Here is a 42057-nt window from a genome sequence, read left to right as displayed (position 1 = left end):
ATCCTTTAAAGAAGCTGCCGGCAAGGCAATCCGCCAAATATCATCTCCTTGGCTGAACACATGAAAAAGACAGTGCTATCCAGCACTGTCACCTGTTGATTAAAATAACTCAAGATTTTATTTATTGATTACATCGATTGAACCCGTTCTTTTATCAAATCATAAGTTCCAGATGATAAATGAATCCCCTTAATTTTTTCATTAATAAATTCATGATAATCGGATACAAGAGGATCCGGACCACCATTCACCCGATAGATCTGCCGGACATTTTTCATTCCTTTTAAAAAAAGTGATTTAGCTTTTTCTTTTTGACCTTTTTCCAAATAGTAACATCCTAATGAAATATGATTCAACACATATTTTGGATAAACTGTAATCGATTTTTCTAAATGACGGGCATATTCTTCATCCATCTTTTTTCCTTCAAAATACCACGCTTTGGCAAACTCAATCAACGATTGCTCTTCACGGTTCCTTGGCTGATAATGACGAAGTAATTTGTATACATCTTCATCAACCTCACGATAAATGTAATCCTGCATTCGCATCAAAATCAAAAGGGCTTCCAAACAGTCCGGTTTCACTTCAACGGCCTTTCTTAAGCAATTGATGGATTAAATTACCCTCTTCTCCATAACCCTCTTTATCTTTAAAAGAGTTTAGGCATTTAATAAAATCCGTCAATACAAAAATGTTGTCGATACAATGCTCCTTTTCTTTAATAGTTTCTATAAATCTATTCAAAACTATTCATTTCTCTCACCCTTTTTATAATTGAGACCACGAAGAAATTATATTCTTAACTGTAACATAATGATTCCAAGCGATTTCAGGCATCTTACCTTCTTCTGAAAATCATCCCTTTAAATTAATATCAGAAAATTAATTAAAGAGACAATTCTATTCGATATAAGAAAGACAGTGCCTCTTTAGCACTGCCTCCAAGTCAAACAGAACATGCCTAATCAAAAATCTTTGATTCAGCTCATTCATCCCACCACTTTTTCAGTTCATTAATATATTCCGGATCTTTGGTGGCCATGATGACTAATGGAGCGTAATCCAAACCAATAAATATGGATTCATCATTTCTTGTAAATAATAATCCTTTATCCACTTTCACCGGATAAATGTTCAAGAACTCTTCTGTTGAACGCTTTACCTCGATGGATGAACCTTCTTCATTGATAAACGTATCAAATAAAATCAATTTGGAAGTATCCTCCAAATTTTCATCCCTGAAAATGATTGATTTCCCATTTTCCTTCTCATGTATCTCAAAGTCAGGCCATCCTTTTTCGATAATGATACTAAACTCTTCATCCTTAAACGCACCGAAATTCTCAGTTATTCCTTCAATGTGAAAACATTGGCCTTGATCTGTTTTTAAATACACTTTCGTACAATAATATGTATCTTTGTAACGACGGTAGCAACGTTCCACAATCAAGTATATATCGATTTTGTTTGCTTCGCACAGTTCTTTAACATATGCTTTGTTAACCTCTAAATCATACACATGATACTTCACTCTTCTCACCCCATACTATGGTTTGAAATGAATATCTTCATAAACTCCGTTCATCCAAACATCTATATTTACACTGCCATCATTTTTCGTTCTAAACTGCGCCAACATGTTATCATTTTTATCATATATTCTTGACCAACCTTGTCTAGGATCATCTGGTTCAATCCTATGTTCTTTTCCCAATTCCCTAAAAACTTCCTCCGCTCTTTTTCTTCCGCCCTCCATATCCGTATTTATTCGAAGTAATTCGCTTTTTTTATATTTTGCTTTCGGATTATCACCAAATAATAGATATTCTTTTCCATCTACTTCCTTTTTTGTAGCTTTAATCGTTATTGATGATATTTCACTTTCACAATTCCTGCCATTTGGCAACAGCATCATGGCCACATAGCTGTCTGCCGGTTGTTCATAAACCAGGCAATCCAGCTTTTTGTATACCTTCATGGCCGCAGGGGCAATTTTGGGGATTCCAAAGTATCCAAGTACTGTGAGAGCCGTTCCGGTTACACCGGTAATTGCCGCGTTCTTCCAATTGATATTTAACTTTCGGGAAAGAGTGCCGGCTGCATTTTTCCAAAAGTCTTTGGTAAACACTTTTTGTACTTTTTGTACGGGGGCGGGCAGTTTTTCAAGCAAACTGCTTCCTTTTCTCGCCAATTTGCTTGCCCTTGCCATTTTGCCGACTTTGTCCGCACCTTTGGTTCCCACCACAGCCAAGACAATTTCTCCAAGCGCATAGCCAAACCATTCTGCACGGCTTTTCGCATCCCCGTGGATCACATCACGTATAAACGATTCGGAAACAGATTGCCAAATTGCTTTGATGGTATCAATCGGATGGGCAATCGCATGAAACAAATTTTTTAATGTTTCAATGGGATGTGCTATGATATCGGCGATCCCTTTGAGGGCATCCCAAAGGGCTTTACCCAATCCTTTAAAGAAGCTGCCGACCACAATCACAACCGACGTTAACAAGGACAAGATTTCCTCAAATGCTTCCAAGAAATCCGCTACTTTTTCATTGGTCCAATGGATGAACTCTGAACCTTTCTCGTTGACCCACTCCCAGCCGTCTTTGAAAAATTCGGTCGTCTTGTCCCAGAATCCTTTTTCTTCAGCCTTCACTTCTGTGTTATGAATCGGTTGTTGTTTTTGCGGCGCGGGGGTGTGTTCAAACTGATCAAAATCTTCATTCACCTTGGGAACATCAAATCCCCCGGGTTCGGCATAACCCGTGCCGCCAACCAAAGCCAATGACCCGGCCAACAGAATCAGAAGGGCAAAAAACGAGCGCAAAAACTTGTTCACGCTGTCAAAACCTCCCGTGAAACTTTTTCGTTGTTGATCTTTGGTTCCCTTCAACTTTTATGTAACATTAAAAGGATACCGAATGTATATTCGGTTTTCAAGGGGTTGTCATTTTTTTAAAAATATAGTCAATTGATCAGAAAGTCTGACGGGAGATTTCAAGTGGAGGGCATATCTCTTCAAGAGCCAGGCAATCCAAAACCCGGAAGTCCAAGATCGAGACGTATGTCCGGCATATTCCCGACGGGAAGGGAATAAATGACCAATGCGATTCCAAATAAGCAAAAAAGCCGCCTCAACATGAGAACGGCTTTTTGCGATCCGAACGTCATCCGGATTGTTTGATGGCTTGATCAAATTCTTCCAAGACTTTTGCGGAAGGTTTGGAGGTGATCAGACTGACCACGATGATGGCGATGGTACAAGCGATAAATCCGGGAATCATTTCGTAAACTTCTGCAAAAGCTTCAATTTGTTCCCAGATGATGACCGTAACCGCCCCGGTGATCATTCCGGCCAAGGCCCCCCACTTGTTCATCCGTTTCCAATACAAGCTCAACAACACCACGGGGCCAAACGCTGAACCGAATCCGGCCCAAGCATAACCGACCAGATTCAAAATGGTTTCGTTCGGATTCAAGGCCAGATACAAAGCGATTAAGGCGACGATCAACAGGGAAATCCGTCCCACCAGCACCAGTTCTTTATCCGATGCCGAGCGGCGCATAAACGCTTTGTAAAAGTCCTCGGTCAACGCACTGGCGGTCACCAGCAATTGCGAAGAAATGGTGCTCATCACTGCCGCCAAAATGGCCGCCAGCATGAAACCAAAAATCAGCGGATGGAACAACACCTGCGACAAAACGATAAACACGGTTTCCGGATTGGCCAGATTTTGTGCGTTTTGATGAAAGTAAGCGATGCCGAGCAATCCGGTAAACATCGCTCCGACGATGGAGAAAATCATCCAGCCCATTCCGATCCGGCGGGCACTTTTCATTTCCTTGACCGAAGTGATGGCCATAAAGCGGACGATGATGTGGGGTTGTCCAAAATAACCCAATCCCCAGGCCAGGAAAGACAAAATGCCAATGACGCTCGTTCCTCTGAACGCATCCAGCAACGCCGGATCAATGGATTTGATTTCCGAAACGGTGGTTCCCCATCCCCCGATTTCAAACAGGGTCACCAGCGGTACCAGAACCAAGGCGATAAACATAATGGTTCCTTGCACAAAGTCCGTCCAGCTGACCGCCAGGAATCCCCCAAACAAGGTGTACAAAATGACGACGCTGGCGGTTAACCAGACTCCCCACGCATAATCCATGCCAAATGCGGTTTTGAACAATTCGCCGCCGGAAACCATGCCCGATGAGGTATAAAAGGTAAAAAAGATAAAAATTACCAGAGCAGAGACGATTCTGAGAACCCGCGATGAATCCTGAAAGCGGTTTTCGAAATAGTCCGGAATCGTGATGGAATTATTTGCAATTTCCGTATAAGTCCGAAGACGGGGTGCCACATAAAGCCAGTTCAGATATGCCCCCAACGTCAGTCCGACCACAATCCAGCCGCTGCTCAGCCCGGCGGCGTACATGGCGCCCGGCAATCCCATCAACAACCATCCGCTCATGTCCGATGCCCCGGCACTCAACGCGGTGACCGCCGGCCCCAGGTTTCTCCCGCCCAACATGTAGTCCGACAAATCTTGTGTCCGGCGGTAAGCAAAATAACCAATTACCAACATGCCAATCATATAAATGCTTAATGAGACAATGACACCTGCATTCATCCAAGCTCCCCCTGGAATTATATTTGTGAGCGTTTTCAATCTCAAAGAAAAGTCCGAAGAAAATGATTCAGCGGTACCGCCAAAGCAATTTCACATATAAATACTTTTCTTTAATGCAACAGTATGTCATATTTGTGACATTTCGTCAACATTTGTGCATTTCGCCCCAATTTGTTCCATCCTATTTCCCGATTTTGGTATGTGGCACCGTTTTGGCTTCGCATACGATTTCCACCAAGGTGACACAAGGTTCGGAGAGAGCCTGTTGAATGACCGGTTCCAACTCCGCTTCGGTCTCCACCCGGTAAGCCTTTGCCCCCAGTCCGACGGCAACCGTGGACAAGTCGATGTGAGCAAGTTCGGCGCCGAGCGTTTCCAGCCCTTCGGCGAGCATTTTGTTTCGCTCCATGGCATATGCCTGATTTTTCAGCACAAAGACGGTCAGCGCCAACTGCTGGTTCACCGCCGTGTTCAACTCGGCAATGGTTTGCAAGATTCCGCCATCCCCGGCAATGGCGACCGATTGCCGGCCGGGGGCGCATAATTTGGCGGCAATGGCCGCCGGCAAAGCAAATCCCAACGTTCTCCACTTGCCGGACAGCAAAATCTCTTGTTCCGCAAAATGAAAAACCCGTTCAAACCACAGGGTGTGATCCCCCGTATCCACGGAAATCACGGCATCTTGATCCACCTGTTGATTGATGGCATAAAGGACGCGCTGCGGGGCCAACGGCGATTGAATTTGTTGGATTTCGCCGGCCACTTTCAGATCCCACGCCGCTTTTTTCTCCTGAATCGTTTGCTCCCACTCCGGATTGGAATTCGGGGAGACATCGTTCACCAGTTCCGGGAGAAGCGAGCCGAGGTTCTCAACCAGTGCAGCTTTCGCGACATGGGTCCGCCCGATGTTTTCCGAAACACTGTCCACTTGGATCACGGGAAGATCCTGGGGCACGTAATCCTCCGGCCACCACGTCGCTCCCAGAATGAGGCACAAATCCGCCTCATGCAAAAGTTGGGTGGCCGCTTCCGATCCGCCTTGCCCCAGACCTCCGACAAACAAAGGATGATCATTGGGGACGCAGGATTTGGCCGGCATGGTGGTAATGATGGGAGCCGTCAATTTTTCCGCCAACCGGACCACTTCCTCCCGCACATTTCGGATTCCCCTGCCTGCAAGCAATACAGGCCGCCCGGCCTGCTCCAAGAGCTTCAGCACCGTTTGGTACTCCTCCTGATAAGCGATCACTGACGGATCCGGAGGTGGCAATGGAAACAGGCGGGACCGGACGGTTTGTTTCCACAGATCTTTGGGAATACTCAAATGCGCCACGGTGCCCCTGGCCAATGCAGTTTTTGCCGCCAGATTGAGTTGGGTGGGAAAAGCTTCGGGGTTCACCGTCGTTGCCGAATATTGCACAACGGGTTGAACCAAACGTTGTTGGTCGATTTCCTGATGGCTTCCCGTGCCCATGTTTTTCGTCGCCACCTGGCCGGTCACCGCCAATACCGGTGCACGGTCAAAATAAGCATCGGCCAACCCGTTTAAGAGCAATGCGATCCCCGGGCCGCTGGTGGCCATGCACACCGCCAGCTTTCCGGTCAGTTTCGCTTCGGCGGAAGCCATCAAAGCGGCGGCCGTCTCATGGCGACAAGCGATATAACGGATCCGGTCTTGTTTGGCCAGTTCATCCAACAACTCCAAATTTGCATCGCCGATCACCCCGTAGATACGCTCGCATCCCCATTCTGTCAACTGATCCAGCAAATGTTTGGCAACGGTTCTGTCTTCCATCCCGATCATCCTTCAACACTTTTTAACCCCATTTATTTCCATTTCCAGAACCCTTTATCCCGAAAGCCTGCAACAAAAAAAGATGACCGGCTGGTCACCTTCCGTTGGATCATTGGGTTGTCAGAGCGATCGGATGCATTTTTTCAACTCGCCGGCCGGTTCCACATGAACATGCACATGGCGGATGTTGTCAAAGCCGATTAACTGTTTTTCCACCTTTTCCGTGATCTCATGGCTTTCTTCCACCGACAAATAAGGATTCACTGCGATCGTGATTTCCACGAAAACATACGGGCCGTGATAGCGTGCCCGGAGTTCCCGGACCTGGTCAATTCCGCTGATCTTAAGCACCTCTTGTTCAATTTTCTCCAGCTTCTCTTGATCAAATCCGTCCATCAGTTCGTCAACGGCCGGGCGGCCGATCTCCCAACCGGTTTTAAAAATCATGCCTCCGACCACCACCGCCAGAAGCGGGTCCATCCAATGCCAGCCCCAATAAGCTCCCGCCATGCCCACCGCTGTCCCGAGACTGACCAATCCATCGGACCGGTTGTCACAGGCCGCGGCTTCCAGGGCTTGGCTTCCGGTTTTTTTGCTCAGCGAAAAATTGACATACGACACGCCGAACATGACCAGCGCCGAACCAAACGACACGGCAAAGGCCCACGGATGCACTTCATTTTGCGGCGGACGCCACACGGCCTGAACCGCACGCACCCAAATTTCCACCGCCACCAACACCATGAACGAAGCTGCCACCAGGGTGGCAATGGTTTCCGCCTTGCGATGGCCAAACGGATGGTTATGGTCTGCCGGTTGCTGTGAAACTTTTAATCCGATCAGGATAGCAAAGGAAAGCAATAAATCGGAAACATTGTTCAATCCATCCGCAAACATCGCTTCGGATTGGATATGTAAACCCGTCCAACATTTCAAAAGAGACAAAACCAGGTAGGCGGCCATACTGAGCCATGCCCCTTTTTGGGCGTTCCTTTGGTCCGGTCCGGATACATTCAACAAATCTCTCCACTCCTTTTCCCTGCCAAAGCATTCTTATCATAAAAGGCAAACCGGATTTTCGTCCAGAGCAACGTTTTTTGCCTTGGCGAGAAAAACTGGCATCCCTCATCTTTTTTGGATAAGTCCAAATTTCCCGATTGTCACCAGGCTTTGATAGAACTTACCCGTTGACAAATGGTATGATGGAGACAGTATTGACTGAATGGAGATAGGTGGGTTATTGGTATGTGGAAAAAAGAAATCGTACAAGAAGCATGTCGCAAATTTCAGGGAAATGCAGATTCACTCCGGTTCCTAGGCGGATTTCACCAAAATGTCTATGAGTATGAGCGGGACGGGGAACGGTTCATCTTGAAACTGATTCCGATTGCCCGAAAAGACGAAAGCCAATTGAATCTGAAACTGCAATGGATCTCTTATCTCCGGTCCCACGGCGTCCGGTTGCCGGAGACCGTCTTGTCGGAAAACGGCCGGCCGGTCGAAACCATCATTCGATTGCCCATTCCTTGCTGCATCATTTCTTATAAAAAGGAAAAAGGAGAAAAAATCCATGCTTCCAATCCGTATGTATGGAACCCCCGATTGCTGCGCCGGATCGGACAAACAATGGGAAAGATCCATTCACTGTCATCCCGGTTTTCGCAACGTGCTGACATCCCGGCATATGAAGAATGGAATGAAGGAGAGATCTTTTACCGGGACTTCTCTTTTGTGGACGGCTGGATCGCCGACCGCTTCAGTTTGTTTTTGCAAAAAGTCCGCTCCTTCCCCAAAAACAGCCAGTCTTACGGTTTGATCCACAATGATTTCCAACCCGGGGGCTTTTTGGTCGACCCGCATGATCAGGTGATTTTGTTTGACTTCAAGCACATAAAATACCATTTCTTTACATACGAGATTGCCACCCTTCTTTTTCATGCTTTGGAAGGGTTTCCCGAAAAAAATCATGAAACGCTGAAAGATTCGTTCCTCCATTCATTGATGGAAGGATATTTTTTGGAACACCACCTGGAAGACGGCTGGCAGGAACAAGTGGACTTTTTCTTGGAATACCGGCTGTTTTTCTTGTATATTTCCCTTCTCACCTTGATTCCGACCGAAAAATTGAACCACTGGCAAAAGGAACAACTCGTTCGTTTGAAAAGCCGGCTGGAAAAACGACAATTTTTGGTCCGGACCGAATAAAAAAGCCACCTCGCCGGGTGGCTTTTCATTATTGAATGTAGTTCCGCGGATTGACAGGCGTCCCGTTTTTATGTACCTCAAAATGCAAGTGCGGGCCGCTGGACCGTCCGTTGTTCCCGACGGCGGCAATTTGCTGCCCTCTGGAAACGCGCTGTCCGACACTGACTTTCACCTGGTAACGGTACATATGGGCATAAAGGGTGCTCAATCCGTTGCCATGATTAATGATCACGTAAATTCCGTACCCACCGGGGTTCGATTTAATCAAGTGAACCACGCCGGATTCTGCGGCATAAATCGGTGTCCCCACCGGACGGGGAATGTCAATTCCCGCATGAATGTGGCTGCCGCGGTTTTGTCCGTAGTTCCAGTAAACCAACCCGCGCGTGCTCGGGAAGGCGAGGATTCCGTTTCCGCCGCCAGAACCGGCGTATTTTTGCATCAGCTCTTTTTCCTTGGCTTCCAGCTTGTTCAATTCTGCCTGGTGTTTTTGAAGTTGCGCCTCAATCTCTTTTACTTTTGCTTCCGATTGTTTCAAAAGTTCAGATTGAGCTTTCTTTTTCTCTTCCAACTCTTTTTTGTTTTTTTCCAGATCCATTTTTGCCTTCACAAAAACATTGAGTTCATTGGCCTGTTCTTTCATGAGAATGCGCATCACTTCAAACCGTTCCAAAAATCTGGAGAACGAATCCACACTGAACAGGTGAGCCAAATGCGTCCCGTCCCCTTGGAGATACATGCGTCTCAAGTTTTCCCCGAACGATTTTTCATGCTTTTCCAGGTACGTTTGATTGGCTTCGATTTTCTTGTTGATCTCACCGATTTGTTGGTCCAATTTGGTGATTTCTTGTTCCACTTTCGCCAATTCTTTCTGGGTCTCTACCTTCATGTCCTGAATTTTTTCGATTTCGCCTTCGGACTTTTTCTGTTGGTCACGTACTTCTTCCAGTTCTTTTTTTCCGGACTCCGCACTCACCTGTTTTGCATCGGTGATGAAGGATGCGGACAGGACACAGGCCGTAAGTAAAATGGAAAGCAGCTTCCTGACCATCTGTCTCTCCTCTTTTTTCTCAGTTTTTGAAGCTTTTACTATTCTACTATTTTAGCAAAAATAATCCAAACACCGATTACCAAAATTTATAACAGATTAGTGATACCAATCTGTCCTTTTTCAAGTATTTTTTACCAGATCCATCCATGACAGAATCTTATTCTCTTTCCAGAAACTCTAACTCTTTGACAGATCAAGGATATCTTTTAATCCAATCATTGTCAAAGCCCCTTCCGGTTCATAACCTCCTTTCAATCAAGTTCACCGGCGAATTCCCCGGCGATTGTGTCGATCCTTTGAACAAGAGAAAAGTTGTACTTAATCCAAGATTCTCATTCGAATATAAACGTAGGATCGCCAGAAGTCATATGATTCTATTTTTAATCCAGAAAACCCGCAAAATCATTCATTCTTTACCAACTTCATGAAAAGACACCTGAAGAGGTATTGCAAAATGAGACGAAAAATTGCCAATATCATCTTTTCCTTGTTTTTTGTCGGATCGTATCAGAAAAGAGCCGCCGGCGGAACACTCGGTGTATTGCTCGGGATCCTGCCGATCGGACACACGGCATGGATAATCGGACTCATCCTCAGCCTGGTCTTTCGTCTGAATCTGCTGGCGGTCTGTGTGGGAATTTGTGTTTCGCTTTTGTATCCGCTTCTGCATGTGGCGGTGTACCGGATGGGGATGGACCGGTTTTTTCCCACCGCGGATGAAACCGCTCTTTATCTCTTGACCGGCGCCCTGTATTTGCTTGTATGCCATGGGATTTTTTACTTTCTTTACAAAGACGTACATATCCGGACGCTATCCAATGAAGAAAAAATGTTTGTCTTCCATGACCGGGGCAGAAGGTGGAGATTTTTAAAGCGGGCTTTCCTGATTTTAAGCCTTCTTTCCCTGGTCAGCCTGACCGTTTTCGGGATCAGCCTGTATGATCATCCGGTTGTCCCTCCGCTCTATTCAAACTCATGGGCGGATTCTTCCATTCAGCCGGCCGAACGGAAGCCCGGTCCTTCCGACAATGAATCGCCTTTGTTCCCAAGGGAGACCGGAGCTCAAGAAGCGAAAGATTTCACCACTTATGCCTATTACGTCCCTTGGGATTCCAAAGGTTGGTTTGATTTAAACACACTGGAGCACATCAAAGACATCGACGTGCTGATTCCGGAGTGGTATTCGCTCACCCCCGATTTGACGCTGGACATCAAACGGGACGAGAATGTTGACAAGCTGGCTGAAAAACATCATGTCAAAATCATTCCAAGACTGAATAATTTTGCCGGTCAAGAGTGGGACGGACCGGCTGTCCGGCGCCTGCTGGCCTCGCCGCAAAAGCGCGCCGCATTGATTGAAAATCTGCGCCAAGACGTGAAGAAACAAGGCTATGCCGGGATCAACATTTATTTTGAAAAGGTCCGGGCTGAAGACAAACGGCGGTTCACCCAATTCATCAAAGAACTGTCTTTTGCCTTTCATCAGGACGGGCTCAAAGTGATCCACAGCGTCCCGATTCACGATCCTGCTTATGATCTCCTTGCGCTGTCCAAATATGCCGATTATCTGGACATCATTTTGCATGAAGAACATCATAAAGAAGGGTCTCCGGGGCCGGTTGCCTCCTTTGACTGGGTGAAACAATCCCTGGAGAATCTGCCGGTTCCTCCTTCCAAACGGATTATCAGTCTGGGGACTTACGGATACGACTGGACGGTTGGAAAGCAAACGCCGGCTGAATCCCTGACATTCGACCAGGTCATGTTGCTGGCCCGACAACATGATTTGAAGATTGAATGGGACCGGGCAAGCAACAATCCCACCCTGCGTTACAAAAAAGGAAATGAAGAACACATTGTCTGGTTTTTGGATGCGCCGGCCTTTTCCAACCAATTGCGCCTGATCCGGCAATATGGCGCCGAGGGGATTGCCTTTTGGCGGCTGGGTTCGGAAGACCAAGCGATTTGGCCGTTGATTAACCGGGATCCCGATGCCTTGGCCGCTATCAAGCAAATCTCCAGCCCCATTCCCGAATACATCGGCAACGGGGAAATCTTGTCTGTCGCGGACAACGAAAAAAAAGGAACCCGTGACATCGCCATGCAAAACGGGAAATGGATCCAATCCGTCGACTACCGTCACCCGTCTTCCCCGCTTCTGATTCAGCGGTTTGGCTCGGTGGACGGGAAGAAAATCGCACTCACGTTTGATGACGGTCCCGACGGCACCTATACCGGGAAAATTCTGGACATTTTAAAAGAGCACAATGTCAAAGCTTCTTTTTACATTACCGGCAGAAATGCCGTGTTACACCCGGATCTGGTGGAACGGTTGTATGAGGAAGGGCACGAAGTCGGCAACCATACGTACTTTCACCCTCATTTGGGACAAGTCCATCCGTTGCGCGTGCAGTTGGAGTTGCATGCAACCCAACGGTTGTTCCAAGCCTTTACCGACCACACCATGACCACGTTCCGCCCTCCCTATCAAGTGGAGTCGGAACCGCAAACCTTGGATGAAATCCGGGCCATGGTGCGGGGAAGCGGATACGGATATACGATGATCAGCAAAAACATCGAAACGTTCGACTGGCAAAATCCACCCAGCGAACAAATCCAAAAACGTGTGTTAGCCCAATTGAATCTGGGACATATCGCGCTCATGCACGATGCCGGCGGGGACCGCTCGGCAACGGTCCGTGCGTTGCCCGGCTTGATTGAAACCCTGAAAAAAGAAGGGTACCAATTTGTCACCGTCAGCGAGTTGACCGGAAAAACGCGGGAGGAAGCCATGCCTTCCATCCAGCCGGAAGAAAAAATTTATATGCCGTTTGTCAAAGCCGTGTATACCGTATGGGGCTTGTTTCAACACAGCTTCACCTTTCTCATCTATGCGGGCATCGGCATCGGGTTTGTCCGGGTCGCCTTTTTGATGTATTTCTCCTTCCGGCAGCGGATCAAATTCAAAAGGCGGGTCAAATGGCTGAACCGGGGAGCAGAACTGGTCGATTTCCATCCGATGGTCAGTGTGGTGATCGCTGCTTACAACGAGGAAAAAGTGATTAACAAAACGATTCATTCGGTCCTGAAAAGCCGTTACGACCAGTTGGAAGTGATCATCGTCAATGACGGATCCACCGACCGGACCGAAGCGGTGATCAAACAAGAGTTTTATCATGATCCCAGAGTGCGGGTGATCACCCAGCCCAACAGCGGAAAAACAACGGCCATCAACCGGGGATACCGTTTGGCCAAAGGGGAAATCATTGTGTCGATTGATGCCGACACCCTGATTGCAGAAGACACCATCCCGCTTTTGGTCCGGCACTTCCAGGACGAAAAGGTGGCGGCGGTTTCCGGGAACGTCAAAGTGGGAAACGTCCGGAACCTGATCACGCTGTGGCAACATGTGGAATATATCACAGGATTTAATTTGGAACGGCGGGCTTTTGACGATTTGAACTGCATTCCGGTCGTTCCGGGAGCCATCGGTGCCTGGCGCAAAAAAGCCGTTGAAGAAGTCGGTTATTTCAAGCATGACACCTTGGCGGAAGACACCGACATCACCATCACCCTGTTGCGCCACGGCTACAAAGTGGAGTTCGAAGTGCGCGCGCTGGCTTACACCGAAGCGCCTGAAGACTTAAAAAGCCTCATCAAACAGCGGACCCGCTGGATTTACGGAACGTTGCAATGTTTGTGGAAACACCGGGGCGCTCTTTTCTCCAGAGAGCAAAAAGCACTGGGATTTGTTTCCCTCCCCAATATGTGGATCTTTCAATACGGGGTGCAAACTTTCTCACTCTTTGTCGACTTGCTCTGCCTGATGAGTTTGTTTACGGAACACGCTGTCACCACCATGATGTTTTATGCCGGATTTTTGCTGTTTGACCTTTTGGCGGCTTATTTCGCCTTCCAATTGGAAAAGGAAAGCCCCAAACCGTTGAAATGGCTGTTTATCCAGCGGTTTGTGTACCGGCAACTCATGTCTTACGTCGTTCTCCGTTCGTTCTACTATGCATTAAAAGGCGTCTCGGTCGGTTGGAACAAACTGAACCGGAACGGAAATGTGCAGCTGGAAATAAAAGAACCCGTCAAACGAACCGGATGATGATCAAGCAAAAACTCTCCTGGTCACTTGGATCAGGAGAGTTTTTTGTTTCATTTCAACAATACAAAAACGGAGGCTTTTTATATGGTATCCGCTTTGCCCACCGGGCTTTGCTTTTCTTTTTTCCACAATGCTTCCATCTGCTCCAGTGTTTTTCCTTTGGTTTCCGGAACCATCCTCCAGATAAAGAGCGCGGACAGTACGCTCATGGTTCCGTAAAAACCATACGTGAATGCACCACTGAATTCCATCATGGCCGGATAAGTCGAAGAAATGAAGAAATTGGCCAGCCATTGGGCGGCAACCGCCACCGCCATGGCCTGCCCCCGGATTTTGTTGGGGAAAATTTCGGATAACATCACCCAGCAAACCGGTCCCCAAGACATCATAAACGACGCGGTGTAAAACACCATGAAAAACAAGGCCCAGATGCCAAACCATTGGAGTGATGCAAACGCCGCCATTCCGAACATGCCGGCGGCCATTCCGATTGAACCGGTGATCAATAAAGGCTTTCTTCCCCATTTGTCCACCGTTTGAATGGCAACAATGGTGAAAATGACATTGACGGCCCCCATGACCACGGTTTGGACCATGGATGCATTTTGGCCGGCGCCCATGCTTTCAAAAATGCGCGGGGCATAATAGAGCGCCACATTAATTCCGACAAATTGCTGGAAAACCGAAAGCAAAATCCCCACGGCAACGACAAGCTTTCCGTAAGAAAACAGCCGGCCGGCTTTCACTTTTTGCCGCAAAGACGCCTCGATTTCCGCCAAAATTTCCCGCGCCCGGTCTTTGGAGCCATAGATTTTCTTTAAGATGTCAAACGCTTGGTCCCTGCGGCTTTTGGAAGCCAGGAATCTCGGGGTTTCGGGAACGAAAAACAATAAAACCAAAAACAGGGTGGCCGGAACCAGTTCAGATGCCATCATGTACCTCCAACCCCGGTCGACAATCCACTCCATCGAATGGCCGCTGGCAATCATCCAGTTCACAATGTATACCACCAATTGCCCGAAAATAATGGCAAATTGGTAGTAAGAAACAAGCCTTCCCCGGACGGATGCAGGGGCGATTTCCCCGATATACGTCGGTGAAGCGGCGGATGCGATTCCGACTCCGACCCCGCCAAGAATCCGGTAGAAGTTAAACATCCACAGCAATCCCATCGTGGGCTCCCCCGCTTGGAAAAACAAGAACTCCGGCCAGGCCGAACCCAAGGCTGACAAGATAAATAAAACAGCCGATACCAACAATGCATTTTTGCGGCCGATGGAATTGGAAATCCATCCGGAAATCATGGCGCCAAGGATGCAACCGATCAATGCGGAAGACACGGTCAGCCCGTGAGCGAGTGAACCAAGCCCGAGACTTTGGATCATGTACACTTCAATGGCTTGCTCCGCCCCGGAGATGACGGCCGTGTCATAGCCGAACAAAAGCCCTCCCAACGCCGCAGTCAAAGTGAGTGATAAAATATAAAAACGATGCGTGCCATCCTTCATCCGTTTTGAGGGACAAGCCCCCTTTTCGGGGGCAGGTCCTCCGCCTCCTCTCTGTGTCAAGGCATTCACCGGAAGAAACCTCCTGATTTACTTCCTGGCCACAACATTTAACAAGTATTGGTTGATGGTGGCTTTGATCTGTTCCAACCTCCCGGATTCATTGCGGATTTCGCTTAAGCCCAGAGCATATTCTTCCAACTTGTGAAAATCCGTTTTCCCTTCGACAATCGCTTTTCCGATTCCATCCCGATAACTTTCGTACCGTTTTTCGATCCATCCATCCAGCACTTGATCCTCGATCAATTTTTGTGCCACTTTGAGCCCCACGGCAAAGCTGTCCATTCCGACAATATGGGCCAGGAATAAATCATCCGGTTCAAAGGAACCGCGGCGCACTTTGGCGTCAAAGTTCAATCCGCCCGGCTTCAAGCCGCCGTTTTTCAGAATTTCATACATGGCCAGCGTGGTGGCATACAAATCGGACGGAAATTCATCGGTATCCCAACCCAACAGAGGATGACCCTGATTGGCATCCACAGACCCCAGCAAGCCGTGAATCCGTGCATAGCGCAGTTCATGTTCAAAAGTGTGGCCGGCAAGGGTGGCATGGTTGGCTTCAATATTTAATTTGAAATCATCTTGAAGGTCATAATGTTGCAAAAACGCATAACAGCTGGCTGCATCAAAATCGTACTGGTGCGTGGTCGGCTCTTTGGGTTTCGGTTCCAGCAACAACTGCCCTTCAAAGCCGATTTCTTTGGCATAATCCACCGCCATGCGGAAGAAACGGGCCAAATTGTCCAATTCCAGCTTCATGTCGGTATTCAAAAGCGTTTCATATCCTTCGCGCCCGCCCCAAAACACATAATTTTCCGCTTCCAGCTCTTTGGCAATTTCCAATCCTTTTTTCACTTTGGCCGCTGCATAGGCAAACACATCCGCCTGGTTGGAAGAGGCCGCCCCGTGCACAAAACGCGGATGCGTAAAGTTGTTGACGGTGTTCCACAGCAATTTGACCTTGCTGTCTTTCATGTAATCCTTGATCATTGACACAATGATATCCAGGTTTTGGTTGGTCTCTCTTAAATTGCTTCCTTCCGGCGCAATGTCCACATCGTGGAAACAAAAATAACGGACCCCCAGTTTTTCAAAAAATTCGAAGGCTGCTTCCACCCGCGCCTTGGCCAGATCCAACCCCTGATACCGGTCCCACGGCCTGAGTGCCGTTCCGCTTCCAAACGGATCGGATAAATCTTCGGTAAAGGTATGCCAATAAGCCACACTGAACCGCAAGATCTCTTCCATGGTTTGGCTGCCGACTTTTTCCTCCGGATTGTAGTGCTTAAAAGCAAATGGATTGGATGATTCCGGACCTTCATACCGGATTTTTTTGATATTGGGGAAACTGCTCATCTGCCTCTTCTCCTTTCATGATTCGACGATGGAAAAAACCAAACTTTGTTTATTATTTAAATTAAGTTAACCGCAAAATGAAAACGTTGTCAATATAAAATGCTTATTCAAACAAAGATATTTCGTTGTATCCATCAGATTATTTTCATCGACTTTATTCACCCTTTAAACTATTTATATCAAAAAACGAATAAAAAAGAGGCCTCCATTCATGGAATGGAGGCCTCTTTTTCAGATCAACGGGCTTTCAGGGCTTGATTACATCATGCCGCCCATTCCGCCCATTCCTCCCATATCCGGAGAACCGCTGTCTTTTTGTTCTTCCGGTTTGTCAGCCACAACGGCTTCCGTGGTGAGGAACATGGCAGCAACGGATGCTGCATTTTGCAGTGCGGAACGGGTTACTTTCGCCGGGTCCACAACACCAGCTTGGATCATGTCAACCCATTCGCCGGTTGCAGCGTTGAATCCGACTCCGGCTTCTTCTTTTTTCAGACGTTCCACGATGACGGAACCTTCCAATCCGGCGTTGAAAGCGATTTGACGTACCGGCTCTTCCAGTGCACGTTTGATGATGGAAACACCGGTTTTTTCGTCGCCGATCGGCAAGGAGCTTTCCAGATCTCCCACAACATTGATCACATTGACCAGCGCGGTTCCCCCACCGGCAACGATTCCTTCTTCCACAGCGGCACGGGTGGAGTTGAGCGCGTCTTCAATGCGCAATTTTTTCTCTTTGAGTTCGGTTTCGGTTGCGGCACCGACTTTGATGACGGCCACACCGCCAGCCAGTTTGGCCAGACGTTCTTGCAGTTTTTCTTTGTCAAACTCGGAAGTGGTTTCTTCGAGTTGTTGACGGATTTGGTTGACACGGGATTGGATGGCACTGGGTTCACCGTAACCGTCAACGATGATGGTGTCGTCTTTGTTGACGCGTACTTGGCGGGCACGGCCGAGCACTTCGAGTCCGACGGATTTCAGGTCGAGACCCAATTCTTCGGAGATGCGTTGTCCACCGGTCAAGATGGCAATGTCATCGAGCATTGCTTTGCGGCGGTCACCGAATCCGGGTGCTTTCACAGCCACAGCGGTGAACGTTCCGCGCAATTTGTTCACAACGAGGGTGGCCAATGCTTCCCCTTCCATGTCTTCAGCAATGATCAACAATTGTTTGCCTTGTTGTACCACTTTTTCCAAGATCGGCAGGATTTCTTGGATGCTGCTGATTTTTTTGTCGGTGATAAGAATGTACGGCTCATCCAAAACAGCTTCCATTTTGTCGGTGTCGGTTACCATGTAAGGAGAAATGTAACCGCGGTCGAATTGCATCCCTTCCACCACTTCGAGTTCGGTGGCGAATCCTTTGGATTCTTCCACGGTGATGACACCGTCTTTGCCCACTTTTTCCATGGCTTCGGCAATCAATTTACCGATTTCCTCATCGTTTGCAGAAATGGCTGCGACTTGGGCAATGGAGTCTTTTCCTTCGATCGGTTTTGCGATTTCATGAATTTGTTCAACAGCTTTTTTAACCGCTTTTTCGATTCCTTTGCGGAGAATCATCGGGTTTGCACCGGCAGCCACGTTTTTCAATCCTTCACGGATGATGGCTTGTGCCAAAACAGTAGCTGTGGTGGTACCGTCTCCGGCAACGTCGTTGGTTTTGGTTGCTACTTCTTTTACCAACTGTGCACCCATGTTTTCAAAAGGATCTTCCAATTCGATTTCTTTTGCAATGGTTACACCGTCATTGGTAATCAAAGGAGAACCGAATTTTCTTTCCAATACCACGTTACGGCCTTTCGGTCCGAGGGTTACTTTTACCGCATTCGCCAGTGCGTCCACTCCGCGCAGCATTGCACGACGGGCTTCTTCGCTGAATTGAATTTCTTTTGCCATGACTCACCGTCCCCTTTCCATATGTAAGTGAAATTTATATCTCAATGACTGTAATCAGTCAACAATTGCGAGGATATCACTTTCACGCAAGATGAGGTATTCTTTGTCGCCGTATTTTACTTCGGTTCCGGCATATTTGGAAAAGATCACATGGTCTCCTTCTTTGACTTCCAATGCGATCCGGTTTCCATTGTCATCCAGGCGGCCGCTTCCAACCGCAACAATGCGTCCTTCTTGCGGTTTTTCTTTGGCGGTGTCCGGCAAAACGATGCCGCTGGCTGTTTTTTCTTCTTTTTCTACTGCTTCCAAGACAACACGATCACCTAAAGGTTTGATCATTTGCGAAACCCTCCTTTGTTAGGTGGATGAATTTGTCATATTGTTAGCACTCATCAAAGCCGAGTGCTAACATCCATTAAATATAATATTCCTCTCATCTTCATTTTTCAAGTGGGGAGCCAAAAAAACTATCAAAAATCACGTTCCGGCAAAAAAGAAAGCGATTCCCAACCCGAATCGCTTTCCAAATCCCGGTCTTATGTTTTGTTTGCGAAATGCTCCATAAACAACCATCTCATATTGACTGGTTTAAATCAAGACGGATCTTAAAATCATCTTCCGGGCCTCCTGCTGACGAGTGGCCGGAAGAACCGCCGTCCTGGCGGGTTCCGCCTTTAAACAAAGGGAGCAACCGTTCTGCAAAAAATTTGGCGACACGCTGCCTGACCGATGGTATGGCCAATAATGTTATCAAGACAAAAGCGAAAAAAAACACCTTTGGAAAATGGTCTTTCGAACATGGACTCATGCTACTCCTCCTTCCATCAAGAATTGTTCCCCAATCCATATGAACCTATGTAACGCAAAAACTCCCGGCAGAAACCGGGAGTTTTTCGCCAATCATTCATTTTCTTCTTCCCACTCGGCATCTTCGCGCTCCATGTGCCGTGACAAAAACGAGGAAATGGAAATACTTACTTCATATAACAAGATCAGCGGAATGGAGACCAGGATGTTGGCAATTGGCTCCGGCGGCGTGATTAAAGCCGCGACAATCACCAATCCCAAGTATGCATAACGCCGCACTTTTCGCAACAAATCCGGCGTCACCAGGCGGATGCGCGTCAAAAACAACGTGATCACCGGCAATTCAAAAAACAGCGCGAGCGGCAGGATCACCCCGAACAAAAAACTGAATGCATATTGTACGCTGAAGTTTTCCTGCAACCCCATCTGTCCGCCAAGCATCACCAAAAAATCAAGGATGTAAGGAAAGATGACAAAATACCCGAAAGCAACGCCCGTTAAAAACAATCCCAATGAGACCGGAATATAAATCAACGCGGCCCTTTGTTCATTCGGGTGAAGACCCGGACGGACAAACTGCCAAAGGTGATACATCCAGACGGGCGAACTGATCACCAAAGCCATAATGACCGATATTTGCATATAGATACGAATCGGATCAATCGGATTCAAAATGACGATTTTGTAATCGGAAAACAAGTCCTGCTTAATGAACAAAAACACATCCTGCGAATAAAAAAAGCTTCCGATTAAGGCGACGAAAAAAAAGACCAAGCTCCATATAATACGGCGTCGAAGCTCCCCCAAATGCTCTGTGATCGGCTGTTGTTCATCGCTCATGCTCCAATGCTCCCTTACAATCATCTGTGGCAATCATTTTTCCGTCGTCAAAGACTCTTCTTCGCTGTCCCCCGGGTTCCCTTCCGGAAAGTTTTTAAGGAAGTAAATCAATGTCTGCAGTTCGATCGTCAAATCGATATTGTGAATCCGCACATAAGGCGGTGCCGTCAGACGGGCCGGCGTGAAGTTTAAAATTCCCCGGATCCCGTTTTTGACCAAAAAATCTGCCGTGGATTGAGCTGCATTCAGCGGAACCGTCAAAATCGCCACTTCGACATTGTGCAGCTGGGTCACTTCCGACAGGCGATCCATGGAATAGACCGGAATGCCATCCACATCTTTTCCCACTTTGTTCGGGTCCTGGTCAAAACCGGCAACGATCTTTGTATTGTGGCTGCGGTAAAAATTATATCTCAATAATGCCGTTCCAAGATTTCCCACACCGACCAAAACCACATTGGTGACCTCGTCCTGTTTCAAGAAATCCCGTAAAAATTGAAGCAGATAAGTAACATTATAACCGTAACCTTTTTTCCCGAGCTCACCGAGGTAAGAAAAATCGCGGCGAATCGTCGCCGGATCTATATGCAATGCATCGCTCAAATCCGCTGAAGAAACGCGTTGTTTCCCAATCGCATGCAATTTTTCCAAATAACGATAATATAAAGGCAACCGCTTTGCCGTCACCTGCGGTATTTTATTTTCAGGCATCGTGCCAACATACACCTCCATCAATGTGAATCAACGCACAAAAGTTTGGCAAAAAACATCATACCATAAAACTTGTAAATTCGGGTGGTTCACTTAATTTTTAACCGGGTCAATTCCAACATCTGCTGCGGGGAAACCACCCAGTCCATCCGGCAATCATGGGGCTCGGGCTTCACATCCTTTACAATTTGCTCATCATAAGCGACGCCCATACGGACCGCTCCGGGGTGGCGGGATAAAAACCGGTCATAATACCCGCCGCCATATCCGAGACGAAAGCCTGACACATCGAAGCCGACGCCCGGTACGATCACCAATTCCACTTCCTGAACGTCAACCTCCTGACAAAAGGAAGCATCCGGTTCCAAAATTCCGTAGGCTCCTTCGGTCAAATCCTTCAACCCCCGAATCCGGAAGCAACGGATGGACTTTTTTTCTTTTTCGGTCTTTGGCAAAATCACCCGTTTGCCGGATGAAAGCGCTTCTTTCAATGCAGGCAAAACATCCGCTTCACCACGAACCGGCATATAAAACATCACCGTTTTTGCCTGCTTGTAAGCCGGATGGCCCGTCACCTTCCGGCAGATAATATCAGAACATTCTTTCTTATATGCGGAAGAAAGACGGCTGCGGACTTCAAGCAAATGCCGGCGCAGTTCCTTTTTATTTTTCATGTTATTCATTCCTTCAAGGCCATGAAAAAACAGTGATTGATTCTTACATTATAACCTTTCTTTTTTCAATAATCCACCGGCGATAAGAGACGGCCTGGATTGATTTGCCCTCCGGCAAGGACTCGATTACACTGGACATGAGCGAGGTGGAACGAATGCTGTTACAAGCGAAAAACATAGAAAAAACATTTGGGGGAAACATCATTTTTCAAAATGTGGACCTGAAAATCAATGAAGGGGAACATATCGGACTCATCGGCCCGAACGGCGCCGGCAAATCCACGCTTTTAAAAATTTTGATCCGGGAACTGCTGCCCGACGAAGGCGAAATTCATCTTTCCAAAAAAGCCGGAGTCGGCTATTTGGCGCAAAACAGCGGGCTTCAGTCCGAAAAAACGGTCTGGGATGAACTTTTGCTCCCGTTTCAAGAACTGATCGGGATGGAAAAACAGCTCCGCCAGTTGGAAACGGAAATGGGCAAAGAAGAAGTATACACCCGGCCGGACATCTATGAAAAGATATTGGAAAAATATTCCTCTTTACAATCCGCATTCGAAGATAAAGGCGGATATGCTTACGAAGCCAAGATCCGGAGAGCTTTAACCGGATTGGGATTGGGCGGCATCGACTGGAAAGCGACACCGGTCCAATCCTTGAGCGGAGGGCAAAAAACCCGGGTCGCCCTGGCCAAATTGCTTTTGGAAGAACCGGATTTACTCATCTTGGACGAGCCGACCAACTATCTGGACATGGACGCGACAGCCTGGTTGGAGCAAATGCTCGCCAATTACCCGGGGGCTTTGCTTCTGGTTTCCCACGACCGGTATTTTCTGGACCGTCTGGTCACCATCATCTATGAACTGGAAAACCATCAGGTCACCCGGTATGTGGGCAATTATTCTTCCTATGTGAAACAGAAAGAAGCGAGATGGGAGCAACAACAAAAGCGGTACGAAAAGCAACAAGCCGAAATCAAAAGGATGGAAGAATTCATCGAGCGAAACATCGCCCGGGCTTCCACCACCAAGCGGGCACAAAGCCGCCGCAAAGCGCTGGAAAAAATGGAACGCATCGAACCGCCGTCCCCGCGCCCGCGCAAAGCGGCCATCCGGTTTGAACCGGCTGTCCGAAGCGGGAAAGAGATTCTGGAAGTCAAAAATTTAACCATCGGATACGAAAAGCCGCTCATCCAAAACCTCGACTTCCGCATCGAACGGGGGGAACACATTGCGCTGATCGGTCCGAACGGACTGGGGAAATCAACGTTGTTAAAAACCATCGCCGGCAAGCTTCCTCCGCTCGGCGGGAAGTGGAAGTGGGGAACACAAGTGGAAATGGATTACTACGATCAGGAACAACAAGAGTTGAATCCGGATCTTTCAGTGATTGACGAACTGTGGAATGATCACCCCCGCCTGGATCAGACCACCATCCGCTCCGCACTCGGGCAGTTTCTGTTTTACGGGGACCATGTCTTTAAAAAGGTAAGCAGTTTGAGCGGCGGGGAAAAAGCGCGTCTTTCTTTATGTAAACGCATGTTAAACCGGGCGAATTTTTTGCTGATGGATGAGCCGACCAACCATTTGGATATGCCCAGCAAAGAACGGTTGGAGCAAGCCTTGGAAGAATTTCCGGGAACCTTGCTGTTCATTTCGCACGACCGGTATTTCATCCGTCGCCTGGCCACCCGCATCTGGGAATTGACCCCCGACGGCATACGGGATTACCGGGGAAATTATGAATGGTACCTCGAGAAAAAGTCATTGGAGCAGTTTGAAGACAAAACCGTCCCTTCCGCGCAGGGCCCTTCATCCCCTCCTTCGCGGACCGAAGCGGATGCCTACCGGAAACGGGAAAAAGAAAAGCAACGCAAACAAAAACAACGCCGTCAGAAGTTGGAACGGCTGGAGCAAGAAATTGAACAACTGGAATCAAAAATTGAAGAGATTCACGCCAAGTTGTGCGACCCGGAAGTTTACAACGACCCGGCCTCCAGTGCGCCTTTGCAACAGGAATTGGCAAAACTGGAAGAGCAATTGGAAAAAAACACCAACGAATGGGCGGACTTGGCGGATGAATCATAGTCAAGCAACGCGGTTACGGCTGCCATCTGACAAAGAAGGCAGCCTTATTTTTGGTTATGGGCGCTTAATTGTTTTAAAAAGCGGGCTTGTTCCATCAACGCTTCCCGCGCTTCTTCAAGCGACACCGGACAAAACCGGATCCGGTCGCCCGGCATCAACTGGGCGATCTTCGGAAAATCCGCACGGATCACCGTTGCAATTTGTGTGTACCCGCCGGTCGTCTGGCGGTCGGCCAACAGAATAAAGGGCTGTCCGTCCGCCGGAACCTGAATGGAACCAAACGTGACCCCGGCGGATATAATATCCGCTCCGTTTTTGTGTTCCACCGGCCCACCCAAACATTGCAGGCCCATGCGGTTCATCCGGTGTGAACATTGGAATGTGGCGGAAGTAAACCGTTCTTTACCTTTTTGGGTGAAGGCATCATCATGCGGGCCAAAAATCACCCGGATTTTTTCCGGTTCTTTCTTTTTTTTCTTTCGGAACCACACCGGCGGAAGCCTCCGCCCCTTTAAAACCGAAGGATCCATCCGCTTTTTTCCCACTTTCAGCTTGTCCCCTTGTTTGAGAGCCCGTCCGCCGTTTCCGCCGATCCCGGCGATGAGATCCGTGGACGCGCTCTTTAACACCTTGGGCACATCAATGCCTCCGGACACGGTGAGATAACAGCGGGCGCCATCCGGCTTTCCTTTCAGGGAGAGCAGACTTCCTTCCTTCCACAAAAAGACGGTTCCAAGCGGAATGTCCTTCCCTTCCAGCTTGGCCGAAAAATCCGCCCCGGTCAGGGCGGCCGCCAATGTTTCATGCGCACGGAAAACCGCCCCGATCAGGTTCATCTCAATACCGGGGGCATCGGGAGGATTTCCGACCAACAGATTCCCGGTGTTTAACGAAAAACGGTCCACGGCCCCGCCGACCGTCACTCCCCACGCCTGGTAACCCGTTCTTCCCCCGTCTTGTACCGTGGTCAAGAGTCCCGGATCCACCACTTCAATCATCCGAACCGGTCCCCCGCCGGACGAAGCACAATCCCCTCGTCCTCCAATTGTTTGCGTAAACGGGATACGAAAGAAACCGCTCCCGGATGGTCGCCATGCACACAAATCGTATCCGCCCTTAAAGGGACTACGGTTCCTTCGACAGTTGTCACCATCCTGTCTTTCACCATGGAGATCACTTGCCGGGCAGCTGCATGGATGTCATGGATCACGGCCTTCGGATGGCGGCGGGGGGTTAACGATCCGTCCGGCTGGTAAGTGCGGTCGGCAAATGCTTCTTCGGCCACCGTCAATCCGGCCTGTCGTCCGGCTTTGACCAGTTCGCTTCCGGACAGTGCAAATAAGATCAACTGCTTGTCCAAATCGCGGACGGCTTCGGCAATCGCCCGGGCCAATTCAGGTTGGACGGCGGCAAGATTGTACAACGCTCCGTGAGGCTTCACATGTTTCACCCGAACCCCTTCCACATCGGCAAATGCTTTTAATGCCCCCACCTGATAAATCACCATGTGGTACACCTCGTCCGCGGACATCTTCAGCTCACGCCGCCCGAATCCCATCAAATCGGGAAATCCCGGATGCGCCCCCAGGGACACTCCATATTGTTTGGCCAGTTTGACGCTGTGATACATGGTTTCCGGATCTCCGGCGTGGTAACCGCAGGCCACATTGCAGGAAGTAATCCACTTCATGATTTCCTCATCGTTTCCCAGCCGGTAATGCCCGAAACTTTCCCCCAAATCACAATTTAAGTCCACGGATGCTTGACCATTCACTTCCCTTCCCTCCTTTGACATAACGAATTGCAACAGGAAGTTCCCCATGATTGCATTTATCTTTGATGGCGTAAAACGCCGGCTCGTCAACGGGGACAAATTGCACCAGGTCCCCGGCGCGCAATAATGATGGAGGAGATTGCTCCGGGAGAAACAAAGGCAGCGGTGTCCTGCCGATAATTCTCCAACCGCCCGGCACCTCCAGCGGATAAACGCCGGTTTGTTCGCCGGCAATCCCGACGGAACCGGCCGGAATTTTCGGGCGGGGCGATTCCCGCCTCGGCATCGCAATCCGGGAAGACATCCCTCCCAGATAAGCAAATCCCGGAACAAAGCCGATCATATAGACAAGGTAAGTTCCGCCGGCATGAATCCGGATCACCTCTTTGGCATCCATCCGGCGGAAGCGGGCCAGTTCCTCCAAATCGGGGCCGAATTCCCCGCCATAACAAACCGGAATTTCAATCACCCGCACCCGATCCTGCCCATCATCCACGGATTCGGCGGAAAAATCCACCAACTTGGATTGAAGTTCAAAAGAGGATAATAAAAACGGATCAAAATGAATGGTCACCCCTGTATACGAAGGAACCCATTCCACCACCCCGTTGATCTTTTGCTGCTCCAGCCATTTGCAAAAAGCCAGCACCTTCCGGTGAACGGCCGGATCGATTCGATCCCCCAGTTCAACAATCAGGGCTTGTTCCCCCAAGCATCGAAACCGGATCATGTTCCCTCCTCCCTGACCAGTCTTCATATGACTTCATAATTTATTTTAATTTTAACATAATTTTATCTAAAATCTGATTATTCTTATCCTTATCTTTAAAAATAAAAAACCAATGTCGTCAGACATTGGTCATTCTTCTTTTTGTCTCTATTTAATTTTCCCTGATCAGCGGGAGGTTGGCGTCTGCGTTTAAGGTTAACCCGGCCGTTTTCCCGTCCAACAGCTGATAGGTTCCTGCCGCAGCAATCATGGCCGCATTATCCGTACAAAGTTCCAGCGGAGGCATTTGAAGCCGGATGCCTTCTTGTCCGGCCCGCTCCTGCAAATGTTTCCGCAAGCCTTTGTTGGCCGAAACCCCGCCGGCGAGCAACAAATGTTTCGCGCCGGTTTGATGTACCGCCCGCATCGCCTTTTCAATCAGCACCTCGAGCACCGCTTCCTGGAAGCTGGCGGCCAAATTGGCTTCATTGATTTCTTCTCCCCGTTGCCTGGCGTTGTTCACCAAATTCATGACAGCCGATTTCAACCCGCTGAAGCTGAAATCCAAGGAATCCGGTTCCAGCCAAGCCCGCGGCAGGTCATATTCAGGCGTTCCCGTTGCCGCCAGCCGGTCGATGTGCGGCCCTCCCGGATAAGGGAGATTCATCAACCGCGCCACTTTGTCAAATGCTTCCCCGGCAGCGTCATCCCTTGTTTTTCCCAAAAGCTGAAATTGATTGTGCTCCTCCATGTAGATCAGTTCCGTATGTCCGCCGGAGACCACCAGCGCCACCAACGGGAAGGACAGCGGTTGCACCAGATGATTGGCATAAATGTGCCCTGCAATATGGTGCACCGGAATAAGCGGTTTTCCGGTGGCAAACGATATCGCTTTGGCCGCAGCCACCCCGATCAACAGCGCCCCGACCAACCCCGGGCCCTGGGTCACGGCAATTCCGTCCACTTCCTCCAAGCTGACCTTGGCATCCTGCAAAGCTTTTTCAATAATCAACGTGATCCGTTCCACATGGCGCCTGGAAGCCACTTCCGGCACCACGCCGCCAAATTTGCGGTGGATGTCCATCTGTGATGAAATCACATTGGATAAAACAGTGGTTCCGTTTTCCACAACGGCGGCGGATGTTTCATCACAACTTGTCTCAATTCCCAGAATGATGGTCCTTCTGTTCTCGTTCATTTAATGTCACCCACATAATTATCGCATCTTCTTTATTGTCGGTATAATAGCCTTTTCGAATTCCCGAACGGACAAATCCCAGTTTCTCATACATTCTTTTGGCCACTTCATTGGATACCCGCACTTCCAAGGTCATCTTTTCCGCACCCAATTTTCTCGCCAAATCCATCACATAACTTAACGTCGCTTCGCCAATCCCTCGGCCCCGGTAATCCGGGTGAATGGCAATGTTGGTAATGTGCGCCTCGTCCAAAATCAGCCAGAACCCGCAGTAGCCGATCACTTTCTCATCATACGTGGCAACGGTGTAGTAAGCAAACTGGTTAAACATCAACTCATTATAAAACGCCTTGCGCGGCCAGGGGGTGGGAAATGAGCTTTTCTCCACCAGTTCAATCTGCGGCAAATCCATGATTTCCATCGGACGAAAAGCCACCAGATCGAGCGATTTTTTAGCCATTCGCCCCTTCCTTCCGTTGTTTTTTTAACCAATTGGCCTCGGCTTCGGTCATCTGCAAATACTCCGGGGAGAAATCCGGTGGTTCCGGCTGTTCCTGCCGGCTCCATTTTTGATAAGCCAGCCAAGCCAACGATGCCGGTCGGGGAATGTTTTCCTGCGGGGTTCCGAAACATGCCTGTTTGCCGAGTGTGGACCGGATGTCTTCTTCAAAACGAACCACGTCATCCCCCAAAAACAAAATTGGTTCGCCGGACTCTTTCAATTGTTGCAACCAAGCATCCACGGCAATCACTTGTTGGGGCAATTGTTCACGGATTTCATGGTTGCCCATGCGAAAGGCCCCGGTATAAACCCTGCGCCGGCGCGCATCAAACATCGGAACCACCCATCCGTCAAAACGGGCGCCGTTTAATGCCAACACCGCCAAACTGGACGCACTGTAAAGCGGGATTTGTCTTGCCCAGGACATGGCCTTGGCGGTGGTCACCCCGATGCGAATGCCGGTGTAAGACCCCGGTCCCCGTGTCACCGCCAAATGGGTGAGATCATCCACGGCAAGATCCAGGTCGTTTAACAGCCGCTCAATGGTGGGCATCAAGCGGACCGAATGGTTCTTGTGTAAATTGGTCACCGTCTCTCCCAAAATTTTTTGGTTTTCCAGATCCATCACGGCCACACCCATCACCAGCGTGGAGGTATCCATGGCGAGTAATTTCATCGGGCTGCCAACTCCTTCATCAATGAATTCCAACGCGGATCTTTGGAGCAAATCCGGATGCGCCTCCGGTCCGGCTTCACCGTCAAAAACATCCACAACGTGGAATCCGGCAGGAGCGGCTCCACACGGGACGCCCATTCCACCAAACAAACCCCGTCCCCGTAAAAATACTCTTCCAATCCCAGCTCTTCTTCCGGAGAATCAATGCGGTACACATCCATGTGATAAAGGGGAAGCGTCCCTTCATATTCTTTGATAATGGTAAAGGTCGGGCTGTCCACCGGCCCCGGGATCCCCAGTGCTTTTGCAATTCCTTGGGCAAATGTCGTTTTGCCGGCTCCCAAATCCCCTTCCAGCGCGATGATATCCCCGGGTGTCAAATGCCGTGCAATGGTTCGGGCCAATGCCTTCGTCTCTTCTTCGCTGAACGTGTCAACCGTGCATTCTTTTTCCACAAATATCACCTGTTTGCAAAATGATTGTAACCGGATTTCTCCACTTTCAACCGCTTTTTATCCACTATTTTTTCAACACCGGGTTCCCCGGATTCCACTTGGCCGATGGCGGCGATTTTCCAATTTCTTCTCTTTGCCTCCCATTCAAAAGCTTCCCAGTGCTGGAACGGAACAGTTCCCAACAATTGAAAATCTTCCCCTCCGCTCCATACCCACTGATACGGATCCTGCCCGGAACTTTCCGCATAAGAAAGCAAAGCCGGAGACAAAGGGATTTTGTCTTCTTCAATCACGATCGTGACGCCGCTGGCTTCGGCAATTTCCCAAGCTTCCCGCGCCAGCCCGTCACTGATGTCATTCAGGGACACGCGGCTGTAAAAAGGAGAATCCGAGAGCCAAGGTCCGATCTGCAGCGGGGGATCCGGGCGACAGTGCGCTTCAATCAACGGTTTTTCCCCGTCAGAAGCTGTCCGGTTCTTCAACAGCAGATCCAATCCTGCCGCAGAATCCCCCAAAGTGCCCGTGACAAACAAAATGTCCCCCGGTTTGGCCGCCGAACGCCGGAGCGCATGTCCTTTCTCCACTTCCCCCGTCAAGGTCAACGTTAGGGTCAAAGGTCCGTCGGTACGGGTGGTGTCCCCGCCGATCAGGGTCACTTTGATTTCTTCTGCATACGCATACAATCCCTCGTAAATTTGGAGCAATTCATCTTCCTGCCATCCATCCGGAACCGATGCGCTGATCAGGGCATAAACCGGCACCCCGCCCATTGCATTGATGTCGCTTGCATTGACGGCAAGCAGTTTGCGCCCGATTTCCTGCAATGAAAGGGTGTCCCTGCGAAAATGGACGGTTTCCACCATCGTATCACAAGTCAAGACCATGGAATTTCCGGAAAGAGGCTGGACAACCGCCGCATCATCCCCGATATCCACTTCGATGTGCCTGTCCGGAGTCGGACGCCGGCTCAACCAAGACCGAATGAGCGCAAATTCGTCTTGCACCTTCAATCTCTCCTTTGACGGTAAAAAAATAAGGATCGCAGCAGTCACCGCGATCCGTTTTTCTCATCTCTATTTTGGAGCGGGTGAAGGGAATCGAACCCTCGCATTCGGCTTGGAAGGCCGATGTTCTACCACTGAACTACACCCGCAAATATAAAAATGGTCGGGGTGACAGGATTTGAACCTGCGACCTCCTCGTCCCGAACGAGGCGCTCTGCCAAGCTGAGCCACACCCCGATATAAGAAGTCTTTGCTTGGTGCGGTCGGCGAGACTCGAACTCGCACGGCCAAAGGGCCACTACCCCCTCAAGATAGCGTGTCTGCCAATTCCACCACGACCGCCCGGTTTACGTTTGGTGCGGGTGGAGGGAGTTGAACCCCCACGCCCGAAGGCGCTAGAACCTAAATCTAGTGCGTCTGCCAATTCCGCCACACCCGCATGACTGCTAATACGCACTGTCAGCTCTCATATCGACGAAAAACAGAATAACATGCTTTCGGGATAAAGTCAATAGAAAATTTATTTTTTATCGCATGTCCATTCATCATGAAAGCCTCCTCAGCGAAAACCCCACCAAGGAGGCCAACCACTGTGGTGAGCCATGAAGGACTCGAACCTTCGACACCCTGATTAAAAGTCAGGTGCTCTACCAACTGAGCTAATGGCTCAAATTTGAAATGGCTGGGGAAGCAGGATTCGAACCTGCGCATCACGGAGTCAAAGTCCGTTGCCTTACCGCTTGGCTATTCCCCATCAATGGGGCGACCGGTGGGAATCGAACCCACGAATGCCGGAGCCACAATCCGGTGCGTTAACCACTTCGCCACGGCCGCCACGCATAAAATTGGCGGAGCTGACGGGATTCGAACCCGCGATCTCCTGCGTGACAGGCAGGCATGTTAGGCCTCTACACCACAGCTCCGCAACATCATATGGAAATGGTGGACGCTGACGGGATCGAACCGCCGACCCTCTGCTTGTAAGGCAGATGCTCTCCCAGCTGAGCTAAGCGTCCGTTTTGGTGACCCGTAGGGGATTCGAACCCCTGCATGCCAGCGTGAAAGGCTGGTGTGTTAAACCGCTTCACCAACGGGCCACGTTATGGCGGAGAGAGAGGGATTCGAACCCTCGCGGGGCCAGTAAGACCCCCTAACGGTTTAGCAAACCGTCCTCTTCAGCCACTTGAGTATCTCTCCGCATGGCTCCTCAGGCAGGACTCGAACCTGCAACCTACCGGTTAACAGCCGGGCGCTCTACCATTGAGCTACTGAGGATCATCAACAAGAGACAGATTGTATTATACCAAATCCCAAGCCAAATGTCAAGGGATTTTTTCGTTTTTCTTTAGTCGTCATCAGTGACAATTAATAAATTACCATGCTCCACATTTCTCGTCAAGAGTTTTTTTAAAAAAATAATTTTTATTTTACAGCCCTCCCGCTTCCGCAAGAGGGCCTTTGTTGCCATCAGTCATCACTGCTTAAGATCGACAAAAGGTTTTTAAAGATGATGATAAAATCAAGATACAACATCAGCGCGCCGAAAATGGCCAATTTGGTTGCCGTTTTTTCATCATATGCCCGTTCGCTCATTCTTTTGATGTATTGAATGTCATAAGCCGTGACAATGCAAAAGACCAAAACCAAAAGATAAGAAATCACCAGTTCCACAACGGAGCTATGCAGGAAGAACAAATTGACCAGCGATGCCAAAACGAGGCCGATCGCCCCCATGATTGCAATGGAACCGATTTTGGTCAAATTGATTTTGGTCACGTAACCGATGACGGCAAACAAGCCAAACATCCCGGCCGCAATGAGAAATGCCGTCCCGATCAGGGCCAGATCAAACTGCGCCAGGATCAATGTGAAGGTAACCCCGTTTAAAGCGGCATAGAGAAAGAAAGCGAAGGTTGCCATAAACGGAGTCAGCTTGTGAAGCAGCGCAGACAATCCGAACACCACAATCAATTCGGCAATCAAAATTCCCCAGAAAACTCCGGGAGTGGACGCCAAAAAGACCGGCACATCCGGATTGCTGTACAAAGCGATCGCGATAATCGCGGTCATGGACAAACCGGCAAACATCCAGGAAAACACACGTTGCATCAACCGTTGTTGAATTTGTACCGCAGTGGTTTCATTCATACCGGGAAAACGGGTTTGCTCCACGGAAATCCCCCTCATCTTCATCTTTATCAAAAAATTAGTATATTTCCAATCCCCCATAAAATCAAGCCGGCTCCCCCGGCAAAGAAAGCAAGGATCCCGTTCTTTCCCGTCAGTATTTACCGGATCACCCCGATTTCCCGCAATTGCTCCCGGGTCTTTTCGGTTCCCAATTGGTAAATCATTTGGTAGATCCTGTTGATTTCTCTGTCTTCTTCCGCATTTTCCGCCGCTTCATTATCCAAAAACGGAACATGGGCTTTGGCGAAAAACTGCAACTCCGTTTCCTGGGCCTCGGCAAATAACTTTTCCAACTGCTCCACCTCTTGCGGGGTGGCTTCAATCTCATATTGGAAAACGGGGCTGTTTTCATCTTTTTGTGCCTGTATTTCGCCCGTGTGCGTTCCGAACTCAAGCGATACATAGTATTTTCTTTTTTCCTGTTCCACCTGATCACCTCCTCTCTTTTTCACTGTTTCCTTTTCTCTAAACATTGATGCACCCAAACTCTCCATTCTCAGTTTCATCCTTCTGTGAGAAAATAAGGATATGCGAAAACCAAAGGAGGCACAGCAGCAAAGTGGACCAGCAACGATACTCCAGACAAATTCTTTTTGCCCCGATCGGTGAAGAAGGACAAAAAAAATTGTCCCAAGCCCGTGTGGCCGTCGTGGGAATGGGAGCGCTCGGCACCGCCCTTTCCAACCATATGGCCCGGGCCGGCGTCAAATTTTTGCGTCTGATCGACAGGGACTTTGTCGAAGCCAGCAATTTGCAGCGGCAAATGCTTTACGACGAAACGGATGCCCGGCAACACTTGCCGAAAGTGATCGCCGCCAAAAACAAATTGCAAGCCATCCGCTCTGATCTTGAACTGGAAGCACATATCGCCGATCTGACCTGGCGCAATGCGGAAGAACTGTTGTCCGATGTGGACCTGATTTTGGACGGGACAGATAACTTTCAAGTGCGATATCTTATCAATGACTTGAGCATCAAACATCAAATTCCCTGGATCTACGGAGGCGTTGTCGGTTCCCGGGGAATGTCCTTTACAATCCGGCCGGGAAAAACGCCTTGCTTGCGCTGCATCTTTCCGGAATCGCCTGCCCCGGGAACCGCGGAAACTTGTGACACCGCTGGCGTCATCGGGCCGGCCGTGCATGTGATCACCGCATTTCAAGGAGCGGAAGCGATCAAACTGTTGACCGGAAACGAAGAGGCTTGTGAAACACGCCTGCGCCATATCGACTTGTGGTCCAACCATTTTCAAGCCTTGGATATCAGCCACCGGAAAGAAGACTGCCCGGCATGCGGCCGCAAACAATGGGAATTCCTTCACCCGGCCCGCAAAGGCCCTCAAGAAGTATCCATGTGCGGAAGACAGTCGGTGCAAATCACGCTTTCCCAGCCGCTGGATCTGGACGTTTTGGAATCCCGGCTGCAAAAAGTGGGAAAAACCAGCAGAAATCCCTTTTTGTTAAAAGCGGATCTGTCTGAAGACGGGCTCGAATTGGCCATCTTTCCGGACGGGCGCATCTTGGTGCAAGGAACCACGGAAATTAAAACGGCCAAAGCGGTGGTCGCCCGTTATGTGGGCATTTAAAAAAGGAGCGGATGAATACCGCTCCTTATTTCTTATCCACAATCTCGACATTCCCCAGCTTTTCCATCACCCGGATCAATGATTGGGTTCCATCCTCATTTCCCCCATAGGCTTGGACCGAACGGAGAAGCTGTTGAACCACGGCCGTCCCCGGAAGGGGCAATGCCATTTTTTCCGCTTCTTCCAAAACAATCCGCAAATCTTTTTGCTGGAACCGGACGGTGAATCCGGGCGAAAGATCCCCTTTGATCAACCGGGGACCGTAATTGGACAAAGCCCAGGATCCCGCAGCCCCCCGGGTCGTCACCTCCAGCATTTTTTCCAAATCCACCCCGGACTTTTTGGCAAACGCAAACGCTTCAACCATGGCCAGCAAGTTCAATCCGCACAAAATCTGGTTGCAGGCTTTGACGGTTTGCCCGGCACCCACGGGCCCGCAATGGGTGATGGAAGACCCCATCGCTTGAAAAACCGGCATCACCCGCTTTACATCTTCTTTTTCTCCGCCAACCATGATCGATAACGTCCCGTTTTTCGCCCCGGTGTCCCCGCCGCTGACAGGGGCATCCATCATGATGATCCCTTTCTTTTTGGCCCGTTCGGCAAAGTCCCGGGTGGCATCGGGAGAGATGGTGCTCATGTCGATCCAATAAGTCCCCGGCCGGGCTCCGTGAATCAATCCGTTTTCCCCTTCCGCCACTTGCCGCACGTCATCGGTGTCCCCGACCATAGTGATCACCAATTGGCAGGTTTTGGCCAGCTCTTTGGGAGAAGAAGCGGTTTTGGCCCCCCATTTTTCCGCTTCTTTCATTTTGGACTCTGTCCGGTTCCACACCGTGACGTCAAATCCGGCGCGGTAAAGGTTATAAGCCATCGACCGTCCCATGATCCCCAAACCGATGAAACCGATTTTCCACGATTGCTCCATCAATCCTCCTCCTTTCTTCGAACCAATCTTCACACTTCTTATCTTACAAAATCCGTCCGGAAAGCGGAGCACATCGAACGCATTTTTACATATGTATAAATAAAAGTTTTTTTAGGGGGAACGGAAACAATGCCTAAGTGGCTGATCAAGCAACTCATGCAAGCGTTTCTCAACAAAGACCGCCGGCAAATTATTTTTTTAAACCAATGTTGGTTTGAATACCACAAGCAGGGAAAAATCCGACTTGATTCGCCACAAGCCTGATTAAAAAAGCGCCCGCATCCGGGCACTTTTTCAGCTTAAAGGAACCATGCTCAATCCGACTCTTTCCCGTTCGATATCCACTTCGGCCACCCACACGTCCACAATGTCCCCGACCGTGACGACATCCATCGGGTTCCGCACGTACTTTTCACTCATTCTCGAGATATGAACCAAACCGTCATTTTTCAGCCCGATGTCCACAAAAGCGCCAAAGTCCACGACGTTCCGGACCGTTCCTTTCAAATGCATGCCAGGGCTGAGGTCTTCCAGCTTCAACACGTCCGAACGGAGAAGCGGTTTCGGCATTTCATCGCGGGGATCCCGCCCCGGACGCAACAAAGCTTCAATGATATCCTTTAACGTGGGAACCCCGCAGCCCAACTCAGCGGCCGTTTTTTCGACATCCACTTTTTTCAGCATTTCTTTGCATGCATCGGTTCCGATTTGTTCCGGCTTGAATCCCGACAGGTTCAAAAGGCCTTCTGCAATATGGTAAGACTCGGGGTGAATCGGGGTTTGATCCAGCGGGTTGTTCCCGTCATGAATTCGCAAAAACCCGATGCATTGCTCATAAGTTTTGACTCCCAAGCGGGGAACGTCTTTCAACTCGGTGCGATCCATGAAACGGCCTTTTTCTTCCCTTAGTTTCACAATATTTTTGGCAACCGACGCACTGATCCCGGATACATATTGCAAAAGAGACGGGGAAGCGGTGTTGACATCCACCCCCACATAGTTCACGACCGATTCCACCACATTGGCCAAACTGCGGCTCAGCTCTTTTTGCGAAACATCATGTTGGTATTGTCCCACGCCCACTGATTTCGGGTCAATTTTCACCAATTCCGCCAAGGGATCTTGAAAGCGGCGGGCAATGGAAACCGCACTGCGCCTAGCGGCATCCAGGTCCGGGAACTCTTCTTTGGCCAATTTGGAAGCCGAGTAAACACTCGCTCCCGCTTCATTGACAATCACATAATAAACCGGGCGCGGTGCTTCCTGAATCACTTGGGCGACAAAAGCCTCCGTTTCGCGGGATGCTGTTCCGTTTCCAATGGTGATGACCTCAATCGGATATTTGTCAATCAGCTCCAACACCGTGGATTTGGCTTCTTCCACCTTTTCCTGGGGCTTGGTCGGGTAGATCACGCCCACTTCAAGCATTTTTCCCGTTTCATCCACCACTGCCCATTTGCAACCGGTGCGGTAAGCCGGATCGATCCCCAACACCGTTTTTCCGCGGACCGGCGGCTGCAACAATAAATGCCTCAGGTTTTCAGAAAAGATCTGAATGGCGTGCTCTTCCGCCTCCTCCGTCATCCGGGAACGCACTTCCCGCTCGATGGACGGGGCAATCAGCCGCTTGTAGCTGTCTTGAATCACCGATTCCAAAAAAGAATGGACCGGAATGGAAAACCACCGGGCCAACCGCTCATAAATTTTTTCTTCGTCCACGTTGATCTTGATTTTGAGAATTTCTTCGCGCTCTCCCCGGTTTACCGCCAAAATCCGGTGGGGCGGCATCTTATGTACAGGCTCCGAATAATCATAATACATTTCATAAACGGACCGGCTTTCCTGATCTTTGGCGGCGGAAACCAGAATGCCCGTCTTCCAGGTGAATTCGCGCACCCATTTCCGGATCTCCGCATCCTCGGACAATTCCTCCGCCAATATGTCCATCGCCCCTTGCAACGCTTTTTCTTTTGAATCAATCTCCTTTTCCTCATTGATAAATTGAAGCGCGGTTTCTTCAATCGCAGACGGATCGGTCGTCTCCGCCATGATGCGCGCCAGAGGTTCCAGCCCTTTTTCACGGGCAATGGATGCTCTGGTTTTTCGCTTCGGCCGATAGGGAAGATACAAATCCTCCACTTCCTGCAACTTGGTCGCCTGCTCAATTTTTTGCCGCAGTTCATCGGTCAACTTCCCTTGTTCGTCAATGAGGCGGATCACTTCTTCTTTCCGGGAGGCCAGTTGCGTCAAATAATGATATCTTTCTTCAATCTGCCGTAATTGTTCTTCATCCAGTTCCCGGGTCTTCTCTTTGCGGTAACGGGCAATGAAAGGAATGGTGTTTCCTTCTTCCATCAGCCGGACAGCGGCTTGCACCTGTTCCGTCAAAATCCCCATCTCTTTGGCGATCAGGGAAAACATCCGTTGTTGATCCATAACTTCTATCACCTGCTTTCTTCCTCTCAAACAAAACCGAGCATTTACGGCTCAACTTTATTTATTGTAACGAAAATGCAACCGGACCGGTCCGCAGCTTGGAACAAAAGATGGAAGATTCGTTGACAAAACAATAAAACGACTTCTCCAGCCCCTGTAAAAATACCTGCCTCAGGCGGGACAACCCCCTCCGCTTTCCCTTGCCATCCCCGGATAAAATCCTCCTCCCCCCTTCCGGAAAGCCCGATGACGCAAAACGGCTTTATATGGTTGCAAGTCCCATATAAAGCCGTGGCATTGTTTTTTGATCCGGAAATTATTCTTTTGAAGCGCTGTAATCGTTAAAATAAGCGACATTGTCCGAAGCCGTGTCTCCGGAAGATTTTCTCCGGTTTGCATGGAACCAGAGCTTATCCCCGTTGGCAATTCCGACCCCTTCAATCTCGAAAAGATCCGGATATTGACCGGACGTGATGCGGAAAGACAGATCATCATCGGCATGGATCGTGCCGGAAGCCGTGGAGATATTCCGGTAAACGAGGATGATGCTGACGTTTTTGTATTTTTCCACCGTATTGCCGGTCAGCGGAAAATATAACGTGTCGTTGTAATAACCGATTCCCTGGGTGGCAAATTCCGTGATTTCCGGAGGGACGGGCTGATGATTGACCAACGCGTCTTTAATATTTAATTGAAAAGCTTGAGTCACATTGATCGTGCCGCTGGTTGCATTCAGCGGAAGATCCCCCCGGTAAAAAGTGGTTCCGGATTTAAAGAGAAAGTGGATGTTGTCAGCATCTTTTCCGGTGATCGCCACTCCCGACATCGCTTTGTTTTCGCCATTGTATTTGATCGTGTAGTTTCCGGCTTTATAATACTTCGTCCCTTCATACTTCAGTTTCACCAAGCTCATACTGCCGGCTTTCATGGTGACAACAAACATATAATAATTTCCGTTGTTGCTGTGTAAGGCAATATCATTGGCGTGGCCAAGGTAGTTTGCGTAAGTGGTTCCGTTATCCCCGTTCGTCATGAGTGTCGTGGTTCCGTCACTCATCCTCGTCCGGTAAATCACTGCCTTGGTTTCATCATTGTTGATTTTGACGGAATAGGTGTAAGTCGACCCCACGGCAAATCCTTGCGCGGCGTAACAACTGTTGGCATTGCCGAGAAGCGAAACGGTGGTATACGTGTTGTAATAGGCCGCACCGGCAGTGTCCGGCAGCAGGATCGAAGCGCACAAGACAATCACCACAAACATCAGAACCCATTTCATCTTGCCTGGTTTCATAAACGACCCCCCTTATGAATAATATTCTATGCATTCATCTAATTCCTCTTTAAATTCAAAATAAAAAAACGATATTTACTCTGCGGGAAGACCAATTTGAAACCGGATCATCCCTTCCCTTTGACAGGCTTGAATTGTTCCTTGATGCATTTCTACAATCCGTTTCACGATTGCCAGCCCCAATCCGGATCCGCCTTTGGAACGGGAGGGATCCCCCGTGACAAACATCCCGAACAGTTGTTGAAAAGTGTCCGGATCAATCGGGTCGGCCGGATTCGCGATCTCGATCACCGCTTTCTTTTCCCTGGGATATGTCTTAATTTCCAAAAACCCCGGCCTTTTGGCATAGCAAACGGCATTTTGAATGAGATTGTCAAACAACCGCACCATCAAAAGCGGATCTCCTTTGACCCGCAGTTCGCCGTTACATAACATCTTTTTCATTTCCAAGTCTTCCTGTTCCCTCAGCATGAACGATTCTTCCAATAACTGTTCCAATAAAGTATTCAAGGAAATAGTTTCGGTTTGGATTTGGATTGGTTCATGTGTCAACCTGGCATAATCAAACAAGTCATCGATCATTTGTTTCAGCTTTTCAGACTTGGAAAGGGCGATCTTAATAAATGAAACCAATTCTTCTTTTTTCATGTCGGAATGGTCCTGCACGAATTTCAAATAGCCGATGACAGAGGTCAGGGGTGTCCGCAGGTCATGGGAAATGCTGGTGATGAGCCCGTTGCGTTCCCGCACTGCTTTTTGTTCTTGCTCCCGCTTTTTTTCCAATTGTTCCGCCATCCGGTTCACATGAACTGCCATCGAGGCGATTTCATCCCGTCCCGTCTCCTGCAAACGGCAGCTGAAGTTCCCTGCTGCAATCTCATTCATCCCTTGCACGACCATTTCAATCTGTTTTAATTTCTTATGGGTCAGAAGCAAATACACCACGATAAAGAGAAAGACAGCCGTAAGCGATGTCAGGACCGAATTGACCCTTCGATAAACTCCGGTGACCGGACGATGCTTCTTGCCGGCGATAAAATAAACCTCTTTCTTCCGCAACGAAAAAGGATATATCGCAACAATTTCCCTTGATCCCGCGTCCTGACGGACGGTTTCTTCTTGCCGGGCCATCTTCATCTGGATTTGATAAAGATCCACTTTGGTTTCCGAAACATTTCCCGAATGATAAAGAACCTCCCCTTCCTTGCTTACAATCATCAGCTTCATGCCGGTCTTTTTCATCTGCCGGTTTAAGGAATGGTTGATTTCCTCCTGTTTCATCCGTTGAATGACCGGCGCCAAACCTTTGATCCTTTGTTGCAATTCCAGGTTTGTCGGATACGTATAATAAGGTTCAGTCGTATAAAAAATATATTTTGTGAATCCAAATGAAAGCCATGCACAAGCCACACTTATCAGAACCATCCCGATCATTTGGATCCTGAAACTAAATGCAATCCTTTGGTACAAACATAAAAAGACTTGAGGAATCCACTTTTTAACCACGGAAATCCCGGGCCGGTGATTCCTGAACTTTATAACCAACCCCCCATACCGTTTGAATGATCGTCGGCCGTTTGGGATCCGGCTCAATCTTTTCCCGAATCTTTCGAATATGAACCATAATGGTGTTATTGGATGTCAACATCGGTTCATTCCATACCCTTTCATAAATTTGTTCAGCGGTAAAAACCACTCCGGGATGGCGGGCCAGCAAAACCAAAATATCAAATTCCCTGGGGGTAAGCCGGACTTCTTTTCCATTTGCAAAAACTTGTCTTGAAAGCAGATGGATGATCAGGTGCTGAACCGTGATCACATTTTTTAAACCGGAACTTTTCGCAGCAAAATAAAGATACCTTCGCAAATGAGCTTTGATTCGGGCCACCAGCTCCAAGGGATTAAAAGGTTTGGTCATATAATCATCCGCCCCGATACTCAATCCCTGAATTTTATCCAAGTCATTCGTTTTTGCCGTCAGGATGATAATCGGCATCCAGTATTTTTCCCGGATGCGGATACAAGCTTCCAGCCCGTCCATTTCCGGCATCATCAAGTCCAACACCATTAAGTCAATGGAATGCGACCCGGCCAACTGCAATGCTTCCTTTCCATTGGTCGCCTGTAAAATGCGATATCCTTCGTTGTGTAAATAAAGTTGCATGAACCGTCGGATTTCTTGATCATCATCCACGAGCAGAATCACCGGTTGATCCTTTCTCATTGTGTTTTCCCAACCGCCTTTTTCTTTGAGTTTTGAGAACGCCGCAAAACAGATGGAATATTCCAAAAAACCAAAAGCTGCCCAAAAAGGGCATCCTCTGTTGCACCCCCGGCAACCGGACCCATACCAAGAGAGAATGCACCGGTCCGGAAATCCGTTCCCCGTATTCGCCCATAACCCCATTCGTCCCCAATAAACCTCTTCTCCTGTATCCATGCAATTCTCCTTCTTATTTTGAACATACATAAACAAAACCGGGGGGCAAATTCACGGGTACAAACCGCACGTCCACTTTTCCGAAATGGCTTCTCAGCATGGACAACATATGCAAAGAATATTGATAAGCTACAAACACCCCGTTACCCGACAATACTTGCCGGATTTCATTCAATATATTCATACAGTCCTGTTTGGAAAAATTGGCAAAAGGCAACGAAGAAACCACACAATCCGCCTGGTTCATTCCCCGCAGGTGTAATTCCCGTTTCAAATTTCTTGCATCACAACAATGAATAAACCTTGGAAATTGATCTTTTAAATACCGGCGGAGCTCAGGATCCAGTTCAAAAGTGATCACCCGGCAGGAAGGATTCACCCGGTTTGCAATTTCCCGGGTTACCACTCCGGTTCCCGCCCCCAATTCCAATACGGTTTGGGTTTGGTCCCAATTTACCGGTTTCAGCAGGGAATTGGCAAGATACCTGGAACTCGGGGTGATACTGCCGATGGTTCTGGGCGAAGACATGAATTTCGAGAAAAAAAGGATTCTTTCCATGAGCGATTGCATTCATTTTGCAGCTCCTTTTTGCGAATTTGAATACAAGATAAAGCATAATTCTTAAAATAAAAGAAGCTTTTTTCTTATCATTTCCTTAAGAAACATTTTCTTGCGTAAAACCCCCTCCTTATTTTTTGAATATTCCAAAAACAAAATAGATGAAACGCCTCCATTCCTTTATTCACCGATGTGGAAAGGAGGAGCCCTAAAGAACAGGGGAAGCCGGTTTTGAAACAGAAGATTGTTCACCTTAGCACATACCAATGATAGCGCATTCATAATTAAAATTTATCATTTCAAAACAAAACTCATAAAAATACAAATCAATTAAAAAATCATGCGAACTAAAATTTATCTTTCCGCCGAACCGGTTTCTTTATAAAACCGTTTTTTTCCACGGGTAAAAAGGAGGGAATATGTGGAAAACGACGCAATGCTTATAACTTTGGGTTTTGGAGAATATTAATATATGAATTTTTCATGCAATCATCTTCTTGAAAAAGAAAAATTATACAATTTGAAATTAAGTGTGGAAGAAACCTATGGATGTTTGGTAAACTATATTATAT

At 48.6% G+C, this 42057-nt stretch carries 36 protein-coding genes and 12 tRNA genes; 5 read left to right on the top strand and 43 right to left on the bottom strand.

What is annotated here, in order from left to right:
• Positions 1-128 precede the first annotated feature (128 nt).
• The 6 genes from H1R82_RS02095 to H1R82_RS02070 all read right to left on the bottom strand — a co-directional run bounded on the left by H1R82_RS02095 (position 129) and on the right by H1R82_RS02070 (position 7455).
• Positions 129-587, bottom strand: a complete 459-nt coding sequence (locus tag H1R82_RS02095) for a tetratricopeptide repeat protein (RefSeq protein ID WP_181732189.1) — start codon at positions 585-587, stop codon at positions 129-131.
• Positions 588-988: 401 nt separating this feature from the next.
• Positions 989-1534 (bottom strand): hypothetical protein, encoded by a 546-nt coding sequence (locus H1R82_RS02090; RefSeq protein WP_181732188.1) that lies wholly within the window; start codon positions 1532-1534, stop codon positions 989-991.
• A gap of 15 nt (positions 1535-1549) precedes the next feature.
• Positions 1550-2794: a hypothetical protein gene (locus H1R82_RS02085; protein ID WP_181821581.1), complete on the bottom strand. Its 1245-nt coding sequence runs from the start codon at positions 2792-2794 to the stop codon at positions 1550-1552.
• A gap of 382 nt (positions 2795-3176) precedes the next feature.
• Entirely contained in the window at positions 3177-4640 is a 1464-nt protein-coding gene (putP, locus tag H1R82_RS02080) for a sodium/proline symporter PutP (RefSeq protein WP_181732724.1), read from the bottom strand.
• Positions 4641-4821: 181 nt separating this feature from the next.
• Complete coding sequence (locus H1R82_RS02075) at positions 4822-6435, bottom strand: thiamine pyrophosphate-binding protein (RefSeq protein ID WP_181732725.1); 1614 nt, start codon at positions 6433-6435, stop codon at positions 4822-4824.
• Between the two features lie 120 nt (positions 6436-6555).
• A complete protein-coding gene (locus tag H1R82_RS02070; protein ID WP_181732726.1) occupies positions 6556-7455 on the bottom strand; it encodes a cation diffusion facilitator family transporter in 900 nt (299 codons plus the stop codon).
• Between the two features lie 225 nt (positions 7456-7680).
• Here H1R82_RS02070 and H1R82_RS02065 point away from each other — a divergent pair, with 225 nt between their 5' ends.
• On the top strand, positions 7681-8640 hold the full coding sequence (locus H1R82_RS02065) for a phosphotransferase enzyme family protein (RefSeq protein WP_181732727.1): 960 nt from the start codon (positions 7681-7683) through the stop codon (positions 8638-8640).
• Between the two features lie 28 nt (positions 8641-8668).
• On the opposite strand, the gene H1R82_RS02060 is transcribed toward H1R82_RS02065, so the two are convergent.
• On the bottom strand, positions 8669-9691 hold the full coding sequence (locus tag H1R82_RS02060; RefSeq protein ID WP_181732728.1) for a murein hydrolase activator EnvC family protein: 1023 nt from the start codon (positions 9689-9691) through the stop codon (positions 8669-8671).
• A gap of 454 nt (positions 9692-10145) precedes the next feature.
• Between H1R82_RS02060 and H1R82_RS02055 the strand changes: the two genes are divergently transcribed.
• Positions 10146-13802 carry a glycosyltransferase gene (locus tag H1R82_RS02055; protein ID WP_181821580.1) on the top strand — a complete coding sequence of 1219 codons (3657 nt, stop codon included), beginning with the start codon at positions 10146-10148 and terminating at the stop codon, positions 13800-13802.
• 80 nt (positions 13803-13882) lie between these two features.
• Here the strand turns inward: H1R82_RS02055 and xylE are convergent, their stop codons facing one another.
• From xylE to H1R82_RS02015, 8 genes are all read right to left on the bottom strand, one after another.
• Positions 13883-15310, bottom strand: coding sequence for a D-xylose transporter XylE (xylE, locus tag H1R82_RS02050; RefSeq protein ID WP_181732776.1), 1428 nt, complete (start codon positions 15308-15310; stop codon positions 13883-13885).
• A gap of 87 nt (positions 15311-15397) precedes the next feature.
• Positions 15398-16723, bottom strand: coding sequence for a xylose isomerase (xylA, locus tag H1R82_RS02045; protein ID WP_181732730.1), 1326 nt, complete (start codon positions 16721-16723; stop codon positions 15398-15400).
• A gap of 258 nt (positions 16724-16981) precedes the next feature.
• A complete protein-coding gene (groL, locus tag H1R82_RS02040) occupies positions 16982-18622 on the bottom strand; it encodes a chaperonin GroEL (RefSeq protein WP_181732731.1) in 1641 nt (546 codons plus the stop codon).
• 54 nt (positions 18623-18676) lie between these two features.
• Entirely contained in the window at positions 18677-18961 is a 285-nt protein-coding gene (gene groES, locus H1R82_RS02035; protein ID WP_037998287.1) for a co-chaperone GroES, read from the bottom strand.
• Between the two features lie 235 nt (positions 18962-19196).
• Positions 19197-19430, bottom strand: a complete 234-nt coding sequence (locus H1R82_RS02030) for a hypothetical protein (RefSeq protein ID WP_181732732.1) — start codon at positions 19428-19430, stop codon at positions 19197-19199.
• Between the two features lie 92 nt (positions 19431-19522).
• Positions 19523-20269, bottom strand: coding sequence for a twin-arginine translocase subunit TatC (gene tatC, locus H1R82_RS02025; RefSeq protein WP_181732733.1), 747 nt, complete (start codon positions 20267-20269; stop codon positions 19523-19525).
• 33 nt (positions 20270-20302) lie between these two features.
• Positions 20303-20980 (bottom strand): redox-sensing transcriptional repressor Rex, encoded by a 678-nt coding sequence (locus H1R82_RS02020; protein ID WP_181732734.1) that lies wholly within the window; start codon positions 20978-20980, stop codon positions 20303-20305.
• An 89-nt stretch (positions 20981-21069) separates the two neighbouring features.
• Positions 21070-21654, bottom strand: coding sequence for a 5-formyltetrahydrofolate cyclo-ligase (locus H1R82_RS02015; protein WP_181732735.1), 585 nt, complete (start codon positions 21652-21654; stop codon positions 21070-21072).
• Between the two features lie 155 nt (positions 21655-21809).
• Here H1R82_RS02015 and abc-f point away from each other — a divergent pair, with 155 nt between their 5' ends.
• A complete protein-coding gene (gene abc-f, locus H1R82_RS02010; RefSeq protein ID WP_181732736.1) occupies positions 21810-23738 on the top strand; it encodes a ribosomal protection-like ABC-F family protein in 1929 nt (642 codons plus the stop codon).
• Between the two features lie 44 nt (positions 23739-23782).
• Here the strand turns inward: abc-f and H1R82_RS02005 are convergent, their stop codons facing one another.
• From H1R82_RS02005 to H1R82_RS01900, 22 genes are all read right to left on the bottom strand, one after another.
• On the bottom strand, positions 23783-24736 hold the full coding sequence (locus tag H1R82_RS02005; protein WP_181732737.1) for a 5-oxoprolinase subunit C family protein: 954 nt from the start codon (positions 24734-24736) through the stop codon (positions 23783-23785).
• On the bottom strand, positions 24733-25533 hold the full coding sequence (locus H1R82_RS02000) for a LamB/YcsF family protein (protein WP_181732777.1): 801 nt from the start codon (positions 25531-25533) through the stop codon (positions 24733-24735). Before H1R82_RS02000 ends, H1R82_RS02005 begins: the two co-directional genes overlap by 4 nt.
• Positions 25478-26242 (bottom strand): 5-oxoprolinase subunit PxpB, encoded by a 765-nt coding sequence (pxpB, locus tag H1R82_RS01995; protein WP_181732738.1) that lies wholly within the window; start codon positions 26240-26242, stop codon positions 25478-25480. Before pxpB ends, H1R82_RS02000 begins: the two co-directional genes overlap by 56 nt.
• Positions 26243-26393: 151 nt before the next feature.
• Entirely contained in the window at positions 26394-27419 is a 1026-nt protein-coding gene (tsaD, locus tag H1R82_RS01990; RefSeq protein WP_181732739.1) for a tRNA (adenosine(37)-N6)-threonylcarbamoyltransferase complex transferase subunit TsaD, read from the bottom strand.
• The gene (gene rimI / locus H1R82_RS01985) at positions 27382-27879 is read right to left on the bottom strand and encodes a ribosomal protein S18-alanine N-acetyltransferase (RefSeq protein WP_181732740.1); all 498 of its coding nucleotides are present in this window, start codon (positions 27877-27879) and stop codon (positions 27382-27384) included. The genes tsaD and rimI overlap by 38 nt, the downstream gene beginning before the upstream one ends.
• Positions 27872-28597: a tRNA (adenosine(37)-N6)-threonylcarbamoyltransferase complex dimerization subunit type 1 TsaB gene (gene tsaB / locus H1R82_RS01980; protein ID WP_181732741.1), complete on the bottom strand. Its 726-nt coding sequence runs from the start codon at positions 28595-28597 to the stop codon at positions 27872-27874. The genes rimI and tsaB overlap by 8 nt, the downstream gene beginning before the upstream one ends.
• Entirely contained in the window at positions 28594-29052 is a 459-nt protein-coding gene (gene tsaE, locus H1R82_RS01975) for a tRNA (adenosine(37)-N6)-threonylcarbamoyltransferase complex ATPase subunit type 1 TsaE (RefSeq protein ID WP_181732742.1), read from the bottom strand. The genes tsaB and tsaE overlap by 4 nt, the downstream gene beginning before the upstream one ends.
• Positions 29053-29057: 5 nt before the next feature.
• Positions 29058-30056 (bottom strand): thiamine-phosphate kinase, encoded by a 999-nt coding sequence (thiL, locus tag H1R82_RS01970; RefSeq protein ID WP_181732743.1) that lies wholly within the window; start codon positions 30054-30056, stop codon positions 29058-29060.
• 75 nt (positions 30057-30131) lie between these two features.
• Positions 30132-30205 (bottom strand) — tRNA-Gly (locus H1R82_RS01965).
• Between the two features lie 11 nt (positions 30206-30216).
• A tRNA-Pro gene (locus H1R82_RS01960) sits at positions 30217-30293 on the bottom strand.
• A gap of 18 nt (positions 30294-30311) precedes the next feature.
• Positions 30312-30398, bottom strand: a tRNA-Leu gene (locus tag H1R82_RS01955).
• A 12-nt stretch (positions 30399-30410) separates the two neighbouring features.
• Positions 30411-30495: transfer RNA gene (locus tag H1R82_RS01950), tRNA-Leu, on the bottom strand.
• Between the two features lie 154 nt (positions 30496-30649).
• A tRNA-Lys gene (locus H1R82_RS01945) sits at positions 30650-30725 on the bottom strand.
• 10 nt (positions 30726-30735) lie between these two features.
• A tRNA-Gln gene (locus tag H1R82_RS01940) sits at positions 30736-30810 on the bottom strand.
• Between the two features lie 4 nt (positions 30811-30814).
• A tRNA-His gene (locus tag H1R82_RS01935) sits at positions 30815-30890 on the bottom strand.
• A gap of 12 nt (positions 30891-30902) precedes the next feature.
• Positions 30903-30979 (bottom strand) — tRNA-Asp (locus H1R82_RS01930).
• A 17-nt stretch (positions 30980-30996) separates the two neighbouring features.
• Positions 30997-31072: transfer RNA gene (locus tag H1R82_RS01925), tRNA-Val, on the bottom strand.
• Between the two features lie 4 nt (positions 31073-31076).
• Positions 31077-31153 (bottom strand) — tRNA-Glu (locus H1R82_RS01920).
• A gap of 6 nt (positions 31154-31159) precedes the next feature.
• Positions 31160-31253 (bottom strand) — tRNA-Ser (locus H1R82_RS01915).
• Positions 31254-31256: 3 nt separating this feature from the next.
• A tRNA-Asn gene (locus H1R82_RS01910) sits at positions 31257-31331 on the bottom strand.
• A gap of 192 nt (positions 31332-31523) precedes the next feature.
• Positions 31524-32228: a Bax inhibitor-1/YccA family protein gene (locus H1R82_RS01905; protein ID WP_309544771.1), complete on the bottom strand. Its 705-nt coding sequence runs from the start codon at positions 32226-32228 to the stop codon at positions 31524-31526.
• A 116-nt stretch (positions 32229-32344) separates the two neighbouring features.
• Positions 32345-32674: a hypothetical protein gene (locus tag H1R82_RS01900; protein ID WP_037998138.1), complete on the bottom strand. Its 330-nt coding sequence runs from the start codon at positions 32672-32674 to the stop codon at positions 32345-32347.
• 131 nt (positions 32675-32805) lie between these two features.
• On the opposite strand from H1R82_RS01900, the gene H1R82_RS01895 reads away from it, so the two are divergent.
• Entirely contained in the window at positions 32806-33831 is a 1026-nt protein-coding gene (locus tag H1R82_RS01895) for a ThiF family adenylyltransferase (RefSeq protein ID WP_309544770.1), read from the top strand.
• A gap of 25 nt (positions 33832-33856) precedes the next feature.
• Here H1R82_RS01895 and H1R82_RS01890 read toward each other — a convergent pair whose 3' ends face one another.
• Positions 33857-34759 (bottom strand): NAD(P)-dependent oxidoreductase, encoded by a 903-nt coding sequence (locus tag H1R82_RS01890; RefSeq protein WP_181732745.1) that lies wholly within the window; start codon positions 34757-34759, stop codon positions 33857-33859.
• Positions 34760-34888: 129 nt separating this feature from the next.
• Here H1R82_RS01890 and cmpA point away from each other — a divergent pair, with 129 nt between their 5' ends.
• Positions 34889-35023: a cortex morphogenetic protein CmpA gene (gene cmpA, locus H1R82_RS01885; RefSeq protein ID WP_181732746.1), complete on the top strand. Its 135-nt coding sequence runs from the start codon at positions 34889-34891 to the stop codon at positions 35021-35023.
• A gap of 30 nt (positions 35024-35053) precedes the next feature.
• Here cmpA and H1R82_RS01880 read toward each other — a convergent pair whose 3' ends face one another.
• The 5 genes from H1R82_RS01880 to H1R82_RS01860 form a co-directional block, all read right to left on the bottom strand.
• A complete protein-coding gene (locus tag H1R82_RS01880; RefSeq protein WP_181732747.1) occupies positions 35054-37195 on the bottom strand; it encodes a Tex family protein in 2142 nt (713 codons plus the stop codon).
• Positions 37196-37511: 316 nt separating this feature from the next.
• Positions 37512-38486, bottom strand: coding sequence for a hypothetical protein (locus H1R82_RS01875; RefSeq protein ID WP_181732748.1), 975 nt, complete (start codon positions 38484-38486; stop codon positions 37512-37514).
• Between the two features lie 75 nt (positions 38487-38561).
• Positions 38562-39911, bottom strand: coding sequence for a HAMP domain-containing sensor histidine kinase (locus H1R82_RS01870; protein ID WP_181732749.1), 1350 nt, complete (start codon positions 39909-39911; stop codon positions 38562-38564).
• Between the two features lie 73 nt (positions 39912-39984).
• Positions 39985-40710, bottom strand: a complete 726-nt coding sequence (locus H1R82_RS01865) for a response regulator transcription factor (RefSeq protein ID WP_181732750.1) — start codon at positions 40708-40710, stop codon at positions 39985-39987.
• Positions 40711-40939: 229 nt separating this feature from the next.
• Positions 40940-41497: a class I SAM-dependent methyltransferase gene (locus H1R82_RS01860; protein ID WP_181732751.1), complete on the bottom strand. Its 558-nt coding sequence runs from the start codon at positions 41495-41497 to the stop codon at positions 40940-40942.
• Between the last annotated feature and the right edge of the window lie 560 nt (positions 41498-42057).

It is taken from the genome of Thermoactinomyces intermedius, assembly GCF_013912365.1.
GTDB classification, from domain to species: Bacteria; Bacillota; Bacilli; order Thermoactinomycetales; family Thermoactinomycetaceae; genus Thermoactinomyces; species Thermoactinomyces intermedius.
This window is presented reverse-complemented; position numbering and strand designations above follow the sequence as displayed.

What these genes read in the sequence shown, in the direction of transcription:
- xylA (WP_181732730.1), bottom strand. Translation starts at nt 16,723, where the DNA reads ATGAGCAGTTTCCCCAATATCAAAAAAATCCGGTATGAAGGTCCGGAA.
- tsaD (WP_181732739.1), bottom strand. Translation starts at nt 27,419, where the DNA reads ATGAACGAGAACAGAAGGACCATCATTCTGGGAATTGAGACAAGTTGT.
- cmpA (WP_181732746.1), top strand. Translation starts at nt 34,889, where the DNA reads ATGCCTAAGTGGCTGATCAAGCAACTCATGCAAGCGTTTCTCAACAAA.
- H1R82_RS01875 (WP_181732748.1), bottom strand. Translation starts at nt 38,486, where the DNA reads ATGAAACCAGGCAAGATGAAATGGGTTCTGATGTTTGTGGTGATTGTC.
- groES (WP_037998287.1), bottom strand. Translation starts at nt 18,961, where the DNA reads ATGATCAAACCTTTAGGTGATCGTGTTGTCTTGGAAGCAGTAGAAAAA.
- pxpB (WP_181732738.1), bottom strand. Translation starts at nt 26,242, where the DNA reads ATGATCCGGTTTCGATGCTTGGGGGAACAAGCCCTGATTGTTGAACTG.
- H1R82_RS02065 (WP_181732727.1), top strand. Translation starts at nt 7,681, where the DNA reads ATGTGGAAAAAAGAAATCGTACAAGAAGCATGTCGCAAATTTCAGGGA.
- H1R82_RS02015 (WP_181732735.1), bottom strand. Translation starts at nt 21,654, where the DNA reads ATGAAAAATAAAAAGGAACTGCGCCGGCATTTGCTTGAAGTCCGCAGC.
- xylE (WP_181732776.1), bottom strand. Translation starts at nt 15,310, where the DNA reads ATGAAGGATGGCACGCATCGTTTTTATATTTTATCACTCACTTTGACT.
- tatC (WP_181732733.1), bottom strand. Translation starts at nt 20,269, where the DNA reads ATGAGCGATGAACAACAGCCGATCACAGAGCATTTGGGGGAGCTTCGA.
- H1R82_RS02030 (WP_181732732.1), bottom strand. Translation starts at nt 19,430, where the DNA reads ATGAGTCCATGTTCGAAAGACCATTTTCCAAAGGTGTTTTTTTTCGCT.
- H1R82_RS01865 (WP_181732750.1), bottom strand. Translation starts at nt 40,710, where the DNA reads ATGAGAAAGGATCAACCGGTGATTCTGCTCGTGGATGATGATCAAGAA.
- tsaB (WP_181732741.1), bottom strand. Translation starts at nt 28,597, where the DNA reads ATGAAATTACTCGCCATGGATACCTCCACGCTGGTGATGGGTGTGGCC.
- H1R82_RS02060 (WP_181732728.1), bottom strand. Translation starts at nt 9,691, where the DNA reads ATGGTCAGGAAGCTGCTTTCCATTTTACTTACGGCCTGTGTCCTGTCC.
- H1R82_RS02075 (WP_181732725.1), bottom strand. Translation starts at nt 6,435, where the DNA reads ATGGAAGACAGAACCGTTGCCAAACATTTGCTGGATCAGTTGACAGAA.
- H1R82_RS02000 (WP_181732777.1), bottom strand. Translation starts at nt 25,533, where the DNA reads ATGTCAAAGGAGGGAAGGGAAGTGAATGGTCAAGCATCCGTGGACTTA.
- H1R82_RS02005 (WP_181732737.1), bottom strand. Translation starts at nt 24,736, where the DNA reads ATGATTGAAGTGGTGGATCCGGGACTCTTGACCACGGTACAAGACGGG.
- groL (WP_181732731.1), bottom strand. Translation starts at nt 18,622, where the DNA reads ATGGCAAAAGAAATTCAATTCAGCGAAGAAGCCCGTCGTGCAATGCTG.
- H1R82_RS02055 (WP_181821580.1), top strand. Translation starts at nt 10,146, where the DNA reads ATGAGACGAAAAATTGCCAATATCATCTTTTCCTTGTTTTTTGTCGGA.
- H1R82_RS01880 (WP_181732747.1), bottom strand. Translation starts at nt 37,195, where the DNA reads ATGGATCAACAACGGATGTTTTCCCTGATCGCCAAAGAGATGGGGATT.
- putP (WP_181732724.1), bottom strand. Translation starts at nt 4,640, where the DNA reads ATGAATGCAGGTGTCATTGTCTCATTAAGCATTTATATGATTGGCATG.
- rimI (WP_181732740.1), bottom strand. Translation starts at nt 27,879, where the DNA reads ATGGCTAAAAAATCGCTCGATCTGGTGGCTTTTCGTCCGATGGAAATC.
- abc-f (WP_181732736.1), top strand. Translation starts at nt 21,810, where the DNA reads ATGCTGTTACAAGCGAAAAACATAGAAAAAACATTTGGGGGAAACATC.
- H1R82_RS01860 (WP_181732751.1), bottom strand. Translation starts at nt 41,497, where the DNA reads ATGCAATCGCTCATGGAAAGAATCCTTTTTTTCTCGAAATTCATGTCT.
- H1R82_RS02020 (WP_181732734.1), bottom strand. Translation starts at nt 20,980, where the DNA reads ATGCCTGAAAATAAAATACCGCAGGTGACGGCAAAGCGGTTGCCTTTA.
- H1R82_RS01870 (WP_181732749.1), bottom strand. Translation starts at nt 39,911, where the DNA reads ATGGTTCTGATAAGTGTGGCTTGTGCATGGCTTTCATTTGGATTCACA.
- H1R82_RS01890 (WP_181732745.1), bottom strand. Translation starts at nt 34,759, where the DNA reads ATGGAGCAATCGTGGAAAATCGGTTTCATCGGTTTGGGGATCATGGGA.